The 57,671-nt window shown below is 53.4% G+C and carries 48 protein-coding genes and 1 tRNA gene (1 of these 49 cut by a window edge); 31 read left to right on the top strand and 18 right to left on the bottom strand.

What is annotated here, in order from left to right; translation table 11 throughout:
• The first annotated feature begins 199 nt into the window (after positions 1-199).
• From guaB to ACR0CW_RS08205, 3 genes are all read left to right on the top strand, one after another.
• Positions 200-1,648: an IMP dehydrogenase gene (guaB, locus tag ACR0CW_RS08215; RefSeq protein WP_480738390.1), complete on the top strand. Its 1,449-nt coding sequence runs from the start codon at positions 200-202 to the stop codon at positions 1,646-1,648.
• A gap of 100 nt (positions 1,649-1,748) precedes the next feature.
• Positions 1,749-2,909 (top strand): RsmB/NOP family class I SAM-dependent RNA methyltransferase, encoded by a 1,161-nt coding sequence (locus ACR0CW_RS08210; protein ID WP_480787410.1) that lies wholly within the window; start codon positions 1,749-1,751, stop codon positions 2,907-2,909.
• A gap of 106 nt (positions 2,910-3,015) precedes the next feature.
• Positions 3,016-5,307: an ATP-binding protein gene (locus ACR0CW_RS08205; protein WP_480787409.1), complete on the top strand. Its 2,292-nt coding sequence runs from the start codon at positions 3,016-3,018 to the stop codon at positions 5,305-5,307.
• An 85-nt stretch (positions 5,308-5,392) separates the two neighbouring features.
• Here ACR0CW_RS08205 and ACR0CW_RS08200 read toward each other — a convergent pair whose 3' ends face one another.
• The 8 genes from ACR0CW_RS08200 to ACR0CW_RS08165 all read right to left on the bottom strand — a co-directional run bounded on the left by ACR0CW_RS08200 (position 5,393) and on the right by ACR0CW_RS08165 (position 14,680).
• Positions 5,393-6,475, bottom strand: a complete 1,083-nt coding sequence (locus ACR0CW_RS08200; protein ID WP_480787408.1) for an O-antigen ligase family protein — start codon at positions 6,473-6,475, stop codon at positions 5,393-5,395.
• Between the two features lie 236 nt (positions 6,476-6,711).
• The gene (locus tag ACR0CW_RS08195) at positions 6,712-8,166 is read right to left on the bottom strand and encodes a hypothetical protein (RefSeq protein ID WP_480787407.1); all 1,455 of its coding nucleotides are present in this window, start codon (positions 8,164-8,166) and stop codon (positions 6,712-6,714) included.
• Between the two features lie 58 nt (positions 8,167-8,224).
• Positions 8,225-9,136 carry a class I SAM-dependent methyltransferase gene (locus ACR0CW_RS08190; RefSeq protein WP_480787406.1) on the bottom strand — a complete coding sequence of 304 codons (912 nt, stop codon included), beginning with the start codon at positions 9,134-9,136 and terminating at the stop codon, positions 8,225-8,227.
• A gap of 3 nt (positions 9,137-9,139) precedes the next feature.
• Entirely contained in the window at positions 9,140-9,844 is a 705-nt protein-coding gene (locus ACR0CW_RS08185) for an HAD family hydrolase (protein ID WP_480787405.1), read from the bottom strand.
• Positions 9,841-10,245 (bottom strand): hypothetical protein, encoded by a 405-nt coding sequence (locus ACR0CW_RS08180; protein WP_480787404.1) that lies wholly within the window; start codon positions 10,243-10,245, stop codon positions 9,841-9,843. The genes ACR0CW_RS08185 and ACR0CW_RS08180 overlap by 4 nt, the downstream gene beginning before the upstream one ends.
• Complete coding sequence (locus ACR0CW_RS08175) at positions 10,242-11,180, bottom strand: UbiA prenyltransferase family protein (protein WP_480787403.1); 939 nt, start codon at positions 11,178-11,180, stop codon at positions 10,242-10,244. Before ACR0CW_RS08175 ends, ACR0CW_RS08180 begins: the two co-directional genes overlap by 4 nt.
• An 85-nt stretch (positions 11,181-11,265) precedes the next feature.
• Complete coding sequence (locus ACR0CW_RS08170; protein WP_480787402.1) at positions 11,266-12,699, bottom strand: hypothetical protein; 1,434 nt, start codon at positions 12,697-12,699, stop codon at positions 11,266-11,268.
• A gap of 139 nt (positions 12,700-12,838) precedes the next feature.
• Positions 12,839-14,680, bottom strand: coding sequence for a GumC family protein (locus ACR0CW_RS08165; protein WP_480787401.1), 1,842 nt, complete (start codon positions 14,678-14,680; stop codon positions 12,839-12,841).
• A gap of 643 nt (positions 14,681-15,323) precedes the next feature.
• Here ACR0CW_RS08165 and recA point away from each other — a divergent pair.
• The 4 genes from recA (at position 15,324) to ACR0CW_RS08145 (ending at position 20,505) form a co-directional block, all read left to right on the top strand.
• Complete coding sequence (gene recA / locus ACR0CW_RS08160; RefSeq protein ID WP_170333218.1) at positions 15,324-16,388, top strand: recombinase RecA; 1,065 nt, start codon at positions 15,324-15,326, stop codon at positions 16,386-16,388.
• Positions 16,389-16,541: 153 nt separating this feature from the next.
• A complete protein-coding gene (gene alaS, locus ACR0CW_RS08155) occupies positions 16,542-19,214 on the top strand; it encodes an alanine--tRNA ligase (RefSeq protein WP_480787400.1) in 2,673 nt (890 codons plus the stop codon).
• 1 nt (position 19,215) lies between these two features.
• A complete protein-coding gene (locus tag ACR0CW_RS08150) occupies positions 19,216-19,503 on the top strand; it encodes a DUF1330 domain-containing protein (RefSeq protein WP_155141852.1) in 288 nt (95 codons plus the stop codon).
• A 378-nt stretch (positions 19,504-19,881) separates the two neighbouring features.
• A complete protein-coding gene (locus ACR0CW_RS08145; protein WP_480787399.1) occupies positions 19,882-20,505 on the top strand; it encodes a transglutaminase-like cysteine peptidase in 624 nt (207 codons plus the stop codon).
• 85 nt (positions 20,506-20,590) lie between these two features.
• Here the strand turns inward: ACR0CW_RS08145 and ACR0CW_RS08140 are convergent, their stop codons facing one another.
• From ACR0CW_RS08140 to ACR0CW_RS08125, 4 genes are all read right to left on the bottom strand, one after another.
• The gene (locus ACR0CW_RS08140; protein WP_480787398.1) at positions 20,591-21,211 is read right to left on the bottom strand and encodes a hypothetical protein; all 621 of its coding nucleotides are present in this window, start codon (positions 21,209-21,211) and stop codon (positions 20,591-20,593) included.
• A gap of 30 nt (positions 21,212-21,241) precedes the next feature.
• Positions 21,242-21,370, bottom strand: a complete 129-nt coding sequence (locus ACR0CW_RS08135) for a hypothetical protein (RefSeq protein ID WP_480787397.1) — start codon at positions 21,368-21,370, stop codon at positions 21,242-21,244.
• Positions 21,371-21,973: 603 nt separating this feature from the next.
• A complete protein-coding gene (gene typA / locus ACR0CW_RS08130) occupies positions 21,974-23,791 on the bottom strand; it encodes a translational GTPase TypA (protein ID WP_480787396.1) in 1,818 nt (605 codons plus the stop codon).
• Positions 23,792-23,867: 76 nt separating this feature from the next.
• A complete protein-coding gene (locus tag ACR0CW_RS08125; RefSeq protein ID WP_480787395.1) occupies positions 23,868-24,203 on the bottom strand; it encodes a DMT family transporter in 336 nt (111 codons plus the stop codon).
• A 207-nt stretch (positions 24,204-24,410) separates the two neighbouring features.
• Here ACR0CW_RS08125 and ACR0CW_RS08120 point away from each other — a divergent pair, with 207 nt between their 5' ends.
• The gene (locus tag ACR0CW_RS08120; RefSeq protein WP_256372778.1) at positions 24,411-24,542 is read left to right on the top strand and encodes a hypothetical protein; all 132 of its coding nucleotides are present in this window, start codon (positions 24,411-24,413) and stop codon (positions 24,540-24,542) included.
• A 55-nt stretch (positions 24,543-24,597) separates the two neighbouring features.
• On the opposite strand, the gene ACR0CW_RS08115 is transcribed toward ACR0CW_RS08120, so the two are convergent.
• The 3 genes from ACR0CW_RS08115 to ACR0CW_RS08105 are packed head-to-tail and all read right to left on the bottom strand — an operon-like array spanning position 24,598 to position 26,659.
• A complete protein-coding gene (locus ACR0CW_RS08115; RefSeq protein ID WP_480787394.1) occupies positions 24,598-25,764 on the bottom strand; it encodes an HD domain-containing protein in 1,167 nt (388 codons plus the stop codon).
• Positions 25,761-26,006, bottom strand: coding sequence for a hypothetical protein (locus ACR0CW_RS08110; protein ID WP_155143130.1), 246 nt, complete (start codon positions 26,004-26,006; stop codon positions 25,761-25,763). Before ACR0CW_RS08110 ends, ACR0CW_RS08115 begins: the two co-directional genes overlap by 4 nt.
• Positions 26,006-26,659, bottom strand: a complete 654-nt coding sequence (locus tag ACR0CW_RS08105) for an alpha/beta hydrolase (protein ID WP_155143131.1) — start codon at positions 26,657-26,659, stop codon at positions 26,006-26,008. The genes ACR0CW_RS08110 and ACR0CW_RS08105 overlap by 1 nt, the downstream gene beginning before the upstream one ends.
• Before the next feature lie 179 nt (positions 26,660-26,838).
• Between ACR0CW_RS08105 and iscR the strand changes: the two genes are divergently transcribed.
• The 19 genes from iscR to ACR0CW_RS08010 all read left to right on the top strand — a co-directional run bounded on the left by iscR (position 26,839) and on the right by ACR0CW_RS08010 (position 50,587).
• Positions 26,839-27,297, top strand: coding sequence for a Fe-S cluster assembly transcriptional regulator IscR (gene iscR / locus ACR0CW_RS08100; protein ID WP_170330340.1), 459 nt, complete (start codon positions 26,839-26,841; stop codon positions 27,295-27,297).
• 58 nt (positions 27,298-27,355) lie between these two features.
• Positions 27,356-28,399: a cysteine desulfurase family protein gene (locus ACR0CW_RS08095; protein ID WP_480787393.1), complete on the top strand. Its 1,044-nt coding sequence runs from the start codon at positions 27,356-27,358 to the stop codon at positions 28,397-28,399.
• Between the two features lie 18 nt (positions 28,400-28,417).
• Positions 28,418-29,938, top strand: a complete 1,521-nt coding sequence (sufB, locus tag ACR0CW_RS08090; protein ID WP_155143134.1) for a Fe-S cluster assembly protein SufB — start codon at positions 28,418-28,420, stop codon at positions 29,936-29,938.
• 202 nt (positions 29,939-30,140) lie between these two features.
• Entirely contained in the window at positions 30,141-30,626 is a 486-nt protein-coding gene (locus ACR0CW_RS08085; RefSeq protein ID WP_480787392.1) for a hypothetical protein, read from the top strand.
• A gap of 198 nt (positions 30,627-30,824) precedes the next feature.
• Positions 30,825-31,580: a Fe-S cluster assembly ATPase SufC gene (gene sufC, locus ACR0CW_RS08080; RefSeq protein ID WP_480787391.1), complete on the top strand. Its 756-nt coding sequence runs from the start codon at positions 30,825-30,827 to the stop codon at positions 31,578-31,580.
• A complete protein-coding gene (gene sufD, locus ACR0CW_RS08075) occupies positions 31,580-32,860 on the top strand; it encodes a Fe-S cluster assembly protein SufD (protein WP_480787390.1) in 1,281 nt (426 codons plus the stop codon). Before sufC ends, sufD begins: the two co-directional genes overlap by 1 nt.
• The gene (locus tag ACR0CW_RS08070) at positions 32,860-33,345 is read left to right on the top strand and encodes a YIP1 family protein (RefSeq protein WP_170330352.1); all 486 of its coding nucleotides are present in this window, start codon (positions 32,860-32,862) and stop codon (positions 33,343-33,345) included. Before sufD ends, ACR0CW_RS08070 begins: the two co-directional genes overlap by 1 nt.
• A complete protein-coding gene (locus tag ACR0CW_RS08065; RefSeq protein ID WP_155143137.1) occupies positions 33,342-33,935 on the top strand; it encodes a YIP1 family protein in 594 nt (197 codons plus the stop codon). The genes ACR0CW_RS08070 and ACR0CW_RS08065 overlap by 4 nt, the downstream gene beginning before the upstream one ends.
• Entirely contained in the window at positions 33,928-35,148 is a 1,221-nt protein-coding gene (locus tag ACR0CW_RS08060) for a cysteine desulfurase (protein ID WP_480787389.1), read from the top strand. Before ACR0CW_RS08065 ends, ACR0CW_RS08060 begins: the two co-directional genes overlap by 8 nt.
• Before the next feature lie 75 nt (positions 35,149-35,223).
• Positions 35,224-35,300, top strand: a tRNA-Arg gene (locus ACR0CW_RS08055).
• A 382-nt stretch (positions 35,301-35,682) separates the two neighbouring features.
• Positions 35,683-36,141: a phage regulatory CII family protein gene (locus tag ACR0CW_RS08050; protein WP_480787388.1), complete on the top strand. Its 459-nt coding sequence runs from the start codon at positions 35,683-35,685 to the stop codon at positions 36,139-36,141.
• A 78-nt stretch (positions 36,142-36,219) separates the two neighbouring features.
• The gene (locus ACR0CW_RS08045) at positions 36,220-37,548 is read left to right on the top strand and encodes a type IV secretory system conjugative DNA transfer family protein (RefSeq protein WP_480787387.1); all 1,329 of its coding nucleotides are present in this window, start codon (positions 36,220-36,222) and stop codon (positions 37,546-37,548) included.
• A gap of 241 nt (positions 37,549-37,789) precedes the next feature.
• The gene (locus ACR0CW_RS08040) at positions 37,790-40,795 is read left to right on the top strand and encodes a tetratricopeptide repeat protein (RefSeq protein WP_480787386.1); all 3,006 of its coding nucleotides are present in this window, start codon (positions 37,790-37,792) and stop codon (positions 40,793-40,795) included.
• A 139-nt stretch (positions 40,796-40,934) separates the two neighbouring features.
• Positions 40,935-41,612 carry a hypothetical protein gene (locus ACR0CW_RS08035; RefSeq protein ID WP_480787385.1) on the top strand — a complete coding sequence of 226 codons (678 nt, stop codon included), beginning with the start codon at positions 40,935-40,937 and terminating at the stop codon, positions 41,610-41,612.
• 212 nt (positions 41,613-41,824) lie between these two features.
• Entirely contained in the window at positions 41,825-43,327 is a 1,503-nt protein-coding gene (locus ACR0CW_RS08030) for a type I restriction-modification system subunit M (protein WP_480787384.1), read from the top strand.
• Positions 43,324-44,832 (top strand): type I restriction-modification system subunit M, encoded by a 1,509-nt coding sequence (locus tag ACR0CW_RS08025; protein WP_480787383.1) that lies wholly within the window; start codon positions 43,324-43,326, stop codon positions 44,830-44,832. The genes ACR0CW_RS08030 and ACR0CW_RS08025 overlap by 4 nt, the downstream gene beginning before the upstream one ends.
• Positions 44,825-46,015 (top strand): restriction endonuclease subunit S, encoded by a 1,191-nt coding sequence (locus tag ACR0CW_RS08020; protein WP_480787382.1) that lies wholly within the window; start codon positions 44,825-44,827, stop codon positions 46,013-46,015. The genes ACR0CW_RS08025 and ACR0CW_RS08020 overlap by 8 nt, the downstream gene beginning before the upstream one ends.
• Positions 46,005-48,965, top strand: coding sequence for a type I restriction endonuclease subunit R (locus ACR0CW_RS08015; RefSeq protein WP_480787381.1), 2,961 nt, complete (start codon positions 46,005-46,007; stop codon positions 48,963-48,965). The genes ACR0CW_RS08020 and ACR0CW_RS08015 overlap by 11 nt, the downstream gene beginning before the upstream one ends.
• A gap of 83 nt (positions 48,966-49,048) precedes the next feature.
• The gene (locus ACR0CW_RS08010) at positions 49,049-50,587 is read left to right on the top strand and encodes a hypothetical protein (RefSeq protein WP_480787380.1); all 1,539 of its coding nucleotides are present in this window, start codon (positions 49,049-49,051) and stop codon (positions 50,585-50,587) included.
• A 297-nt stretch (positions 50,588-50,884) separates the two neighbouring features.
• Here the strand turns inward: ACR0CW_RS08010 and ACR0CW_RS08005 are convergent, their stop codons facing one another.
• The 3 genes from ACR0CW_RS08005 to mepK form a co-directional block, all read right to left on the bottom strand.
• Positions 50,885-51,676, bottom strand: a complete 792-nt coding sequence (locus tag ACR0CW_RS08005) for an Arm DNA-binding domain-containing protein (protein ID WP_480787379.1) — start codon at positions 51,674-51,676, stop codon at positions 50,885-50,887.
• Positions 51,677-52,398: 722 nt separating this feature from the next.
• Positions 52,399-52,812 carry a hypothetical protein gene (locus ACR0CW_RS08000; protein ID WP_480787378.1) on the bottom strand — a complete coding sequence of 138 codons (414 nt, stop codon included), beginning with the start codon at positions 52,810-52,812 and terminating at the stop codon, positions 52,399-52,401.
• Between the two features lie 456 nt (positions 52,813-53,268).
• On the bottom strand, positions 53,269-53,838 hold the full coding sequence (gene mepK / locus ACR0CW_RS07995; RefSeq protein WP_155143140.1) for a peptidoglycan L,D-endopeptidase MepK: 570 nt from the start codon (positions 53,836-53,838) through the stop codon (positions 53,269-53,271).
• 354 nt (positions 53,839-54,192) lie between these two features.
• Here mepK and ACR0CW_RS07990 point away from each other — a divergent pair, with 354 nt between their 5' ends.
• The 4 genes in view from ACR0CW_RS07990 to ACR0CW_RS07975 are tightly spaced (at most 35 nt apart) and all read left to right on the top strand, a layout consistent with a single transcriptional unit that may run on beyond the window.
• Positions 54,193-55,803: a L,D-transpeptidase family protein gene (locus tag ACR0CW_RS07990; protein WP_480787377.1), complete on the top strand. Its 1,611-nt coding sequence runs from the start codon at positions 54,193-54,195 to the stop codon at positions 55,801-55,803.
• Between the two features lie 35 nt (positions 55,804-55,838).
• Positions 55,839-56,930 carry a UDP-3-O-(3-hydroxymyristoyl)glucosamine N-acyltransferase gene (gene lpxD / locus ACR0CW_RS07985; protein WP_480787376.1) on the top strand — a complete coding sequence of 364 codons (1,092 nt, stop codon included), beginning with the start codon at positions 55,839-55,841 and terminating at the stop codon, positions 56,928-56,930.
• Between the two features lie 32 nt (positions 56,931-56,962).
• Complete coding sequence (locus ACR0CW_RS07980) at positions 56,963-57,220, top strand: acyl carrier protein (protein WP_155143143.1); 258 nt, start codon at positions 56,963-56,965, stop codon at positions 57,218-57,220.
• A 9-nt stretch (positions 57,221-57,229) separates the two neighbouring features.
• Positions 57,230-57,671: the 5' end (the start) of a beta-ketoacyl-[acyl-carrier-protein] synthase family protein gene (locus tag ACR0CW_RS07975; protein WP_480787375.1), read on the top strand. The gene runs 767 nt beyond the window's last position; only the first 442 of its 1,209 coding nucleotides appear in the window; the start codon lies at positions 57,230-57,232; the stop codon falls past the right edge of the window.

Below are 57,671 nucleotides of genomic sequence, written 5' to 3'. Positions count from 1 at the left end.
ATTCGCGCGTATGCCGCGCAAGATATGGGTTTGTGCGCAAAGGGAAAGGGCATTCAGCGGCACGTTTTAGGCAGCTTGCGTCGTTTTCCGGCGTGGCATCGGCGCGCAGCCCGAAACATCTTGGGTTCAGGGGCTTTTCCTTCGGCTGAATCCATGTAATAGGGTCACCGCCAAACGGGCTTTTGCATGGGGTAATCAGATGCAGATTCGTGAGGCACTCACCTTTGACGACGTTCTATTGGTTCCGGCGGCTTCGTCGGTACTGCCGGCGACGGCGGATACCGCAACGCGCGTGACGCGTGAAATCACCATGAATATCCCTTTGCTCAGCTCGGCAATGGATACGGTGACCGAGGCGAGAATGGCGATTGCCATGGCGCAGGCTGGCGGTATTGGGGTCATCCACAAGAACCTGTCCGCTGAAGAGCAATCGCGCGAAGTACGGCGTGTCAAACGGTTTGAATCCGGCATCGTTTACAACCCCGTCACACTGCGGGCGGATCAGACGTTGGCTGACGCCAAGGCGTTGGTTCAGCGCTACAATTTCACGGGTTTCCCAGTCGTCGAAGACGATGGTCGGGTTCTGGGCATCGTCACAAACCGGGACATGCGGTTCGCGACATCTGATGACACTCCGATCAAAGCCATGATGACGACTGATAATCTGGCGATGCTGCGTGAACCCGCGGATCTTGAAGAAGCCAAGAGCCTGATGAAGGCCCGCCGAATTGAAAAGCTGCTGGTGGTTGACGCCGAAGGCAAGTTGACCGGTCTTCTGACTTTGAAAGACACCGAACAGGCTGTTCTGAATCCAACCGCTTGCAAAGACCGTCTGGGTCGTCTGCGGGTCGCAGCTGCAACTTCGGTAGGTGATGCCGGATTTGAACGTTCGGAACTGCTGGTAGACTCGGGCGCTGACATCATTGTTGTCGATACGGCTCATGGACATTCGCAGGGTGTCCTGGATGCGGTGAAACGAGTGAAAACGCTTTCGAACGAAGTGCAGATCATTGCTGGCAACGTTGCAACCGGAGATGCTGCGAAAGCGCTTATTGATGCAGGTGCGGATGCGATCAAAGTGGGTATTGGTCCTGGCTCGATCTGCACAACCCGAATGGTTGCCGGTGTCGGTGTGCCTCAGTTAACCGCGATTATGGATTGTGCGGCAGCCGCGGGTGATGTGCCGGTCATCGCTGATGGCGGCATCAAGTTCTCGGGCGATTTCGCCAAGGCCATCGCTGCGGGCGCGTCCTGTGCCATGGTGGGTTCGATGATTGCAGGAACGGATGAAAGCCCGGGCGAGGTGATCCTGTATCAAGGCCGGTCGTTCAAATCCTATCGCGGTATGGGCAGCCTTGGAGCAATGGCTCGGGGGTCTGCGGACCGTTATTTCCAAAAGGATGCGGCCAACGACAAACTGGTTCCTGAAGGTATCGAGGGGCAGGTGCCTTACAAAGGTTCAGCCAGTGCAGTTATTCATCAGCTCGTTGGTGGATTGCGTGCTGCAATGGGATACACCGGATGCGCGACAGTAGATGAAATGCGCCGCAACTGTAACTTCGTCAAAATTACTGGCGCTGGCTTGAAAGAAAGCCACGTGCATGACGTTCAGATCACGCGTGAAAGCCCGAACTACCGGGTAATGTGAGCCGTGTTAAAGTAAATGCGGCGCTCCAACCGGGGCGCCGTTTTGCGTTATGAATGTCGGATCCATCCGGTTCGGGATTAAATCAAACTAGGGAATTGCAATGACCCCTGCCGCGCGTGTTCAGGCCTCGATCGAAATTCTTGACGATATTCTTGCCGGCGCGCCGGTAGAGAAGGCGTTGACAGGTTGGGCGCGTCGCAGCCGGTTTGCCGGGTCCAAGGATCGGGCGGCCATCCGTGATCATGTTTTCGATGCACTACGACACAAGCGATCCTTCGCCGCGCAGGGTGGAGCAGGGACTGGCCGAGGGCTCATGCTTGGCTCGGTACGTGCTGCAGGGACCGACCCGAGTGTCTTGTTCTCGGGGGAACGGTACGCGCCAGAGCCAGTTGATGGAACCGAGAATGCGCGTGCGTTCATCAGCGATGCAGAGCGCTATGACATCCCTGACTGGCTCTGGCCGGAGTTCAAGCAGTCGCTTGGGGAAGAGGCTGAGGCAGCCGCAATAGCACTGCAGAACAGAGCGCCTGTTCACTTGCGTGTAAATGTTGCCAAAACGGATGTGGCGGAAGCAATAGATTTGCTTGAGGCCGATGGCATCACCGCCGTTGAACACCCAGCGTGCGATACCGCGCTTGAGGTGACAGTGGGCGCACGAAAAATCTCGCAATGCCGAGCCTATACACAAGGGCTGGTTGAACTACAGGACGCAGCCAGTCAGGCGGTCGTTGCCGCATTGCCCTTGCAACCTGGCATGCGTGTCTTGGACTACTGCGCGGGTGGTGGTGGTAAAGCGCTGGCATTGGCCGCACATAAGGGCGTTCAGGTTTATGCCCATGATGCCAATCCAGGGCGTATGCGTGATCTGCCTGCGCGCGCCCAGCGCGCGGGGGCAAACATCTCCGTGTTGACCACTGGTGACGTTGAAAAGAAAGCCCCCTTCGATCTTGTGCTTACAGACGTGCCGTGTTCCGGAAGCGGATCGTGGCGTCGCGCACCTGCTGGCAAGTGGTCTTTGACTGCGGAGCAACTGAAGGAGTTGTTTGCAATCCAAACAAGGATCCTTGAGACAGCTTCTGGTTTGCTGAAGCGGGATGGAACATTGGTGTATGCAACGTGTTCAATGCTGAATGCTGAAAACCAGGCTGTTATAGCGACGTTTTTGAAGGAAAACTCTGACTGGAGCAACGGGTTTCAAAAAATGTGGTTGGTTACACAAGGGGCCGATGGTTTCTTCTCAGCACACTTGACGAGAGCGTAGATTCTACAACACAACCTATAGAAGATTGCGTCGCCGGCATCCCGTTAAGCGGCGGTTAACCAATTGCAGGTCGTTATCGGCGTGCAAATTCTGATTTAGGTTGTTGATGTCCGATACCGCTGCACCGTTTCCTGATCTGTCCGACCGTCATCTTCCCGATGTTACTCGCCTGGTCCCGGTTACCGTGCTCGCCGTACTGATTTGCGCTCTTCCAGTCTTTGAAGTGCTTCCTGCCAATTGGAATCCGATAATTCTGATCATCGGTGTGTCCGTGTTGGTGGCAACGGCGGCCGTCACCCTAAAAGAGTGGATTGCAGTTCGCTCGTCGCAGCAGGTCAAAGCGCTCCTCGCAACCTTTGTTGAAAAGGAGGATGAGCCTTGTTTCATCGCTGATGCTCAGGGTGAAATTCTTGTTGCAAACAGGTCTGCAAAAGACAGGTTCAACGCTGTTACTGGAACACGGCTGGATGTCTGTTTGAGATCCCTCTTTGCCAATCCATCCGCGATCCTGACACGACTGCAATCTCTGGCTGAAGTGCAGGGAAAAACACGCGAAGATATCGTAACCAAGGGTCGTACGGTTCCGATGTCCGCGTACTCTCTTGGTGGTGGACTGATTTACTGGCGCGTTAGGATCGCTGAACAGGGGCAATGGGCAAGGATCTCATTGCCCGTGCTTACTTTGGGGCGCAGTGATGTTATTCTGGACATGAATATTGCAGCACGGGAACTGATCGGGTTGGCACCTGCAGCATTGGATGTGATCTTGTCTGAACCGCTTTCCGACAAGGCACAAGTCACTCGAATTCAGACCCCAAGCGGAGAAACACGCGTAATAGCTTCTGAAGTGCGCCGCTATGGATCGGGCAGGGATGTAATCCTAATCCCGTTTCAGGAGACGCTGGAAGGTCAGTATTCCACTCCGTTCGCTGATCTACCTGTTCCGGTGATGCGGCTGTCACCAACCGGAGAGATACTGGAGACCAATCGGCTTGCTGCAAAGCTGATTGGAAAGACAGGCTGCGGCGAGACCAATATCGAAAGCATCATGCACGGTTTGGGCCATCCGGTTCGTGAATGGTTGGCACAGACCGCAACGCAAGACGTTGCACCAAGGTCGGAATTTCTGCGGTTGAGCAGGAAGGACAAAGAAGTCTTCGTACAGGTCACACTTGCTCGTACGATTTTGGACGGACAAGTAGGGCTCATAGCTGTCCTAAATGATGCCACTGAATTGAAAACGCTCGAGGCGCAATTCGTGCAAGGACAGAAAATGCAGGCTGTAGGCCAGCTTGCTGGTGGTGTTGCCCATGATTTCAACAACTTACTGACAGCGATATCAGGACATTGTGATCTGTTGTTGTTGCGACACGATCAGAGTGACCCGAATTATGGTGATCTGGTTCAGATAAATCAGAATGCCAACCGAGCGGCCGCGCTGGTTGGCCAGTTACTTGCTTTTTCGCGCAAACAAACCCTGCGGCCTGAAGTGCTTGACCTTCGGGATACGATTTCAGATCTGATCCATTTGTTGAATCGGCTGGTGGGAGAAAAGATTCGGCTGACCCTCAGCCACGATCCAGTTCTCAAGCCAGTCCGAGCTGATAAACGACAGCTGGAACAGGTTTTGATGAATCTCGTCGTCAATGCCCGTGACGCAATGCCGGAAGGTGGGGAAATCCGAATTGAAACCGAAGTTTTGATCGTCAACCAGGCCATTGCTAGGGATCGTGCCACAGTACCGGTTGGTGAATATGTGACCGTTAAGGTCATCGATAGTGGCTTCGGTATACCTGCCGACAAGCTGCAAAAAGTATTCGAACCGTTCTACACCACAAAAAGGACCGGAGAGGGCACGGGTTTGGGCTTGTCGACCGCCTACGGTATCGTGAAACAGACCGGCGGTTTCATTTTTGTTGACAGTATCGCAGGCAAAGGAACGGAATTTACCGTGTTCCTGCCGGTTTGTGCAGCGAGCGAAAGCACCGAAACGAGCGAGCAGAACACTCCGGATGTTCATTCATCGCGTCAGGGCGAAGGGGTGGTTCTATTGGTCGAGGATGAAGCACCGGTGCGTGCCTTTGCCACGCGGGCGTTACGCCTCAAGGGTTTCACTGTGCTTGAGGCGGAATCCGCAGAAGATGCGTTGAAGTTGCTGGAAGATTCCGAGCTGAACGTGGATGTGTTTGTTACTGATGTTGTAATGCCGGGCATGGACGGGCCGACCTGGGTCAAAAAGGCGATGGAAACACGACCCGATGTCCGAGTGGTGTTCATGTCTGGATACACTGAAGGTGCATTTGGTGACTCAGGGCCCGAGCTTCCCAATTCGACATTTCTGCCCAAACCGTTTTCCCTGAACCAATTGACCGAAGCGGTGCTTCAGCATCTCAGCTAGTTGGACCTGAATGAGGGGCGGGTCAGGTGGACCACTCCAGACAGTATTGTACTCAGAAGTGCAGAAACATCAGTGAGGGGTTAGGTCATTGTCGGCTATGCGCCATTCTATGGACCGAGAGCAGACCTATCGACACAATCCAAGGGACCAGAATCCCTCTCTGATATACATGGGTGAAGTTCATTGCCAAAGCCGCAAATGTAAGGGTAATCGTGATTACGGTGGCACGGCCCAGTGCTTTGTGTGGCGTATCTGACTTTACCAGCAAAGCGGAGACTATCGCGGCCAGAAAGATCAGCGCCAGGCCGAACAAGGCCATCAAACTACCTTCGTTTGCGAGCAGAAGGTACAGGTTATGGACGGAAATATTGTCAGCGCTGACCTCGCGATATCGACCTCCGCCCATGCCTATTAACATATAGTCCGGGAGAAGCCGCCATGCTTCGACCATGAGGTCTGCACGGTCATCGAATGTACCTGCTTCCTGCAGATCACCTTCTAAGATCGGTGTCAGCACTCTTCTCCTGAAAGTTGGGGGAAGAATGAGTTCAGCCCATCGTAAACCGATTGCAACAATGCAAGTAATAGCTGTCGTCCATATCAGAAAGACTTTGAATTTACCTAGTAATAGCAAATAGATAAGGGCGCAGATGAAGGCGCCCGCAAGGCTGGAGTTCGAGCTTGTGAAGATCAATGTAATGAATGTCAGTACGAAGAAGCCCAGAAAAACAGCCGGTCGGAACGCTCGCGCGAGGCCCAGGTACCACAGTATTGGGAACCACAGCACAATAAGGCCAGCCAAGCCGTTGGGGTTGTCCACAAGCCCTGTAACCCGTCTGTTTCCACTTACCAATATGAACTGCCGACCTTCTTTGGTTGAATATCCGACGGCATAGGCGATCATTCCGATCAGGCAATTGAGGCCAATTGAGACGACTCCGACCTTTGCCAGCAATACAGCCTCTTTATAGGGGCGGCCTAGAATCGCCAGCGGAAGCAAAACCAGTGAAAAGAAATACTGCACGATTACAACAAAGGCATTCTCAGGATTGCCGTGGGCAATGCCTCCGATCAGCAACCCCGCAACGACCATACCAACACCCAGCATCCACATTGAGGTGGCCGAATGAATGGGGAATTTGGGAATGCTGCGTGTACACCGCAGCATCAGGGACACGGTCAAAAAGAAATCACTGGCGGTAAAGAGTATGAATGGAGCGCGGAATGAGATGAAAGTGCTAAACAAAACCCCCAGAACGGCGCAAAAAAGCTCAGCTTGTTCAAGCGACGTTTTGGGCCGGTTAAGACTAAGTGCTCCTTTCATCATCTCTTCTACTCTCAATCATAAACAGGCGGCATCTCGTTCACAGAACACTAACAAATGTACCGTGATTGATCCGTTACCTACATTCCTACACCGTCGCCGGCTAATTCATGAAGAAACTCTTCCAGATTTGTCCAACCGTCACCATCGCGATCGAGTGCTCCGTCACTTTGATCTTCGGGGTTCAGTCCCTTGTCCCGCTCCCAGTCATCAGCGATGCCGTCCTTATCTAGATCGTCATATGGCACGGTGCTGATCAGCTCGGGCCATCCGCCTACTTTTTCAGGATTTCTTTTGAGAATGCGACCGGAACGCGCCCGAACTTCATCGAGAACGCGTTCGTCAACACTGTCTCTCTCAGGGCGTGTCGCTCCTGCGTTTTGCAAGACTGTTTCGTACACAGATGACGCCGGATCAGCTTCAACTAACGGTGTTACGACTGGTGTATCGACCACGTATTCTCGATGCTCTGGAGCCAGAACAAGCTCTTCGGGCAGGTTACTGTCCGCGCGATTGTCTTCGTCGATGTTGTCTTTCAGAAACAGCCGGTAGCCGTGTTCGCCACCGTCGAATAGATGCACCAGCTGGTCTGAAGCTATGTTATTGCCCGTGAGCTTCAGGTTTCCGATAATATTTGCCGCCACTTCAACCCAGTGATTGTCGAGTGCGACCACGTATTGCCATCGTGGCGAGTACATCAGGTTGTTCACAATCTCGATGGTCGTCCCTGGTTCCTGCGGTGAAATCTGCGGGTTTCTGAAAATGCTATGAGAAAACAGGTTGTGATGAACGCTGAAGTTGCCACCTTTGGTCAGTAGCATGTTGCGAGCGCGATTGCTCTTGCCGGGACCACCACTCAACAACGGTTCGCTGAAGATGCTCCATTGTACAGTCAGCCGTTCGGCAAACTCGGAGTCCATCGTTTCGTCGCTGCCCCAGCTGGCCGAGATATGGTCGAAGATGATATCGCGGCTTGCTCGGGTATATACTCCGATTGCCCCCGAGCAGCATGACTTTACTTCATGAGGGCCGGGGCGGATACGCACGTGCCGGACGATTACGTCATGGGTATGGATTTCCAAAGACGGGCGCAATTGAAGGGGGCCGTTGCGAATTGCGATGCCACCGCCCGGAGCAGTTTCACCTGCTATCGTCAGGTATGGATTTACAGCAACCAGTGACTGTCTTTCCAAAACAATGGTTCCGCTGACCCTGAAGATACAGGTTCTTGGTCCGCGATCCTGAATACAGTCCCGCAAAGATCCGGGGCCAAACTCATCTGTATTCGTTACATAGATAGCTCGGCCACCACGACCCCCTTTGGCGGCTGCGCCGTGTCCTTCGGCAGTAGGAAATGCCCGTTGTTGACCATCCGGAAGCTGGGGAGGGAAGGTTTTTTGTCCGACATTATCCTCGGCGAGAGCTAGGTTGGCCGGGGTGTAAACCAGAATGAGAAGCAAACCACGAAAGAGAAGCCCAGACCGTTCCTGCGAACGCGGGCGCGGGTTTCTAAGGAACCGCAATGAGCTATGCATGAGCGCGACATCCCATCAGACTGAAAAGGTTAGTGACTGAACACTTGTGCATGCAAGCTCAGTCTTTTGAAATTTTCTGCGCTCCGACGATCATTGAATCCCGAAGATTTAGCGGGACAACGAGCTGACCGATAAAGTCAGGAAACTTGAAACGCATCCATTTCGGAAAATAGCTAAGCGTTCTTTCCAACAGGTAGTTGATCGGAAAGTACCAGGTCGGTCGACGGAATTCTGTCTGTCTTAGGTTCGCTCTCTCGAGCGCAAAGTTAATAGTTTTGGGATCAAAATAGCCGATATGCGCGACACGGTAATGCCACCACCGGCGTCCCATCAGCCTTGCGACCAATGAAAGGCGGTCGGGCGTAACGACGATCAAAGTACCATTCTCGGACAACAACTCTGCAGCCGTCGCTATGAGGCCTACCGGATCGGGGACGTGTTCGATCACGTCCACGATGGTAATAAGATCAAATTTCCCCGAGATTTCAGGATGTGGAAGTACGCCCTTCAGAACAGGAATACCAAGGTCATTTGCTGTTTCCTGAAGGCTCTGCGATGGCTCAATACCAACCGCATCAAATCCCATTTCGTGGGCCTCTTCGACAAGAATACCTGAACCGGCACCCACATCGAGCAAGCGCAGTGGGTTGCTTGCGGTCGGTTGCGGCAAGCGCTTCAAAAGCGCACGTTCCTGCAACGCGCGTTGTTCGCGCGTTTCTTCATAGCCGGGATCGTCCATGTCTTCATAAAACTGAAGAACATCCATCATGTCGGTGCACTGATGGAACCCGCAATTGGAGCAGCGATCTATAGATGCTGTAACTCCATAGTCTGAATTGGAGATCTTAAAATTATCCTTTGATATATCCTGGGGAAGACTACTTTCGCGCACCGTTACCAACGTGTGCTGTCCGCATAACCAACAGGTAGCAGACGATCCGAGTTCTAAACTTTGAGCAACATCAACCATTTCTTAACCAATCACATTCCAATCAACTACTTCTAAATCGGCTTCGGACGCCAGCTTCATCAGGCGATCATTCGGATTAACAGCAACACCGTGCCTAGCGGATTCAAGTAATGAAAAATCCGAATGGTGGTCGCTGTAAGCCACATCAATGTCGGAACGACCTGCAGACTTTGCCCAATTCTGTACCGCTCGCGTCTTGTTCGAACCATAAAGGTTTTGTGAGGCCAGATCGCCGGTCAGTTTACTTCCGCTCCACTGTGCCTGTGTGCAAAGCACGTCTACCTTATCAATGCCCAGCCTCTCGGCAATTGCGAGGGCGTAGATATCAATGCTCGCCGTTGCGATGGCTATCCGATCACCGTGATTTTTGTGTCTCTCCAACACCGGAATAGCGCCAGGTCTGAGCTTTTTCGAGATCACACGTCCGGCGACCTCGTCACTAAGCTGTTCAACGAACTCACGTTCACATCCGCCACAGATAGCACGCAGAAAAACTCTCTTGAGCCACGTGTTGTTCCGGAGACCCATTTTATGCATGGCGACGGCAAAGGGCAGGGGAATGCAATAGACCAGGCGCAAGGGTCTTTTGCGCAGAACGCTCAATAGAAAGTAGACGTATGTGTCATTTGTTGTAATCGTCTGGTCGAGGTCAAAAACAACCAGATCAGGCGCTGTAGCTGGAACAGAGGATAGATGCGCAGAAGTCATGTTAGCGTCTCCGCGCGAATGTGATGTTCTTGTTGACAAAAAAATTCAGCAAGAAAATGACCGCGGTTACGATTATCTGGGTTAAGATATAGTTCGGCTGAAGAATTTTCCACAATCCGGCAAATAAAATGGCATTCAGCACAGCCGATATCATCGTAACGCTGGTGTAGGTCAAAAACTGAAGACCGACTCTGGCCGACGATCGAAACACTATCTTTCGCTGAAATATGTAGTTCACAGGTATCGCGCAAAAGAAGCCAATCACGCTGGCCACCACCGCATTTATCTCGGTGAACATGATCAGCAGGGACATAACGACCAGATGTACACCCAGCGCTATGAGCCCGCCGATAAAGTTCAGTGGAAGCAAAATGAACGTTGGCCTCTGACGCGTCATTCAAGTGCCTACAGCTTTGATTTCCAGCATCTCTTCAAGGAAGGGCAGTTTTATCTGCAAAAGGACGAACATGACGACAACCAGTATCAGAACCTGCGCAACCAATCCTTTTTGTTTATACAGGTTCTCGGGCGCTTGTGCGATGGAGTCCTTCGCGAGCCCAACAAACAGGTAGCGCCCGAACAGCATAGCCACGAAAGGTAGCGATAGAAGCAATTCTACTTTGTACTTCGTCAGGAACACTCCGAGAAATGCGGTCGAGAGGATCGCATAGACTACTGCGGAAACTAGCAGCTTTGATTCATCATAGTTCTTGAAGGACGCACGGTAGAGCGCTGCGCGACTGGGGTCATCGATCGTTCGATACTCGGCAAAACGCTTGATCGCCATAAGATATGCACCGCCAAACCAATATGAAATCAAGACGCTGGACGGCGCCACGATTGGCGGGACAAGAATGTACCATCCGGCAAAGAACCGGATTGGGTTGTTGATCGCCTCACTCAGTACATCAAGATAAGCCCGGTCTTTGGATCGAATAGGTTTGACGTTGTAAATGACACCCATGATCAAAAGGGCGAGGGCCGTCAGAAAGAAGGGGAAATTGATCGAGTAAGCCAGAACAAGCCCTACGATGCTCAGACCGGCCCATTGCAAAAACACGATGCGCCCGTCCACATCAGTTACAACAGAGGCTCTTTCTTTTTTTAGTGGATGATGGCGATCAAACTCACGGTCCAGCCATTCATTGATCGTGTAGTTGGCAGACGCGATCAAGCATATCGAAAATATGCCGATCAGCAGATTTACAAGAATACCCGCGTCAACCTGCGCTCCCATGATCCATGCAAGTATCGCGCCCGGGAGGATAAATATGTTTTTGAACCAATGGTCTATTCGCGCAAGCGAGACATAGTCCCGAAAACCAGCTTTTTTCATACCTCAACTCTTTCACTTTTTACCACAGGTGCCATCTGAAACAGACTTCTCGACAGAGACAGGCACATGCAATTTACAAATAGTTCTAACTGCTCAATCCAGGATCAGGTTCCGCAGCCTGCTGCCCCGACACCTTCAGCTCTAAAATCAAAACAACACCAGCGCACATGACGACAGCGACGATAGGCCAAAGAACCGCGAGATAGCGAACCGCAGCGATCGATACTATAGAAGACAATAACAGCAATCCGTGCAGCAAAAGAACAGCTAAGCCTGCACAGGTTAGCATTCGCCGTCCATTCCAGTTTTTTCCGAAACAAAGCACCGACAGCACAAGTATTGTTACGGAAATCACCCAGCCGATCGCCAGTACGATGTGAATTGCTGTTGCGTAGGGTGGCGTATAGACATCTCTGTTAAAGCGGCCAGAGGCATTGTCCATGGGTAGCGGCGAGTTGACTGCAATGTAGTCGTCGATCTCTTCTTGTGAAATCGCGTAGTAGAATGGTTGCCAGTGCGCGATGTAGTGCTTGAGCGGTAGAGACAAGAAGCCAGAAACGTTCCGCTTAAGCCTTTCCGCCCCAACTTCGCCCATCAACTGGCGCTGAGGTCGACCGGCTTGTTCGGCCAAGGCAGCCAGTTCGTCTTTCTTGTACCTGAACAGCATGTCAGCCTCGTATCCATGTAGGATGAAAAACGAGATGTGGCCTGGCGGAGCTTTGGCGATTGCCTCTCTCGCTGCCTGTGCTTCGCCGTATTCAAGAAAGTTCCAGATCTCGGTCCGCGGATCTTCGGCAGGATAGGGGCTTTCGCCCGCTGAAATGACACCACTTTTGGAAAACAGCACGTTTCCAAGAACACTTTCACGCTCGGCATCCTGATAGAGAGCATAAGCGAACTTTTCGGCTGCCAGTACGAGAACCACGCTGGCAATTGAAAACACAGCGGCTTTCCAGATTTTTTTGTGGTTCAGAAATCCGCTGGCAATCAATGTCACAACCAGTGCTGGCAAAGCAGCATATCCAACGGGGCGGCTGATAACCATCAGGCCGGCAGACAGGCCCAGCAACGCGCAAGACTTCCAGTCCAATTTATAGCACAAGCGTATGATGGCCGCTAAAAACAGACAGAGTGAGCTTTGGAATAGGGACTCCGTTAAGATGCTGTTGTTAAAATAGTAAGTCATCGGGTTGACGATGAGCAACAGGATCAGGACCAAGCCCAGATTGGGTTTTCCTGAGAACTTTGCAAATGTGACCGCAAGCACAGCTGCAGCAATCGAAAACAACCAAGTCTGAGCAATCACCGCGGCACGAAGCGGATGCGCCAGAGACTCAAATAAGTCGAGGAATGCTGGATAAACGACACCTCGATAAGCTTCTGCATTAATGTAGCCTATTGAATCCTTTGACAAAAACACATCCGACAGCTGAAAGACGGACTGAATGACCGCAGCGCCGAGAGCGATAACAACAATGAGTAGTCCTTGTCGAAGCTGGGGTTCAGCTTTGCGTTCCATCAATTGACACTCCGAATACTGATACTGATCACCAATGGTTTACAAATCGAGTGAGAAATTGTGGTTTGCGGTCTCACGAGCCGCTGGGTTTCCAGTGATCCTGGGCCAGACAGCCACAAGATCACTCGTTGAAGGTGGATTAGTAGTCGTCGTAGCTCCCGTAGTATCCATCGTAACCGATCCAACGGAATTTCTTGGGGTCTACATCATTTAGAATTGTCCCCAAAACGTTGAACCCGGCAAGAGAAAGGCGACGAGCGACGGTCCCAAAGGCGTCTTGTCTGGTTTTTCCCCAACGCGCGACCAGCAATACCGCATCTACCAAAGCATCGTTGCGATAAACCTCATCCAAAATCAGCGCCGGAGGAGTATCGATCACAATCAGATCGTACCTTGCAGTGAGCGCATCACGAAGCTTTCGCAGTTTGTTGTCGGCGGCATCTGTGAGTTCGCGGGTAGGAGACTCGACCGTAATCAGGTCCAGAGTACCCGCTGCTTGAGCCGCGATCGGCACCGGTTGCACAATCAGGTTGTCACCGTAGATGTCTGATCGTTGCACGTCATCAGGGTTTGAAAACAGCAGTTTGGTAGACCCGCGTCGATGTGTGTCGAGATCGATCAGCAGCGTATCCATGCCATCTGCGGCAGCGGACGCAGCAAGCACCGAACTGACGAGGGATTTCCCCTCGTTCGGGAGGCCCGAAGTAATCAGGATGATCTTCGCATCCTGAAATTTGATACAGTTGGTCAACACGCCACGGGCGGCCTCGGCCAGAGGGGATCGCGGGTTGTTCAGCAGATCCTCGATTACATGCTCAGAGTTGGCATCTGAGCTAATTTGTTTGGTGAAGTAGCCGAGATTTCGCAGCCCAGTAGCTTTGAGTATCTGCTGTTCATTTCTGATAGTTCGATCCAAACCTTCCCGAACCAAGGCGACAATAAAGCCCAGAATAATCGACATCATGCCAGCCAGCAGCGATGCGAGTACCCGGTTAGGCGCATAAGGTGAAATGGGAACACGGGCGACTGAGACCTGCACAGTACCTTCCTCAACCTGTCCGATGCGTGTCTCAAGCAGATTCAGGTTGTCTATTGCCGTCTGAAACCTCGAGCGCAGAAGTTCGATCTCACGCTCTTTGCGGAGGAGGGAAAGTTCCGAGCGTGTGCGCACTTGCAGTTTTTCTTCAGCTTCCGCGACGCGTGCCCGCAGAACTTGCTCTTCTTCTACCGAAATTCCCTGTTCGATACCGGCAGATAGAATCGCTTTCTCCCGCTCCACGTTGCTTCTGAGACGCACCATGACCTGGTCGTCGTCCAAACTGTCGTTGCGTATGAACTCGGCGAGTTCTGCTTCAGCTTGAGTGAGCTCTTCTCCAAGTAGTCCAACACGTCGCTTCAGGTCAGAAATGAACTTTTCCAAACGAGCGACGCGTCCGCTCAATTCGTTTTCAATATAGACGGAAATGACAGTGTTCGCCAAACTTGCGGCAAGTACCGGATCGGTCGAACGCCCTTCAACGGTAACTGCGTGGCTCTCTCCGGCACGGGATACGCTGTAGGAGCTAAGGACTTTGTCGATTACCGCTTCGCGGTGGATCTCTTCCGGGATCGGAAGGCCCGTAGTTTTACTGATGTTGTTAACGAAGCTGCTGTTGTCAAATAGGCTTAGTTGCTCGGCGACCTGCTCCGCGAAGTCTCTGGAACGAAGCTTGGCCAGTTCTGTTTCGACGCTTGCGCGGCCAAACTCAAATGTCTCCATACGGCCGGTCGCTTCACTGAAACGTGTCTCTGATACGGCCAGCACCATCTGTGCTTTGGTTTGATATCGATCCGGGATCGACGACATGTAAATGGCTGTAAGCGCAACGGTGACAACGACCAATATTGCGATGGCCTTCAGGTTACGACGCAGAAGTAGCCAGATATTTATGAAGTCGCCGGTCTCATCCTGACTGCCGACAACGCCATTCGAAGAATGCACGATAGTACTCCAACCTTAATAACCCGATCATTACGACGCTAAATGGGTATCAGAATCCAGTAAAATATAGTGACGATGTTTTATCCTCACTTTCTTTAACGCGGTAGATTATTTCCCAATGAAGCCGCAGTTTTATACCTCCATCATAAGTGTCGAGGACTGAAAGTATGCGAATTTGATCACTATTGTTCGGTTTGAATGGCCAAGGGCCAAATTTTTCGGATGCGTATCTGCATGATGGCTGCATCGAAAATAGGGGGTGTTTTGAGCTAATGTTTCCCATCGGTAAACAATGAGTGGCGTTCAATCGTTTTCCGATATCCAATGCATGGGGTCGCTTATGTGGTGTCTGAGATTTTGTGTTGGCAGAACCCGCGGTAAATCCAAGTGATCACTCTACGTCTTTGCTGACAGGGGCATTGCTCTGAAAATTAGCTCTTAATTCTTAAGCCTTACCCTCTGCGCTAGCCGTGAAATCAACGGAAACGTGGCTGTAAACGACTCCTTAACTCCTTTGAAGAACAGTGGGTCCGTAAAGTTTTTATTGAAATGTTCTCTTTTTGGTCCCATAAGGAACAAGAGGCGAACAAAGCAGCGATTGCCGCCCGATCAAGGGTGTGACAAAAGAGAAGGCGACAGGACAATGGCGGATCTTCTGACGATGAGCGATAAGAAAAACGCAGACAAGCAAAAGGCGCTCGACAGCGCGCTGGCACAGATTGAACGACAGTTTGGCAAAGGCTCGATCATGAAGCTTGGCGAAGATGCCAAGCAAGATATCGACGCGAGCTCGACCGGTTCACTGGGGCTGGACATTGCGCTGGGTATCGGTGGTCTGCCGATGGGTCGGATTGTTGAAATTTACGGGCCGGAAAGCTCGGGTAAGACGACGCTGACGCTGCATTGTATTGCTGAGCAGCAAAAGCGCGGTGGGGTCTGTGCCTTCGTGGATGCGGAACATGCACTGGACCCTCAATATGCCCGTAAGCTGGGTGTCGATCTGGATGAACTTCTGATTTCTCAGCCCGATACCGGCGAACAGGCACTGGAAATTACTGATACGCTGGTGCGTTCGGGCGCGGTCAACATGGTCGTGGTCGACTCGGTCGCTGCGCTGACACCCAAATCCGAACTCGAAGGTGACATGGGCGACAGTAATGTGGGCGTTCAGGCCCGCCTGATGAGTCAGGCGATGCGTAAGCTGACCGGCTCGATCAGCCGCTCGAACTGTATGGTGATTTTCATCAACCAAATTCGGATGAAGATCGGCGTGATGTTCGGCAGCCCGGAGACGACGACCGGTGGTAATGCTCTGAAATTCTACAGTTCGGTTCGTCTGGACATTCGCCGAATTGGCGCGATCAAGGACCGGGATGAGGTTGTTGGCAACCAGACACGAGTGAAGGTTGTCAAAAACAAGGTCGCACCGCCGTTCAAACAAGTTGAATTCGACATCATGTATGGCGAAGGCATCTCGAAAATGGGCGAACTGCTGGATCTTGGTGTAAAAGCAGGCGTGGTCGAAAAGTCGGGTTCGTGGTTCAGCTATGGCGATGAACGGATCGGGCAGGGGCGTGAGAACGCCAAGCAATACCTGCGCGACAACAGCCGCGCTGCGCTAGAGATCGAGGATAAGATTCGCGCCGCGCACGGGCTTGATTTCGACATGCCCCCGAGCGCTGAGGAAGATGACATCTTGGAGGCCTAACTGTCCTTTTGGGGACGTCAGAACCACTGCAATTTACTCAAGGCGGTCCAATCGGGCCGCCTTGTTTCGTTAGTGGTCCCAATGCTGTGGACTATCCGGGGGGACGGGGATAAACCTTCGCAGAACAATTTGAATGCGCGCTGAGAGAGCCTTATGCCAACGCTGAACGATATCCGCTCAACCTTTCTGAACTACTTTGCCAAGCAAGGGCACGAAGTGGTCGCGTCCAGCCCGCTTGTGCCGCGCAACGACCCGACTCTGATGTTCGTCAACTCAGGCATGGTGCAGTTCAAGAACCTGTTCACTGGTGTCGAAACACGCGACTATCAGCGTGCCACGACGGCGCAGAAATGTGTGCGTGCAGGCGGCAAGCACAATGACCTGGACAATGTAGGTTATACGGCTCGTCACCACACGTTCTTTGAAATGCTCGGCAACTTCTCATTCGGTGATTACTTCAAGCCCGAGGCGATCCCATTTGCTTGGGAGTTGATCACCAAGGAATTCGGCATCGACAAGAACCGACTGCTGACCACTGTGTATCATACTGACGACGAAGCGTTCGAAATCTGGAAAAAGGTCGGTGTTCCCGAGGACAGGATCATTCGTATCTCTACCAGCGATAACTTCTGGCAGATGGGCCCAACTGGTCCTTGCGGACCATGCACCGAGATTTTCTATGACCACGGCGACCACATCTGGGGTGGCCCTCCGGGTTCGGCCGAAGAAGACGGTGACCGCTTCATCGAGATATGGAACATCGTTTTCATGCAGAACGAGCAGTTCGAAGACGGCTCGATGGTGGAACTCGACATGCAGTCGATCGATACTGGTATGGGGCTCGAGCGGATCGGTGCCTTGCTGCAGGGGAGCCACGACAACTACGACACCGATCTGTTCAAGACACTGATCGAGGCTTCGGCAGATGTCACTAATGTCGATCCCTATGGGGATCAGAACGTGCACCATCGTGTGATTGCGGACCACCTGCGGTCGACATCTTTCCTGATTGCTGATGGGGTCATGCCCTCGAATGACGGGCGTGGCTATGTTCTGCGTCGGATCATGCGCCGTGCCATGCGCCACGCACATCTGCTGGGTGCTAAGGATCCGGTGATGTATCAGTTGGTGCCAACCTTGGTGCAGTTGATGGGTGCGCAATACTCGGAACTCGGACAAGCGCAGGCTTTGATCGAAGAGACGCTGCTGCTGGAAGAAACCCGCTTTAAGCAGACCCTTGATCGCGGTCTGAAACTGCTGGACGACGAAGTTTCCGGTTTGTCGGAAGGCGAGGCGCTGCCCGGGGATGCTGCATTCAAACTATATGACACATACGGATTTCCGCTGGACCTGACACAGGATGCCTTGCGCGAAAAGGGTCGCACCGTCGATACAGATGGTTTTGATGCTGCGATGGCCGAACAAAAGGCCAAGGCTCGTGCGGCATGGGCCGGTTCGGGTGAATCCGCAGATCAGGCCGTCTGGTTCGATGTTCTGGATACGGCAGGCGCAACAGACTTCCTCGGCTACGACACCGAAAAAGCCGAAGGGCAGGTGGCTGCGCTGGTCGTTGATGGTGCGCTGGTCGACAAAATCGAAAAGGGTGACAGCGGTTGGCTGATTGTCAATCAGACGCCATTCTATGGTGAAGCGGGTGGTCAGATCGGCGACACCGGTGAAATTCGTCGCCTGGAAGATCGCAATGATATCGCCCGCGTCGAAGACACCAGAAAATTTGCAGATGGCAAGGTCTACGCGCACAAAATCACTGTTGATCACGGCACCATCGGTAAGGGTGATGCAGTGGAACTTGAGGTCGATCATGCACGCCGGACCGCCATTCGGGCAAACCACTCGGCCACACACTTGCTGCATGAGGCGTTGAGGGAGACATTGGGAGATCATGTAGCACAGCGTGGTTCGCTGAATGCCGCGGATCGTCTACGATTTGACTTCAGCCATTCCAAGGCATTGACGCTTGAAGAAGTCAAAAAGGTTGAGCGGGAGGTGAATGACTTCATTCGCCAAAACTCAACTGTTGAAACACGTATTATGACACCGGACGATGCACGCGAACTCGGTGCTCAGGCCCTGTTTGGCGAAAAGTACGGTGATGAAGTTCGCGTTGTGTCGATGGGCAAGGCGCCTTCGGGCAAAGGGCACGATGGCGAGACCTGGTCGATCGAATTGTGTGGCGGAACGCATGTTCGCCAAACTGGAGATATCGGCACGTTCATTGTGCTGGGTGACAGTGCCAGTAGTGCAGGCGTGCGTCGGATCGAAGCCCTGACCGGTGATGAAGCGTTCAAATATCTGTCCGCTCAGGATCAACGCGTTGCTCAGGTTGCGCTGGAGCTTAAAGCACAGCCCGATGATGTCGTCGGACGTGTGAAGTCCCTTCTGGAAGAGCGCAAAGCGCTGCAAAACGAAGTTGCGCAGTTGCGCCGTGACCTCGCCATGGCCGGTGGACCTGGTTCTGGTGGCAATAATGAAGCCCGGGATGTGAATGGCGTAAAGTTCCTTGCGCAGGCATTGAGCGGTGTTTCCGGCAAGGATCTGCCCGCGCTCATCGATGAACACAAGGCGCGTTTGGGTTCGGGGGCAGTGCTGCTGATCGCCGACGCGGGTGGCAAGGCAGCGGTAGCTGCGGGTGTGACCTCAGATCTTACCGACACTGTTTCCGCGGTCGATCTGGTCAAGGCAGCCGTAGCTGAATTGGGTGGCAAGGGCGGCGGTGGTCGCCCGGACATGGCACAGGGCGGTGGCAAAGATGCATCCAATTCCGATGCAGCGATCAAAGCCGCAGAACAGGTATTGGGAGGATAAATTGGCAGCACTCTGGATCGCACATGTCACAGTGACTGACACTGAGGCCTATGGAAAATACGCAGAGCTGGCTGGTCCGGCGATCGCGAAACACGGTGGTGAATTCATCGCGCGCGCAGCCCGCTATGTTCAGTTGGAAGGAAAAGAGCGACCTCGAAATGTCGTCGCTCGTTTCCCGTCAGTTGACGCAGCTGTGGATTGCTACCACTCACCTGAATACCAGAAAGCGCTGGATCACGCTCGCGGGGCAAGTGAACGTGAATTGGTTGTTGTAGAGATCACTGAATGAGAATCATCTCGGTTCGCACAGTCGAATCCGAGTAAAAACATTGAGCCGTCAAGGTTGTGGAGGCATCTGCCACTTAATTGACGTATAGAGCCACCCTTGCGATGCACGGGGTGGTTTTTAAGTTAAAAAAAGCATGTTTAATCAATCGCTTGCAGGGTGCATTACCTCTGATTGAGCGATCACTCTATCACAGATTGTGTCCATTGATGCCACTTTCTTGAGCAGAAATGGCCATATTGAGTGACGAATTTCCGCCGCTTTTGCCTTCCAACTTGAGCTAAGATTGCACTGGCCTAGGTGTTTACGGATAAGTTCCTAAAACCGAATATGGTCTTGGCTTGCGGCAATCAATCGTTGGTCATGGATTGAGGGACAGGCATGAAATCGTTTGGCATCAAGTTTGGCGCATTTGTTGCGCGCACTGCTGCGGGTTCAGCCCGGACCATTGGGCTTGTTGCGCTGGTTTGTGGATCGGTCGTCGCAGGAACAAACGCGAACGCGGCAGAAACTGCCTTTATTCCAAGCGTGGCAGCGTCACCGCCACCGGCCGGGGCTCAGCAACTTTGCCGGCAATACACTTGGGCTTGTGCAAAAAAGGCTGCGATTTCGCTTCCCAGTCATCAGGAATTGCGTCTGGTCAAACAAATCAACCGGCAGGTCAACGCTTCGACACGTTCGGTGAGTGATCAATCGCAGTACAAAACGCGTGAACGCTGGGCGCTGCCAACATCTCTGGGCGGAGATTGCGAGGACTTCGCACTGCTTAAAAAAAGAGATTTGATCAGGGCAGGTATAGATCCCAGTAAACTGCTTATCGCTACCGTACTGGATACGCGTCGGAACGCTCATGCAGTTTTGGTTTATCGTTCTGGCCAGGGCGATCTTGTCTTAGATAACCTGACCAATAAGATTAAACCCTGGTCTGCGACACAATATCTGTTCCTGCGTATGCAGGACCCCAAGCAGCCGCGTAGATGGGTTGGTGTATACGGAAGAAGCTGAGTTCAAACAGCTTATCGAATTCTGGTTTCGAGAAACCGATATAGGAAAGGGCGCGTGTAATCGCGCCCTTTGATCGTTCTGCAGCCTAATCAGTCGAGGCCAGCGCCGCCTTGACCACCGGTTGTGCCGCCATCGCCGGACCCACCACCGTCACCGGAACCGCCGCCATCGCCGCCACCACCGTCACCGGAGCCGCCGCCATCGCCGCCGCCACCGTCACCGGAGCCGCCGCCATCGCCGCCACCGCCATCGCCACCAGAGCCACCGCCATCGCCACCAGAGCCACCGCCATCGCCACCAGAGCCGCCGCCGTCGCCACCAGAGCCACCGCTGCCGCCGGAACCACCGCTGCCGCCGGAACCACCGCTGCCGCCGGAACCACCGCTGCCGCCGGAACCACCGCTGCCGCCGGAACCGCCGCTGCCGCCAGAACCACCGCTGCCGCCAGAACCACCGCTGCCGCCAGAACCGCCGCTGCCGCCAGAACCACCGCTGCCGCCAGAACCGCCGCTGCCGCCAGAACCGCCGCTGCCGCCAGAACCACCGCTGCCGCCAGAACCACCGCTGCCGCCAGAACCACCGCTGCCGCCAGAACCACCGCTGCCGCCGGAACCACCGCTGCCGCCGGAACCACCGCTGCCGCCGGAACCACCGCTGCCTCCGGAACCGCCGCTGCCTCCGGAACCACCGCTACCGCCGGAACCACCGCTACCGCCGGAACCACCGCCAGTTGGAGTTACACCACCGCTCCCACCGGAGCCGCCACCCGAGCCGCTGCCGCCTGAGCCGCTGCCACCCGAACCACTGCCGCCAGTTCCACCACCGGTGCCGCTGCCGACGACATCTTCATCATTTTCGTTCGCACGGCCGTCACCAGACCGCTGATCGGTCGCTGAAACTGTTGCTGTTGGAAAGTCGGTGAGCACCGCTGCAAAGCCCGGGCAGGTTTTCAAGGTGCGGGCAAGAATGTCCTCGAAGTCAGCGCGCCGCTGAATATAACGCAACATTCGCGCGTCAACGACTGTACATGCGCAGAGCGTTTCGGTTGAAACTGATTGCTTAGCTGTTCGAACCGTACATTTCTCGGCTGCTTGTGTTGCACCACCGGCCAGTAGGGGAAATGTCGCGGAAGCAAAAACGAAAGATAACAAACGCGGTTTGATGCGCATAGCGCCTCTCCTTGAAACTCTTTACTTACTCCGTTGCCTTATGCACCGTTAAACCATCGGTGTTTATGAACAACGTCACACTTTGGACATAAATACACCTTTGTCCGGCCGGATTTACAAGGGCGTACTTGAGGGATTCCGTTAAAGTTGACTCACCTATAAGTAGATTATCCATAGAAATCAGAAAGAAGACCTGACGTAACGGCAGGCCTTCGGTTTCTGATCATTTTCAGAATGGATGAAAAAATGTCACAGGTGTGCCATTGTTTCCAAACTGTTCGGCATGAAATTGCCTTAAATCAGGCTGATTTAGCCATGCGCTTGCGTTCGTGGGGGTCAAGAAACCGCTTTCGCAGACGAATGGCATTGGGTGTAACCTCAACCAGCTCATCGTCATCGATGTAGGCGATTGCTTCCTCCAGCGAGAACTGGACATGCGGAGTGAGTCTTACTGCGTCGTCAGATCCGCTGGCGCGTACGTTCGTCAGTTTCTTGCCCTTCAGAGGGTTCACTTCCAGATCGTTATCACGCGAATGCTCGCCAATGACCATGCCCTGATAGACATCTGTCTGCGGGCCAACAAACATGCGACCACGCTCTTCGAGGTTCCAGAGGGCGTAGGCTACAGCCTGGCCATTCTCCATCGAAATCAGAACCCCTGCACGACGACCAGGGATAGGGCCCTTGTGTGCCGCCCAACCATGAAAGACGCGGTTCAGAACGCCGGTGCCGCGAGTGTCGGTCAGGAACTCACCGTGATAGCCGATCAGGCCGCGCGAAGGCACATGCGCGATGATGCGGGTTTTGCCGGCACCCGCGGGGCGCATCTCGACCAATTCTCCTTTGCGGGCGCCGGTGATCTTTTCGATAACCGCCCCCGAGTATTCGTCGTCCACATCAATTGTGACTTCTTCGATCGGCTCCAGACGCTGTCCGTCTTCCTCGCGGAACAGAACCTGCGGACGCGAAATGCTGAGCTCAAAGCCCTCGCGGCGCATGTTCTCGATCAGAACACCCATCTGCAATTCCCCACGGCCAGCGACTTCGAAGGCTTCGCCGCCCGGAGTATCGGTGATGCGGATCGCGACGTTCGATTCAGCTTCTTTCATCAGTCGATCACGGATCACACGTGACTGGACTTTTTTGCCGTCGCGTCCAGCCAGAGGCGAGTCGTTGATGCCAAAGGTCACGGTGATCGTTGGTGGATCAATAGGCTGCGCGGGCAGGGCTTCTTCGACCTGCGGCGATACCAGCGAGTCGGCCACGGTTGCCTTGCTCATGCCAGCAATGGTGACGATGTCACCGGCTTCGGCTACGTCGATGGGCTGTTGCGCTAGACCACGGAAGGCCAGGATCTTTGACGCACGGAAATTCTCGATCAGCGTGCCGCCGCGGCTCAGCGCCTTGAGGCTGTCACCGGCTTTCAGCGTGCCACTTTCGACACGGCCGGTCAGGATGCGACCGATAAAAGGGTCGCTGCCCAGTGTGGTGGCCAGCATGCGGAAGGGTTCGTCTTTCTTCTCGGCCTGTTTCGGGGCAGGGACGTGATCGACGACAAGATCGAACAGGGCAGTCAGGTCCTTGCGCGGTCCGTCCAGCTCCATATCTGCCCAGCCCGAACGGCCCGAGGCGTACATGGCGGGGAAGTCCAACTGGTCATCGTCGGCCCCCAAGTTTGCAAACAGGTCGAAACATTCGTCCAGCGCGCGGTCAGGTTCGGCGTCAGGTTTGTCAACCTTGTTCAGTACCACGATGGGGCGCAGGCCCAGCGCCAGCGCCTTGGAGGTCACGAACTTGGTTTGCGGCATCGGGCCTTCGGCAGCATCCACCAGCAGGACAACACCATCGACCATGCTGAGAATACGTTCTACTTCGCCGCCAAAGTCGGCGTGACCAGGTGTGTCGACGATGTTGATGCGCGTGCCTTTCCATTCGACCGAAGTCGCCTTGGCCAGAATGGTGATGCCGCGCTCACGCTCAAGATCGTTGCTGTCCATGGCGCGCTCGGCCACAGCCTGATTTTCCCGGAAAGCACCGGATTGTTTAAGCAGCTCATCGACCAAAGTCGTCTTGCCGTGGTCAACGTGAGCGATGATTGCGATATTGCGCAGGTCCATGAGAGGTCAGCCTTTGAACGGGAAGTTGCCGCGCGCATAACGCGACGCGAACAAATATACCAGCCCTAACCGGTGGTCAGTGACCTGCTGACTTCGAAAACAGGTGAATAACCAGAATTCCGGCCATGATCATTGTCAGACCGAATACGGCTGGCCAATCCAGCCTTTGTCCAAAAACGATAAATCCAATCAACGCGATGAGGAAAATTCCCAGACCTGACCAGATCGCATAGACGATGCCGACCGGCATGACCTTGAGTGTGAGAGCCATCAGGTAAAACGCGCATCCATAGCCAAATACAACAAGGACAGATGGCCAGAAGCGGGTAAATTGCTGGCTTGCCTGAAGGGCTGTTGTTCCAATGGTTTCAGCAACAACAGCCAGCAATAGGATCAGATAAGCTTTGGGCACCAGGCAGAACCTTCTCGCTGATTTTCGCGCAAGCTTGAGCACGAAACCGGAATGCTGGGCAAGCGGATTCGTTGGCCAGTCGATCGCTTTCTGTCACTGCATAGTTGAAGATATCTTCCATGAGGTCAGGTAATCCCGACTATGAGGGCTGGGGGAGTTATGTTATTATTTAGATGTTTTTGATTTTAAGTTTAACGAGTGTTTGTCATGACGAAATTTGCTAAATACGTCATTTTTGCTTCGGCTCTTATTGTGGCGCTTGGGTGGCTTGCTGGCGGGGGGTCCGTCGAAATTGATGCAGCCCAGATGGTTGAACGGTTTGATGATACAGCGGTTTAGGCGTCCGCCGGGTAAAGGATAAAGAGGCTTTCGGGCCTCTTTTTCTATTCTGAAACTAACTGGCAGCGGGTTTGGAGTTTGAGAAAAAATCCTCAAGCTGCGGCCTGAGCCACGCCCAAAGCTTTGGTGAGCCCCGGTGTACAGATGTTCCAACCCGGCTCTCAATTTGTGCCAAGGTTACATCGTAATCGATCCACGATCCGCCGCCCGTTTCCAGATTGGCAATCGGTGTTTGAATTCGGTCAACTGCTTTGGCGAACCGGGCATCAGGCGTCTCTGCGGCCTCAAATTCATGCCACAAGGCTAGAAACTCTTCATATTGATCCGCAGGAAGCATGCCAAACAATCGCGATGCAGCAGCTTCTTCTTTGGCGGCCTGGGCTGCGTGATCAACCTGCCCGTGGATCGGATGGTCGCCTGCATCGATTTCTACAATGTCATGCAGCAGTAGCATTTTGAGGACCCGGTCAGTTTTAACCGTGGGTTCTGCGTATTCCGCCAAAACCCATGCATGCAGCATGATGTGCCATGAATGTTCGGCCGAGTTTTCAAAGCGGTCACCGGACAGCAAACGTGAAGCGCGCTGTACAGACTTTAGCTGATCGGCTTCTGTGAGAAACGGAAGCCGTTGAGTAAACAGATTAGTATCTGTCGGCGTATCCCCGGAATACATCTGCCGGGCGTGCCCATAGGCATAAGGAAAAGCGTATTCGAGATAGGCGGCGCGTCCACCATCCAGATTGCTCTGCACAACGTCCAGATGATCAGGGCGCGGCTCACCGGCGCACAGTACTTGAAACAGTGGCTGGCAACGATCCAGAATTTTGGCAAAGCGGGCGTCAGATGTTTTGTCTTCCTCAAACTCGCGCCAGAGGTTTAGAAACGCAATCGCTTGATCCTCGGGGAGAATGCCAAACAACTCTTCTGCGGCTTTGTTTTCAGCCAGTGCAACGGCCTGCCAATCAGTTTTCAGATGGATTGGGTGATCACCCACCAGGATCTCGACCAGATCATGAAGCAGCAGCATCTGAATGACCCGGTTGATACTGACATCTTTCTCCGCAAGCGGCTCCATGACCAGCGCCCAAAGGGTCAGGTGCCAACTGTGTTCGGCAGAGTTCTCGGGTCGGGATTGATCGAGCAGGACATTCGCCCGCTCGACCGATTTCAGTTTGTCTGCCTGTTTCAGGAAAGCGATCTGTGCAGGCAAACGGTCATTCATTGTTTTTCTATGGCCTTCAGTTTTGAGCGATGGTCGGACAACCGCTTGATTACGAATTGTCTGGCCTTGCGTTCGGCCAGACGTACGCGAATCTCGGTCAGATACGCCTCTTCAAGAGACTGCGAGGACGCGCCCAGCAGTTCACCGACTTCGACGTAAAACCGGTCCTGTCCGGTTTCATCCATCACTTTCATCGTGTCCTCGGCCAGTTTCGAGGCCAGGGTTGTGATGGTGTCCGACATCAGCGTGTGTTCTCTGTCAGACGACGCTTCACATATTCCGTGGTGTGATCGATCAATGTGTCCATGTGACGATCTTGGAAGAAGTGGTCTGCGCCTTCGACTTCGGTATGCGTGATCGTGATACCTTTTTGCTCATGCAGCTTGCTGACCAGAGTGGTGGTATCGGCGGGCGGTGCCACGCGATCTGCTGATCCGTTGATGATCAGGCCGGATGACGGGCAGGGTGCCAGGAATGAAAAGTCGTACATGTTCGCTGGCGGCGAGACGCTGATGAAACCGGTAATTTCAGGGCGACGCATAAGCAATTGCATTCCGATCCACGCTCCAAACGAGAAACCGGCAACCCAGCAATGCTTGGAGTTGTTGTTCATCGACTGCAGGTAATCGAGCGCCGATGCGGCATCGCTCAGCTCTCCGACGCCTTGATCGTATTCACCCTGACTGCGGCCAACGCCGCGGAAGTTAAAGCGCAACACGGTAAAGCCCATGTTGTAGAACGCATAGTGCAGATTGTAGACCACCTTGTTGTTCATGGTCCCGCCAAACTGTGGATGCGGGTGAAGCACGATGGCGATCGGTGCGTCTTTTTCCTTTTGCGGGTGGTAGCGGCCTTCCAGACGGCCTTCGGGTCCGGGAAAAATCACCTCGGGCATGTGTGCTTTGGTCCTGTCTTTTTCTCTTATGGCCCCGGGATATACTTGACGATATCCGTCAGGCACCTTAGAACGGTTCTAATTACGATACATAGCGTGAAGACGCTGTCAGTGGGAGATACGCACTGGCTGCGGCGGCGTCAATGTTTTCGCGCGATACTTGCCACGAGGGAAGACAAATGAAGCTATCGACCAAGGGTCGTTATGCGATGGTCGCACTGGCCGATATCGCGCTACAGCCTTCAGATTCGCTGGTCACGTTGGGTGAAATATCCGAACGTCAGGATATTTCCCTGCCGTATCTCGAGCAGTTGTTCGTTAAGCTTCGCCGCGCCGAGCTGGTTGCTTCTGTGCGTGGACCGGGTGGTGGTTACAGGCTTGCGCGTCCGGCGTCTGAGATTCGCGTGGTCGAGATTCTGGCTGCAGTGGATGAGACCGTTGATGCAATGCACAAGGGGGCTGGTGCCTCGGGCGGGTCATCGGGCAGCCGGGCACAGTCACTGACCAATCGTTTGTGGGAGAGCCTCAGTGCTCATGTCTATGTTTTCCTGCATCAGACACGGTTGTCTGATGTGATCAAGAACGATCTTGCGCCGTGTCCTGCGGTGCCCAACCTGTTTTCGGTCGTTGATGACTGATGAGTATAGAGGTTGAGCATAAAGTCCAGACAGCTTTTTCGCAGGAAAAGATGCATCCATGAATCGCGTTTATCTGGATCATAACGCTACGACGCCGCTGAGACCCGAAGCGCGGTCTGCAATGATTGCGGCTATGGAAGTATGTGGTAATCCGTCTTCTGTTCATGCTGAGGGCCGAGCAGCCAAGGCTGTAGTCGAAAAGGCCAGGGCACAGATCGCATCAGCGTTTGGCGCGGATGGAGCCGACATTGTCTTTACCTCCGGATCTACCGAGGGTGCCGCTTTGACAATGGCTGGGCGTAACCTGCATGGCTCGGCTGTTGAGCATGATGCTGTAAGGGCTTGGTCTATCGAAGATCTTTCAGTTTCAAGTCTTGGGGTGGTCGATGTGCCTGACCCTGAGGATTCGACGCTTCAGCTTGCAAATTCCGAGACTGGGATCATCCAAAAGCTACCGCAGGGCATCGCAGTGACGGATGCGACGCAGGCCTTTGGGAAACTGCCGGTGGCTTTCAACTGGCTGGGAGCGCAGATGGCATTGATTTCCGCCCATAAATTGGGTGGTCCAAAAGGGGTTGGTGCTGTTGTGATGAAGCGCGGAACCGACTTGGCTGCGCAGATCAAGGGCGGTGGCCAAGAGATGGGGCGTCGTTCGGGTACGGAAAATGTCATTGGAATTGCAGGGTTCGGTGCCGCTGCTGAAGCGGCTGCCCGGGATTTGGCTGATGGCGTTTGGGAAAAGGTTGCAGAACTTAGAAATATTCTAGAAAAGGCCCTTGAGGCCGGTTCTAAAGCTACTATTTTTGTCGGGAAAGGTCAGGATCGCCTCCCGAACACTTTGTGTTTTGCGACACCCGGGTGGAAGGGTGAAACACAAGTGATGCAGATGGATTTGTCCGGATTTGCGATCAGCGCAGGTTCAGCATGTTCCAGCGGCAAGGTCCGGGCCAGCGCGGTACTAACCGCGATGGGATATGATGAGGTGAAAGCAGCCAGCGCGATCCGCGTTTCGCTGGGCCCTCACACGACCGAAGAAGATGTGCTGCGTTTCGCGGAAACGTGGCTTGAGAAAGAGAAAAAGCATCGCGCGCGCGCCGCGTGATCTGACGGAGGGTGAGTCATGGCCGCTTTGGACCAGACCCAGGTAAAAGAAGGTGTCGATCAGGAAACCGTAGATGCGGTGCGCGAGGTCGGAACCTATAAATACGGTTGGGATACCGATATCGAGATGGAGTATGCGCCAAAAGGCGTAAACCCCGATATCGTTCGCCTGATCTCAGAAAAAAACGACGAACCTGAGTGGATGACCGAGTGGCGCCTTGCAGCGTTCGAACGCTGGACCCAGAAGGAAGAACCGAACTGGGCCATGGTTCACTATCCGAAGATCGATTTTCAGGACCAGTATTACTATGCTCGTCCAAAATCGATGGAGGAGAAGCCGAAATCTCTGGATGAAGTCGATCCCAAGCTTCTGGCGACCTACGAGAAGCTCGGTATCCCACTGAAAGAACAGATGATTCTGGCTGGCGTGGAAGGTGCAGAGGATGCACCCGCAGAAGGCCGCAAGGTTGCTGTGGACGCGGTATTTGACTCGGTGTCGGTTGGTACGACTTTTCAGGATGAGCTGAAAAAACATGGTGTAATTTTCTGCTCGATCTCGGAAGCAATCCGTGAGCATCCGGAACTTGTTAAAAAGTATCTGGGATCTGTGGTTCCTGTTTCTGACAACTTCTATGCAACCCTGAACTCGGCTGTGTTCTCGGATGGATCGTTTGTCTACGTACCGCCGGGCGTGCGCTGTCCGATGGAACTGAGCACCTACTTCCGTATCAACGCGGAAAACACAGGTCAGTTCGAACGCACTTTGATCATCGCCGACAAGGGGTCTTACGTTTCGTATCTCGAAGGTTGTACGGCACCACAGCGGGATACAGCGCAGCTGCACGCAGCCGTGGTTGAGATCATTATTGAGGAAGATGCCGAGGTTAAGTACTCGACGGTTCAGAACTGGTTCCCCGGGGATGAAAACGGCAAAGGCGGCATTTACAACTTTGTGACTAAGCGCGCCGATTGCCGGGGTGATCGGTCCAAAGTGATGTGGACACAGGTCGAGACTGGTTCTGCAGTGACCTGGAAGTACCCGTCCTGCATATTGCGCGGCAATGAAAGCCAGGGTGAATTCTACTCGATCGCCATCACCAACAACTATCAGCAGGCTGATACCGGCACCAAGATGGTGCACTTGGGTAAGAACACCAAGTCGCGGATTGTCTCGAAAGGCATCAGTGCCGGTAAGGCGCAGAACACCTATCGTGGGCTGGTGTCGATGCATCCCAAAGCCAAGGACAGCCGCAACTATACCCAGTGTGACTCGCTGTTGATCGGCGACAAATGCGGTGCCCACACGGTGCCTTACATTGAAGTAAAGAATAACTCGAGCCGGGTGGAACACGAGGCCACAACCTCGAAAGTTGACGATGATCAACTGTTCTATTGCCGCCAGCGCGGTATGGACGAGGAAGAGGCCGTTGCACTGGTCGTCAACGGGTTCTGCAAAGACGTCCTTCAGGCATTGCCGATGGAGTTTGCGATGGAAGCCCAGCAACTGGTCGCCATCAGTCTTGAAGGATCTGTAGGCTAATTCGCTATGTTGGACACCCGGACCATAACTGGCTCTGCGCCGCGTTCGGCTGTCCGCACGGTGGTTTGCGCAGTGCCGGGCGGAGTCGCGCCAGCATTGCAACAGCAATTGTTGGCTCACCCTAAAATGGTGATTTGCCTGCCGTTCCAACGCTTGGTATCCAGACGCGGATATAGAGTTTGTGAATTTGGTAGACGCGTTGATGATAGAAGAACAAAAGTCAGCCTTCCAATCACGCGTCGAACGCATCAATGCCCGGGCGGAGGAAGCGTCAAAAGGCACATCTCGACGGTCCGGGGACACCATCTGGCATCGCCTTTCATATCCGATTTCATTCATCGGAGCGTTTCTGCTGGGGGTCGGGGCGGTCTTCCTTTCGCGCTATATCCAGTTTCAGATGATCGGCGTGCCGGGCGATCCAAAAGCCGGTTCTCAGGATCTGATCAGTATTGTTCTGGCCATGGCCGCGATCTTTCTGATTTCGTTCCTGTTGAACGGCAGGCAGAAAGAATTCGCACGGACAAGTGCATTGGCGATGATGGCAACCACGTTCACGTTCCACAATGCCGTCTGGGCCTACCCAGACTCGTTCGAGCAGGTGTATGGGCCAGACTGGGTGGAAATGGTGAAAAAGCAAACCGAACCATCAAGTCTCCGACTGTTCAGTATAGTGATCGCTTTCGACTGATCGAGGAAAGCTCAGAGCCGATCACTGACACTTATCTGCAGATGCCAGCCGATGGTGCTGTAACTGACAAGATTCTTTCAAACCAATGGTTTCTGCTGCGGCCGTCACATCTCGGTCAGAGATGTGACGGCCCGGGCCTGCAGAGATCAATCAGATAAAGCTGCCAAATCAGGCGGCATCGAAGTATGTGAGGAAAAAATGCTGGAAATCAAAAACCTGCACGTGAAACTTGAGGAAGAAGATAAGCAAATCCTCAAAGGCGTCGACCTGACTGTCGAGGCTGGCAAAGTGCACGCGATCATGGGGCCGAACGGTTCGGGTAAGTCGACGCTTAGCTACGTGCTGTCCGGGCGTGACGGCTATGAAGTAACTGAAGGTTCAGCAACTCTGGACGGGGAAGACCTGCTGGAGATGGAACCGGAAGAGCGCGCGGCAGCGGGTGTCTTTCTTGCCTTCCAATACCCCGTTGAAATCCCCGGCGTTGGCAACATGACCTTCCTGCGCACCGCCGTAAATGCCCAGCGCAAGGCGCGTGGAGAAGAAGAACTGTCTGCGACAGACTTCCTCAAGGTGATCCGCGCAAAGGCAAAATCCCTGAAGATCGACGCTGATATGCTCAAGCGTCCGGTTAACGTTGGTTTTTCGGGCGGCGAAAAGAAGCGCAACGAGATTCTTCAGATGGCGATGCTTGAGCCCAAGATGTGCATTTTGGACGAGACAGACTCGGGTCTGGATGTCGATGCGATGAAACTAGTGGCCGAAGGTGTAAATGCATTGCGTGACGAAGGCCGTGGCTTCCTTGTCATTACCCACTATCAGCGCCTGCTGGATCACATCAAACCGGACGTTGTGCACATCATGGCAGATGGTCGTATCGTCAAAACTGGTGGTCCTGATCTGGCGCTTGAGGTTGAAAACAACGGCTACGCCGACATCCTTGCTGAGGTGAACTGATGGCCTTGCCCGAAGTCAAACAAAACGCGACTGAGGCTCGGCTGGCATCGCTGAGCCTGCCCGAAGCCGGTTGCACGCGCGCTGCTCGCGAAGCAGCGCTCGCACGTGTTCGTGAAATGGGCCTGCCGAGCCGCAGGGACGAGTACTGGAAGTACACACATCCCGATACTCTGGTGTCCCCAGAAGCTACTCCGGCTGCCTTGTTCAAATCCGACGAACCCATGATGTTCGATGGTTTTGACCGGTTGAAGATCGTTTTCATCGATGGTGTGTTCAATGCTGAGGCGTCAGATGACCTGTCGCTGGAGGGCGTGAGCATCGATCGTCTTGAGGATATTTGCTGCAAGGACATCCATTGGGCCAAAGAGCTTTACGGAGTGCTGGAAGCTCGTGGTCAGTCGCCGGTCGAGCGCCCTCTGGCAGCGCTGAATACCGCTTTTGCCACCGATGGTGTTGCGATCCATGTTACAGGTAAGCCGTCGAAGCCGATCAGCCTGATCTACCGTCATGCATCGGAAACATCGGATGCGATCCTGCACCATATCGTCCGCGTTGAAAGTGGTGCCGAAGTCACGATCCTCGAAAATGGTCCAGCTGCATCTCGTTTTAACAAGTGCATGGAAATCGATATTGCCGACGGTGGAGCATTGCATCATGTGCGAGCGCAGGGCCGCGATCATCAGCGCCGTGCTGCAACGCATATGTTTACGCGACTGGGCAAAGAGTCGGTCTATAAATCATTTACACTTACCGTGAATGGTGTGCTGACACGCAACGAACAAGTGGTCGAGCTGACGGGCGACGATGCGATCGCCCATGTTGCAGGCGCTTGCGTCGGAGATGGCGACTTTCATCACGACGATACGGTTTTCATCACCCATGATGCGGTGAACTGCGAAAGCCGGCAGGTGTTCAAGAAGGTTCTGCGAAACGGTGCCACTGGTGTGTTTCAGGGCAAGATCCTTGTGAAAGAAGGTGCCCAGAAAACAGATGGTTATCAGATCAGCCAGTCGCTGCTTCTGGATGACGACAGTCAGTTCTTGGCCAAGCCCGAACTCGAGATCTACGCCGATGATGTTGCCTGCTCGCATGGTTCCACTTCGGGCGCGATCGACGAGACAGCATTGTTCTATTTGCGCTCGCGCGGTGTTCCCGTGAAGGACGCCACAAATATGCTGACGCTGGCGTTTTTGGCAGAAGCCGTGGATGAAATCGAAGATCAGTCGCTGGCCGAAGACATTGTGACGCGCCTGGAAGGCTGGCTGGCGCGGCGCGGCTAATGCCTGTTACCACAGATATCGTGGCCACATATCGGGGGCCGGGCCGTGTGGTGCGGCGCCTGTTGGATATGGGGCCACGCGAAGATCGAGCGCTAGCGTTTGTGATGGCGTTCTGCGTGGTTGGTTTTATTGCTCAGCTGCCCGGTCTGGCCCGGCGCGCCCATCTTGAGAATCTTGAACTCAACATGCTCTTGGGCGGGGCGCTACTGGGATCGGTCTTCATCCTGCCGTTGATGTTCTATTTTCTGGCTTGGATTTCGTATCTCGGGGCGAAGCTTGTAGGAGGCAAAAGCACATCCTATGGCGCCCGGCTTGCTTTGTTCTGGGCGCTCTTGGCCTCAGCGCCTTTAGTTCTGCTGAATGGCTTAATCGCCGGGTTTATTGGACCGGGACCGGCGCAAACAGCTGCGGGTCTTTTGTGGGTTGTGGTTTTTGTGTGGTTCTGGTTCTCCGGTTTCAGACAAGCACAAGGGCCTGCCGCATGAATGTCGCCGTATTGGGTAATCTGGCTTTGCTGACAGTCAAAGACCCCGCCGAAGCTGCGCGGAGGTTGTTGACTCTGAATATGAACCGCGAGGCGCTGTGGGTGGCTTTGGCGCTTGCCGTTGTTCTGAACACCTTGCTTCAGGTTCTGTCAAACGTCCTATACCCCGTAAGCGACCCTGATATGCAGGATCTGGCCGGATCAATCACCCTGTATGTCGCCGTGGTTGGCGGTGGGCTGGTCGTCAGCATCGCCGCATTCTATCAGGTCGGCCAAAAGATGGGCGGCAAAGGGTCTTTCAATGACATCATGATACTGATGGTCTGGCTTCAGTTTCTGCGTGTCGCTGTTCAGGCCTTCAGCCTATTGTTGCTGATCAGCCTTCCCGGGCTGTTGGACATTCTGGCTTTTGCAGCTTTCTTGCTGGGCCTTTACATCACGGTCCACTTCATCGATCAGGCCCATCGCTTTGGATCTCCGCTCAAGGCGCTTGGCGTTCTCGTTCTTTCGGCGCTGGCTATCGCCGTTGTTATCACTATCCTGTTGTCCCTCGTTGGGGGACCAATGCTGGGAATCCCCGCCCATGTATGACGTTCAGAAGATCCGATCCGATTTTCCCATCCTGTCACGAGAGGTGAACGGCAAGCCGTTGACTTATCTCGACAACGGCGCATCAGCGCAAAAGCCGCAGGTGGTGATTGATGCGGTGACGAATGCTTATGCACATGAGTACTCGAACGTTCATCGAGGGCTTCACTATCTGTCCAACCTCGCTACTGAGAAGTATGAATCCGTGCGCGGAACCGTTGCGCGTTTTCTGGGTGTCTCCAACGAGGATGAGATTGTCCTGAATTCGGGTACGACTGAAGGTATCAATCTGGTTGCCTATGGTTGGGCCATGCCCCGGATGGAAGCGGGGGACGAGATTGTACTCAGCGTGATGGAGCATCACGCAAACATCGTCCCGTGGCACTTTCTTCGGGAACGGCAGGGCGTTGTATTAAAATGGGTTGATGTTGACGCCGACGGTGCCCTGGACCCGCAAGCCGTGATTGATGCGATCGGGCCGAAAACCAAACTGGTTGCAGTCACCCATTGCTCGAATGTTCTGGGCACTGTTGTGGACGTCAAAGCGATCACACAGGGCGCGCATGACAAAGGTGTGCCGGTTTTGGTGGATGGTAGCCAGGGCGCGGTGCATATGCCGGTCAATGTTCAGGATATTGGCTGCGATTTCTATGCGATCACCGGACACAAGCTTTACGGTCCGTCCGGATCTGGTGCGATCTACATCAAATCCGAGCGTATGGCCGAGATGCGCCCCTTCATTGGCGGCGGGGACATGATCAAGGAAGTGTCCAAAGATCAGGTCATCTACAACGACCCACCAATGAAGTTCGAAGCTGGTACGCCTGGCATCGTGCAAACCATAGGGATGGGTGTCGCGCTCGATTACATGATGGAGCTTGGGATGGATGATATCGCGGCGCACGAATCCTCACTTCGTGACTACGCGATGCAGCGCCTTACCGGGCTGAACTGGCTACAGGTTCAGGGAACGACGTCTAACAAGGCTGCAATCTTCAGCTTCACATTGGACGGGGCAGGGCACGCCCATGACGTTTCTACAATTCTCGACAAAAAAGGCGTAGCGGTTCGGGCTGGTCACCATTGCGCCGGTCCACTGATGGATCATCTGGGTGTGACAGCCACCTGCCGCGCCAGTTTTGGTCTGTACAACACAACAGATGAGGTCGATACGCTGATCGACGCACTGGAGCTTGCCCATGATCTGTTCGCCTGATGTTGCCAAAAGCTTGGCATCAGGAGCAGATTTTCAGTTGCACCCGGATCGTATCAGGGTTAGCTAACGGCCAAGGCACCTGTAGCTCAGCTGGATAGAGCGCTGCCCTCCGAAGGCAGAGGCCAGAGGTTCGAATCCTCTCAGGTGCGCCATTACTTTCAATAACTTACCGATACTATGGGTGCATCTGCATTTCCTAAAGCCCGCACCTAGCCCACACATAGACGTCAAAAAATGCCGAACATATTATTCCGCAACATCCTTGGTTGACCTGGAACACGCGCGACGGATTTTTCACCTATTTGAGCCCGAGCGCTATCGTGCTGCAGATTGGATCAACCAAGTACTGTCCGCGGTTCAGGCCAAGCTTCTTCAAACACACAGCTTCAACTAACCGCAGCGTGCCCAATCTAAGGCCCATTTGATTTTGCGAATTTCTGATCTTGTTTCAATGCGATAACAAATCTTCAGTTAAGCTAGACACGTGTCGGCATGCATCGCAGAATGTAATTTTTAGGTTTGCGGAGTTTTTAAATGAGAGGCGTTGAGTTCGCATCGCTGGTGCATCGAATCTTGACTACAGAAACGCGATATACGTCCAAAGATATTGCTGCCCAAATGGGATTAGAATACGACGCGTTTTACTCGCGTTTGCGTAATCGTACAGTTTTCTCTGCAAATGAAATCAAAGCGCTTATCCGCGCAATGCCAGATGCAAGGCTAGTCGCTTACCTGCTTGAAGACACTCGTTTTGTGGCTGCCGATCGTATTGAAAGCGAGAGCGGTGACGAAGAAGAACATCTCTATCGCGCCACAAATCGCATTGTACTGGAAGCGGCCGCGGTTATGCGATCCATGCACCAAGCTCTGTCTGACCGAAAGGTTGATCACAAAGAAGCCTTGCAAATCAGAGCTGAGATTGACGATGCGGAACGCGCTTTGGTTGCCCTCCGAGTTCGCATTGCTGATGCTACCAAAGGGCGCGGCATGTAAAAAAATCATCTCGCGAATTGATGGCAGGGGGCTCCTGTACAGTTCATATCAAGCTTTCCCAACAAAAAAGGAGAGTCTATGAGCTCAGAAGTGGACCCGTTGAATGCCGGAGGCATCCTTATCGGTAAGTCTGAATTTCAACAAATGAGCATCGGATTCAGCAAATATAAGCCAAATGACAGTCAGAAGGAGATTAGAGCCGGAGAGGAAGGACACCTGATCACGTTTGCACCAACTGGCTCGGGCAAAACTTGGACGTTGGCGATTCCCGCCTTGTTAGATTATTGCGGATCAGTGGTCGCATTTGACCCTAAGGGGGAATTGAGCAAAGCCACAGCGGGTGTTCGGCAGGCCATGGGGCAAGAAGTAATTGTTCTAGACCCATTTGGAATCACAGGCTACGAAAGCGCCGCATTGAACCCAATGGATTTGATGTTGGCATCAGAACCTACCATTGAGAATGCATCATGTTTGGCTACCTCAATAATTAATGAAATTAGCGGAGCCGACCCTTTCTGGGAAGTCAGCGCACGCAACCTGGTGGCTCAGTTGCTTCTTTATATTTCACTTGAGAGCCCAAAAGCCCTCCGAAATCTTCATGAGCTCTATTTTCTCCTCAATCAGAGCCCAAAAGATGTTCGCTTGACCATAAAAGACATGGCCCGCTCCAAAGAGCGTTCTGTCTCAGTTGGCGCCCATGCACTTCCTGTTGAGGCGGATCGAACAATGGCTTGCATTTTGGCTTCTGCAAGGAGGTTTACTGAGGTTTTTCGGGGCGATGTAGTTAGAACAGCAACCAGTACTTCAAGTTTCGGCGGTGACATTTTTGACGGCAAAAAGCATGTCTCCATCTACTTAGTCCTGCCGCCTGCCTATCTGCAAAGCCATGCCGCTCTGATAAGGATCTGGATGGAAACGTTGATTTCAACGCGTATAAGTCGAGGAACGGAACAATCACGTCATACGCTTTTCTTGATAGACGAGGCCGCCCAGTTAGGGTCCATGGATTTCTTGGAGACCTCTATCACGCTATTGCGCAGCTATGGCGTGCGGTGTTGGACCTTTTGGCAAGACCCGCAACAGCTCAAAGCCTGCTATCCGACAAGGTGGCAAACCATTTTTAACAACTGTCGCTACCATACGGTTTTTGGACGGCAAAGCTTTCTAGCAACAGAAGCATTGAAGCCCCTCTACGGACAAATCGACAGGAGGGTCATGCAGTGCGGTGTTTTTGCTGAACTGGGCGAAAGCCCTGTGTCTTGGCGGCGCCCAACTGTAGACGAAGTATTGGCTAAAGTCGCCAGAGGGCCCGCTTATGAGCCACCGGCAACTGAAGGAGGAAATGGCAAAAACACCTTTCTGCCTTCAAGTCTGGACGGGATAGGCGATCATGAAATTCCCTTTTGAGGTTGTCGAAGTGTTCAGTTCACTGGAGGTGCAAGATGTGATTTCAGTTTGTAATCCAACTCTGAAGACTGCTGAAGAACGAGGAGACAAGTTTACTTGAGAACCTGATGATTGTTCTTCCTTGTAAAGCCATTTGTTCCGGGCTTCATGTCTAACCTTGACAAGTCAATGACGGCAAATCCTAGATTAAGGGATTGAACCGCATCCTTCATTAGAAAATATGCAAAAAGGGTAAGTCTATATGCCATCTGAATTGGTTTTCTGCGGGACGAACAGAAAGAAAGCTTTGCAGAAGCTAATCGATGTTTTCGATGAAGTCTCATCAGAAGTTTACAGAGACCAAAACACGCCAGAATCCAGAGCGCAGCAACGAGTTGTTCTTGTACACGCTGAGCGCGGATTAGGAAAAACGCGATTGGCAATGGAGTTCTTTAAGTATTTGTCGAAAGAGCGCGATCCCGATCACTATTGGCCGGATGAGTATTTGCGTGAAGCGGACTCTGTGGAGGTTATGCCAGCATCCGAAAACTGCAGCCATACTAAGCAGCCCGCGTTTTTGTGGTGGGGAATGAAGGTCGCAGATGGCCCAAATCCAGGCAACACGGTTTTCAATAGCCTTGAGGATTTATTGCCTCATCTAATGTCCGCACGCCTTGCTACTCGTCGAGCGAAAAGTGGCAAAGAGTTCAAGGATGATGCTTTAGACTTGGCAGTTGATCTGAGTCTTGAGGTTGCGGAGATCGGCGTGGAGCTTGCGGGGCTTGGAGTAATAAAGCGACTTGGCCAAAGCGGCTTAAAAATTGGAAAGATTATCCATCGTCACGCGACACAAAAAGACGATGCGCTTTCTGACAGTCGTGAGCAATTGGATTCTGTGGTGGATGCAGTGCTTGATGACCTGTCGAGGCTTTTTTCACCTGCATCCAAACAATTCGCGAAAATACCACTGGTTGTTCTGGTTGACGACGCGCAGTTTGCGGACAAGGACATTGCGATGGCTACTTTTCTAGAGAAGCTTATCGCACGGTCGACAAATGAAAACTGGCCTATTTTGCTTTTGATCACGCATTGGAGCAGACAGCTATCGTTTTGGGTAGACGGGGAAGATCGACGTCAACTGCCAAGCAAAATTTCCCGTGTTTTGATCCATGCGGTTGAGAAACGGGTCGAAGAGCTGGGCGAATTCGCAAGCCAACCAGGAGGATCACTAAATTCAGGTCAAAGGATAGACATAGACTTAAGCGAACCAGTCGATGACTTGAGCGAAGCACTGGAAAGAGCGTTGCCTGGCATTGAGGACGGAGATGTAGCAGCTCTGGTTAGCAAATCCGGAGGCAATCCTCGCAAACTGGAACAGTTACTTGCTTGGGTGTCGAGAAAACCGAGATTCTTTGAAGGGAATAGTCTGGCTGGCGCGCTGACCGAGGGTGGACGCGAAGCAATTCTGACCAAGGCTGATCTGCCAATCGAAGAAGTCGTGTTAGAACGTTTCGCGGACACGCCGGCCGAGGTTCGGCGAGCCCTTATGATGGCATCAATGTTGGGGCCGAAGTTTGTGGTTGATCTCGTTGAGAGACTGGCCAAAGCCAGACTTCAACCCAACGTCCGAGACCCCTTGAAAGCAGGCGAACGTACCTACAGGTTTGTACAGGATGTCGTAGACAGGTCCAGAAATGACATTGCCGTATTCACTGAAAGGCTATTTTTTGACGCCGCAAATGAATACAGAGAAAGCGGTCTGGCCAAGTCGGAAATACCCGAATGGCCAGAAGACCAAGAACTCTTTTTGGCGCTCGATACCATTCTAGAAGAGCTCGTTGAGGACCCAAATCAGTTTGAAGATCTGTCCGATGACGATTTGTTTGAAGCATTATCTATTGCGAAAACAAGGATGCTAGATGGTGACAGCGAACTTGCAGTCCTAGCATGCGCTCGTTTGGTCGATGTAGAGGGCAACCGCGGGAATTACGAGGGCGCCGTTTCGGCTGCGTGGTTTCTTGAATACAATTTTTCGTCCAGCAGGTCATCGTTACAAAAAATTCCTACTGATCTTCTGTATATAGTCGTTCAAGCCTTAGAAATTGGTGGTGGTAGGGCTGAAGTTGATCGGTATTTAGAAGTTGCCGTTGACCGCGAGCTGCCTTTGCTTGAGAACGACGCCTCAAATGGGCCAAAACTTAGTCGACTTGCAAACGCTTGTCGTTCGTTAGGATATGGGGCTCGGAAACGAGCCGATTATTCACTTGCGCATTCCCGTTATAAAGATGAGCTGCTGGTATACCAAAGGCTAGCCAAGGTGGAACCTTCACATTTCCGTCTGCAAAACGGTTTGGCAGGTTGTTTCAAAAATTTGGCAGAAGTGTCAAACAGACTTGGCGAAGCGAAAGAGGCAAAGTCGTGGTACGAGAAAGCATTGTCGGTTCTCGTGTCCCAAGCCGAAGATAGTTCTTCGGAGAGCGGACCATGTATTGAAGTAATCGATTGTTTGATAGGGCTGGGGATTGCTACAATGGCCACCGGCGAGATTGAGGCGGCACAAACGCGGTTCGAAAGGGCTCGGCATTTGCAAAATGCCTACATTGAGTTGGACAGTTCCTTCGAGCAGATTGCAAAGCTGGCAAAAATTTCGACTCTTCTCGGAGAAAATTTACGCGTGCAAGGCAAAGTTGATGAAGCGCAAAAACATTTTCTTGCTTCGATTGAGGTTCTTGAACAACTCGTTGCGGACGAGTCAAAATCCAGAAGAACGTTAGTGCGATTAAACTTGGCAGATTGTTACCTTAGAGTCGGTGATTGTTTCAGCGTCTTGGCCAAACCAGAAAACTCGGTAATATGGTATAAGAAGGCCCTGCAAGCCCTTGAGACCCCAAGCGAATTATCTGGTTACTTTGCACACACAAAGCTGAGAGACTCTATTGAGAGCAACTACGTCAGGCTGGGCACGGCGCTTCAGAAACTAAATTGTTTGGTCGAAGCGCAAGCCTGTTATCAAGGTGCTTTGAAGGTCATAAAAGCAATTGAAACGGAAGAACTTTTTAACGCAAAGCATCAGTACTCTTTAGCTCGTTGTCATTTTGCGTTGGGCGATGTGTTGAGCGCTCGCGGACAAGGGAAAAATGCGCTGAATGAGTACGGTGAAGCGAAGCGGATCGTTCGAGAGTTGCTTAAGGACAATGACCTCTCTCCTAAACTCACAAGAACACTTCAAAGGCTTGCTTTCCGCTATCGAGACAGGGGTTCAAATTAAATCTCAACGTTTGGCGTCTGGGAACACTAAATCGGCAGAAAATCAAAAGTGGTCATCAACCATCAGCCCCATGTGCTGATCAAGAGGGCGATCTACCACCCACTAAATACAACGATTTGAACACCCATGGACTTCTGGAATGATTTTTCGAGCTGTACGACTGACGACCAAGGCAGTTCTTGGCTTTCTATTGATTGCTTCGGTCGGTCTGAATATCGCCACTGTGACCATCAGCGGCGTCTACACGGCTGTGTCGTCAGTTGCGTCGGCAGCGGGGCTTAGTACTGTTGCTGCTCGCGAGGCTAGCAGCAAACTGGCTGCGAGAAAGACCTCGCGTGAGGTCGTTCGCAAAACATCCAAGCGTGTTTCACAGAGAATGGCTAAAGGTGCGGCACGTACCACGGCTACGTCAGTGGGCGAGGCGATACCATTCGTTGGTGTCGCCGTAATCGCAGGCGGGATAGCTCTTGAAGTTCAGGATGCCTGCGACACAGCGCGAGATATGGCTGGTCTGGAGGGAGCTATGGCCAATCCTGATGACCCAGAGGCGGGTCAGAAAATGGCGATGGAGCAATTTGATTGCACCGAACTCATTCCAAATGCTGAAGACTTGCCCGATGTCGAAGACATATGGGATGGAATGAAGAGTGCTCCGGGGAAGGCCTGGGTTGTCGCATCGGATTACATCGATGGCTTGCCTGATATCGACATTGGCGGCACCACTGAACGACTGATTGTCGTTGCTGGGGAAAGACTGGAGGAAATTTCGGCTTGGGTTTGGGGCAAAGAGATTATTGAGGGTCAGAGCGACAATTGAACGCTTGGTGCGATATGCATACAAGCGCAACCAGTGGACCGCGCTTTGCACCGGGAAACAAGGCAGCAGGATTTCATCGCTCCAGACGAAGACCTTCTGGATATTATATCAATTACAAGGAGTTAGGTTGCATCACGTCGCGGAGCAATATGCGCTTGCATCAAAAGGTTTCCACCATTGCAAGTCCCTGACTTTAGTGTCTTATGTGCAGCATGAATATTAAGACCGATGAATTGAAATCAACATTATGGGAAGCCGCGAACACGCTTCGCGGATCCGCGGTAGACCGCACCGACTGGAAGGGTTACATCCTTCCGCTTCTGTTCTTCAAACGCATCTCCGACGTTTGGGACGAAGAGACGAGCGAGGCACAGGAGATCTACGGCGAAGCCGATCCGACGTTGTTTCCTGAGATACACCGCTTCGTTGTCCCCGACGGTTGTCACTGGAACGATATTCGCGAAACGGTATCGAATGTCGGTGCAGCTCTCCATCATGCGATGCGGGAGATTGAGCGGGCCAACCCAGACACGCTCTTCCGCGTTTTCGGAACGGCCGATTGGAGCAACAAAGAAAAGTTCTCTGATGAACTTCTCAAAGACTTGTTTGAAGGTTTCTCGGATATCCAATTGGGGAACAAAGCTGTCAGCTCAGATGTCCTTGGTGATGCTTACGAATACCTAATTGGAAAGTTCGCCGATGTGACCAGGCGGAACAAAGCTGGCGAATTTTACACTCCGCGCAGCGTCGTGCGGATGATGGTCGAATTGCTGAACCCTCAGGAAGGCGAAAGCATTTACGATCCCACTTGTGGCACAGGTGGTATGCTACTCGGTGCGATAGAACATGTCGTGCGGAACGGGGGCGATCCCAGGACGTTTTATGGCAAAGTGTATGGCCAGGAGAAAAACCTGACTACTTCTGCGATCGCTCGCATGAACCTGGTCCTGCACGGGATAGAGGACTTCCAGATCGCCCGTGAAGACACCCTGGGCAACCCGGCGTTCACAGATCCATCTACGGGTGGTATTGCCACGTTCGACTGCGTTATCGCCAACCCGCCATTTTCTCTGAAGGAATGGGGGCGAGAGCTTTGGGAAGCAGACCCTTGGGGCAGGGCGCAATTCGGTATTCCGCCTGACAGCTACGGCGACTATGCATTCGTCCAGCACATGATCGCGTCGATGGCGAAAACGGGAAACAGCAGGATGGCGGTGGTTCTTCCGCAGGGCGCACTCTTCAGGAAGGCAGCTGAAGGAAGTATCCGTCAAGCCTTGCTCGAGAACGACATGATCGAAGCGGTCATCGGCCTGGCACCGAACCTCTTCTACGGCACTCAGCTGGCTGGGTGTGTGGTGGTGCTCAGGCGTCAAAAACCAGCCGCGCGCAAGAACAAGGTTTTGATCATCGATGCTTCGAGCTTGTTCCGGAAAGGTCGCGCGCAAAACTTCCTCGAAAGGGGGCACAGCGACCAGATCGTCGCCTGGTATCGCGACTTCGAAGATGTCGAAGATCGCGCCAAGGTTGCAACCATCGACGAGATCAAAAAGGAAGGGTGGACGCTCAACATCTCCCGTTACGTTCTGCCGCCCGTCGGTGAAGACATCCCTCCGCTCCCCGAGGCTCTAGATGCCTTCAAGACGGCTCTCGCCGACGCGCGTACGACCGAGGATCATCTGCGCAATGTGCTGACCGAGGGAGGCTGGCTGCAATGACCGAACATCTCTCCCAACGTGAGCTCGAAAGTTATCTCTGGGGCGCCGCAACGCTGCTCAGGGGTCTTGTCGATGCGAGCGACTACAAGCAGTACATCTTCCCGCTGATGTTCTTCAAACGTCTCACCGATGTTTGGGACGAGGATTATCGAGCGGCGTTCGAGGAAACCGGCGATGATGGGTACGCGACGGATACAGCGAACGATCGTTTCGTAGTCCCCAACGGTGCACATTGGAACGACGTGCGCAGTGCTTCTAAAGATGTCGGCCGGGCGCTGCTCTCTGCCTTCCTGGCTATCGAGGCAGCCAACCCCGAGCGGCTACAGGGCGTCTTCGGCAACGCTCCTTGGACCGACAAGGGGCAGATGCCCGACGCGACGCTCAAGAACCTGATCGAGCACTTCTCTAAACACGACCTGACGCTCGCCGCCGTGCCCGAGGACGAGCTTGGCAACGGCTACGAATACCTCATCAAGAAGTTCGCCGACGACAGCGGCCACACCGCGCAGGAGTTCTACACCAACCGCACGCTGGTCCACCTCATGGCGCAGATGCTCGAACCGAAATCCGGTGAGAGTATCTACGATCCCACCTGCGGTACCGGTGGCATGCTGATCTCTTGCCTTGCTGAGGCGAAACGCAGCGGCGGCGACACGCGTACCATGGGCCTCTATGGGCAGGAGTTGATCAGCATCACCGCCGCCATTGCTCGAATGAACCTTGTTATCCACGGTGTATCGGACTTCCAGATCTCCAGCGGCAACACGCTGTCCGACCCAGCATTCGTCGAAGGGGACACACTTCGTACTTTCGACGTGGTTCTCGCCAATCCGCCGTACTCCATCAAAAAATGGAACCGCGGCGCGTGGGAGAAGGATGCCTGGGGACGCAACTTCCTAGGCACCCCGCCGCAGGGGCGCGCGGACTACGCCTTCTTCCAGCACATCCTGCACAGCATGGACCCCGAGACCGGGCGCTGCGCGATCCTGTTCCCGCATGGCGTGCTCTTCCGCAACGAAGAGGCCGAGATGCGGCGCAAGCTGATCGAGGCCGATCTGGTGGAATGCGTGCTCGGGCTCGGGCCGGGGCTGTTCTACAACTCGCCAATGGAGGCCTGCGTCATCATCTGTCGCAGCCGCAAGCCGGTCGAACGACAGGGACGCATCCTGTTCATCGACGCGGTGGCCGAGATCGCGCGCGAGCGGGCGCAGAGCTTCCTGCGCGACGCGCATCAGGAGCGTATCTTTGCCACCTATCAGACATTCCGTGACGAACCTGGCTTCGCCGCCGTGGTCAGCAATGCGGACGTGCTGGCGGCGGAGGGGAATCTGTCAATTGCCCGCTTTGTGAAAAAGCCAAAGGCGGAGGTCGCCGCAGAGGATGCTGTTTCGCTGGCTTTGGCCTGGGGTAACTTCGATGCCGATGGGCGGGAGTTTTGGACCGGCATGGATGCGCTGGTCGACATGCTCGACGGGCTCGCACCGGCGGAGGACGCTGATGTTTGAGCAGGTGATCTCCAACAAGGCCGGCTGGAAGCGCGTGGCGTTCGGCGATGTTGTGCGGTTGTCAAAGACGCGCGCGAAAGACCCGGAAGCTGAGGGTTATGAGCGTGTTGTCGGGCTGGAACACATCGATCCCGGTGATCTGCGTATTCGCCGTTGGGCCGACATCGCGGACGGAACGACCTTCAACTCCGTTTTCAAACCCGGACAGGTCCTGTTCGGCAAGCGGCGAGCGTATCAGCGCAAGGTCGCTGTGGCGGATTTTTCAGGCGTCTGCTCGGGCGACATCTATGTGCTTGAGCCGTCGAGTGATGCGTTGATTCCGGAACTGCTACCGTTCATCTGCCAGACCGATGCGTTCTTCGATCATGCTGTCGGCACCTCTGCGGGCTCGCTGTCGCCGCGCACGAATTGGAAGAGCCTTGCAGACTTCGAGTTCCTTCTGCCGCCGATTCAGGAGCAGGCACGTCTCGTCGAACTATTTCATGCGTTTCAAGCACATGAGAACTCGCTAATGAACTTCGAGAGGCGCACCAGCGATCTCATTCTATCTTTGTTGAACAAAACGTGGGCGGGATCACCCGAACGAATTTTGCTGGGCGATCTAATTGATGACGGTCCAAAAAACGGTTTGTACAAACCTGCCTCTGACTACGGATCAGGCACAAGAATTGTTCGCATCGACACATTCGACAATGGATTCCTTTTGGATCAAAGCAACTGGAAGAGGCTGAGAGCGAGTCCACAGGAGTGCGAAGAGTTTTCACTTCGCGAAGACGACGTTCTGATTAACCGTGTGAATAGCAAAGAGTACGTTGGCCAATGCGCACTGGTTCCCAAGCTAACAGAAATCGCTGTATTCGAGTCAAATATGATGCGGCTCAGATTGAAGTTGAGTGATGCTATTCCTTCCTTAGTCGCGGATCAGATAAATCATCCTCAGGTGCGCAGGCAGATTGCTCAATTGAGAAAGGACGCTGTGAACCAGTCAAGTGTCAATCAGACGGACGTTAGGTCCATCGAATTGCCAAACTTGTCGATGGATAGTCAGGAAGAGCTAGCGAGCACGTTGTTACACCTGCGCCTTGGGAGAAAAGAAAACCTGCGTCGAGTCGAACGATCACGTGAGCTATCGCGCATTGCAGCACAACAGTCTTTGCAGACAAAGGATGCCGATGCCATTTAACGAAGCCAACACCGTCGAAGCCTTCATCCGCGACCGCCTCGCGGGCAGCACCAGTTCACCCGCCGTCGTGCCCGGCCTCGCTCGGCAAGGTGGCGCGGTCTCTGGCCTCGGCTGGCATTTCGTCGCCCCCGCCGATCTTTCGCGGCAGGCGCAGGAGGCGCTCGTCGAGCCCTATTTGCGTGAAGCTCTGATCCGCCTGAACCCGGACATTGCCGCCAACCCGTCGCGCGTGGACGACGTGCTCTACCGCCTGCGCGCCATCATCATGAGCGCACGCTCGGACGGGCTGGTGAAGGCCAACGAGGAATTTGCCGCGTGGATGCTCGGTGAACGTTCCATGCCCTTTGGCGCCGACGGCCAGCATGTCACCATCCGCCTGATCGACTTCGATGACATCGAACAGAACAGCTTCGTCGTCACCCAGCAGTTCACCTTCCGCGCCGGCAGAACCGAGAAACGCCCAGACCTAATGCTTCTGGTCAACGGCCTGCCGCTCGTTCTGATCGAGGCCAAGACGCCGGTCCGCTCCAGCCAGAGCTGGCTTGATGGTGCGTTGCAAGTCCATGACGACTACGAGCAGAACGTGCCGGAGCTGTTCGTGCCGAACGTCTTTTCGGTCGCCACCGAGGGGAAGGAATACCGCTACGGTTCCGTTCGGATGCCCGTCGACCTCTGGGGCCCGTGGCGGACGGATGACGATGTTCTGCAATCGATGGGAGAGGTCGAAAAAGCGGTCACGGACATGTTGCGCCCGGCGATGGTTTTGGACCTGCTCGCCAACTTCATCGCCTTCGCCACGCAGAAGGGCAAGCAGCGCATTAAGATCATCGCCCGCTACCAGCAGGTCGAGGGCGTCAATAAGATCGTCGAACGTGTTGTCGCTGGCCAGGTGCGCAAGGGGCTGATCTGGCACTTCCAGGGCTCTGGAAAGTCGCTACTGATGCTCTTTGCGGCCCGAAAGCTTCGACTGCACCAAGCGCTTAAGAACCCAACAGTGCTGGTGGTAGTTGATCGCATCGACCTCGATAGCCAGATCGCCGGCACTTTCTATGCTACAGACATGGCCAACCTGGTGCGAACCGACAGCCGTAAAGAGCTGTCCGAACTACTGGCCAAGGATGTTCGCAAAGTCGTCATCACAACGATCCATAAGTTCGCCGAGGCGGACGGCGTGCTTAACGACCGCGACAACGTCATCGTCATGGTAGATGAAGCGCACAGGACCCAAGAAGGTGATTTGGGTCGGAAGATGCGCGAGGCGTTGCCGAACGCATTCCTGTTCGGCTTGACCGGCACCCCCATCAATCGTGCTGACAAGAATACGTTTTATGCCTTCGGGTCAGAGGTCGATGAAAACGGCTACATGAGCCGATATGGGTTGAATGACTCTATTAGGGACGGCGCTACTAAGGAGCTTCACTTCGAACCAAGGCTGGTAGACCTCCATATTGATCAGGCAGCTATCGAGACAGCGTATGCGGAACTGACCCAAGGTCTTACGGACGAGGATAGGGACAAACTGGGCAAAGCCGCGGCCAAGATGTCGATCCTGGTTAAGGCGCCCGAGCGGATTAGCGCGATTTGCAGCGACATAGCGCAGCATTTCCAATCCAAGGTTCAGCCAAACGGGTTCGGGGCACAGGTGGTCACCTTCGATCGCAAAAGCTGCCTGTTGTACAAGCAAGAGCTGGACAAGCTCCTTCCACCAGAAACCTCGGATGTGGTCATCTCGGTAAACAGTGGCGAGCCTAAGTACGATGCGTACAAGAGGGATCGAGACGCAGAGGAAAAGCTTCTTGATCGCTTCAGAGACCCGAAAGATCCTCTAAAGATCATAATTGTAACGTCAAAGCTGCTGACTGGTTTCGATGCTCCCATCTTGCAGACTATGTACCTCGACAAACCATTGCGGGATCACACACTGCTGCAGGCGATTTGCCGCACGAACCGCCCCTATGGTGAGCAAAAGACCCACGGGCTGATAGTTGACTACCTTGGGATCTTCGACGATGTCGCACAAGCTTTGCAATTTGACGAGAAGGGTGTTCAGAAGGCTGTCTCCAACATCGCAGAGTTGGTCGCAATGCTACCGTCAGCTATCCAGAAATGCCTGGAGTATTTTGCTGGCGTAGACCGAACCTTGAGCGGCTACGAAGGCCTGATCGCAGCTCAGGATTGCCTGCCCACTGACGAGCGCAGAGATGCCTTTGCTTCAGACTTCAGCGTGCTCAGCCGCATTTGGGAGGCGCTGTCGCCGGATCCGCTCCTGACACCGCATGAGACAGACTATCGCTGGCTTGCGCAGGTTTACGAGTCGCTTAAGCCGTCGACGGGCACGGGACGACTGCTGTGGCACAGGCTCGGCGCCAAAACGATCGAGCTGATCCATGAGAACGTGCGTGTCGACACCGTGCGAGATGACCTCGATACCCTGGTGATGGACGCTGAACTGCTTGAGGCCGTACTTGGCAGCCCAGATCCGAATAAGAAAGCGAAGGAAATCTCGGTCAAGTTAACAGGTCGTCTTCGTAAACATGCTGGCAATCCAAACTACAAGGCACTAGCCGAGCGTTTGGAAGACTTGAAGAACCGACACCAACAAGGGCTGTTGCTAAGTGTTGATTTCCTCAAGGAGCTGCTCGCGTTGGCCAAAGATGTTGTCAGAATGGAGCGGGAAACCCCGATTGAAGAGGACATCGATCTGGGCAAGGCGGCGTTGACGGAACTTTTCGAAGAAGCCAAGAACGGCGACACCCCGATAATGGTAAAGCGTGTCGTAGACGACATTGACGAGCTTGTCCGTGCAGTACGATTTGACGGATGGCAAAGCACGCATGCTGGTGAGCGAGAGGTCAAGATGGCTCTTCGAAAGACTTTGTTCAAATATAAACTGCACCAAGACTCGGAGCTGTTCGAGCGAGCCTATTACTACATCAGAGAATACTACTGATCCGGCAGCCAAATGTGTAATGAGACCATTTTCTTAATGAAGATCATTTCGGAATGACACGCTCCAGAACGGTAAAGAAGCGTATGCTGCGGAAACGTATAACTACGTTCTACAGTAAAACCCTTTTGAAAGAGTTTCTAATCATGATTTGGGCTGTGCGGTCTGTCGACGACGGCCGTGTCGCGCGAGCAAAGCAGTTCCTTGAGATCCCACCAGACGCAAGTGTCGCGCAACCGGGAGACCCTCTCTTTGTGATGCCTTGGGCGCTAGAAACGCTGGTCAATGAAGCTCTGGCACATCGCCCGGCAAAGTCAGGTGCCGTCCGATATGACCTCACAAAATGGGGGCGTTTCGCGGAGGTCTACAACTGTTTTCTTCAACTGGAAGATGCCGAAAGCGTTGAAGACATACCCGAAGGCGGAATTCTTGCTTCTATGCCGAGGTTAACCTGGAGACAGTTTGAATGGCAGATTGGTTTCCGGTCAGCGGATCGTTTCTATCGGGCTTGGTACCTGTATAGTTTTCCTGAAGCTAACGAGTTCTTTGAAGAAAATCATGGCATCAGCATCGAACGGTTTTGCTTCGTTGGTTTTGCCATCTCGACTCAGTATCTCCGAGCTCCAGCGATTCTGTCGGACTTTGACATTAGCGGAATCGGGGTTTCGGATATGGAACTGGACGCGTTCTTCCGCCTGGTGGGCGTTATGAGCAACGACGCGCGTCGCTGGGTTCGCGACAAGCGCAGCGGTATGGGTTCTATCGCATACAAGCCTAGCGTTCTTCGAGACAAGCCTTGTATTGGGATTCCGGCCGGGGAAAAGACAAAGTACTTTTGTCCTTTGCCGGATCTGCTCTTTCGCCGTTTCACAGACGGTCTTTTCTACGATCTCATGCAAGACGATAACGTCAAACGTTTGATTGCAGAGCGTTTCGAAAGCTATGTCCTTGAAATCTGCAATCACTACCTTGGACGGCAATTCGAGCTGATGCCAGAAGTCGAGTATGGACCGCGAAGTAGACGGAGAAAGACACCGGACATTCGGATTGGCTCCAACGGAACAAAAATTCGAGCGATAATCGAATGCAAATCTCGCAAAATTCCATTCAAGGTGAGGGCGTCGGCAAACCCAATTGCCGAGCATGAAGCGGTGCACAGCGATTTGAAGAAAGGCGTCGTGCAGATCTGGAAGTATGCATCCGACGTCCGGCTCGGCATAGCGGATCATGGTAGGACGCTCGACGCGGCTGCGTCCGGTGTGGTGCTCATGCTCGAACCCTGGTTGCAGGTCGCGAATGAAGCGATCGCGGCCATCTTGGATGCTGCAAGATGCGAAAGTGAATTGGACCCTAGCATAACGGAAGTTGACCGAATCCCAGTTTGTTTCGTTGCAATGGATGACTGGGAGAGAGCTCTGCGAAAAACAAACCAGACAGGCTTTCTCGATGCTTTGAAGGAACACTGCGCGGATGACAGAGCTGGATATATGCTTGAAGACACAGTTACAGGCAAAGCCGGCAGAAAACCGCTAGAAATCGACCCTTTCGACTATCACGGTTCTATCGATCATTTGGTTCCTTGGTGGGGTGAAATGCGGGAGGGCAGGTTGCCGGTGAGCTCCTAAACGTCTCAGCGAACACTAAATTATGTTGGATCCACGCCCTCGGATTTCAGGTGCAGATGAATAGGCCCAAGCGCGGATGTTCTCCGACAAAGGAACAGTGCTGTCGACTACTAACAGAATGCAATTCGACGCCGTTGATTGCCTCGTGCTCGTCAACAACATCGGTTCTCCCACAGATTGGAGCGACATAGTAAAGCGGCCTCGCAGAGAGGGAGTGTTTGAAGGTGGGAACGTATCACACCCTTGCTCACGTTGACACGAGCGGCACCCGCGCAGACTGTGGTGGGCAGCCTTGTATCAGTTGGCAGAGCCTATTGAATGCGGGCTGACAATCACCCGAGGCCCATCAGGTTTTCCAGCTTCCGTACCGGTCCAAAACGTATTCCATTCCGAGCGTTGTAACGTCCATTGTTCCTTTGCGCGTCTGGCGGTGTCGGCAACATCGCGGTGTGACGGTTTGGGCGCGTTCACATCCCGAGCCTCATTGCCGCGCGCGACACCCTCGCTATGGGCCCAATTGCCCAGGGCTTTGATGAATTTTGCATCGTCGGTGGCGGGAGCCAGACCACGCGACTTGTAGCTGCGACTTACGGCGCCAGACCATTGCTCGAGCGACACCTCGGAGAAAGGCTGCTCACCCAGGCCGTAGGAAGCGCGGTTGAGGCATCGCGAGATTTTGTCGATGGTAATAGTGCCACGGGACGCGTGATAGTCGAGGAACATGGCGATCATCGCCTTCGTACTAATCTCACCGCTACTACGCTTTCGGGGATCGATGCCGGCGCGCATCTCGCCAAGTATGACCTTTGCAGCCTTCCTGGCGTCTACCAGAGACACTGCTGAAGTCGATCCAATAGTAACGTCAACCATCGGCCTCGATCGCCCGCCACCAATTCTACCTCGCGCGACGAAACTTTTGTGTCCGGATGGTTGGATGACGAGGTATAGGCCTACAACATCAGCGTCGGCGATCCGGATCCGCTTCTCGGACGCCTCTGCACTTTCTATTCGTTTGGGGGTGAGGTTAACACGAACAGCCTTTCGGCGTGCAGGTTTGCGATGATCCGATAGCTCAATGACTTTGGACATTTTGGGTCTCGATTGGTCTTTAGACAGTGACAAACCGTTTCTCGCATGGTGAGGGCTCAGGTTCAACAGGCCCACACCCAGCCCTCACCATTTTCAAGTACCTGAGCGTAGGTGGGTGATAGAGTTTCAATTAAAATAGTAACAAAAACCCGATTGTGTGGGACTTGCCGGTAGTTGACAGGGGTAAGGTCTGTGTCCTCCGAAGGCAGAGGCCAGAGGTTCGAATCCTCTCAGGTGCGCCATATACCATAAATTAATGTGATTTATCGGCGACTTAAGAGTGCCGGTACTAGCTGTTTGTTCATCCATTCCTTGTTCGGTCTTTTTGGTCGGTCGTACCTGGCGAACTGTCTGCTAAGGCGATGGTTCAGTACTTCTTAGGAGATGAAGAACAGCAGCTGTAATTAATAGCTCTGTGCCGAAAATGGATAGCGTCGCGATCAATTGCGCTGAACGCCCTCAGCAATCAATGGGTAGCCCGCGACACCGGTACATGGGGGATGTCCCGGGTTGAGCCAGAAGCCAGCCGTACTGATGAAAGCGTGCAGACGTTGCCAAACCCAGATTTCTCTAGGTCAAAGTCTTTGTGTATTTGCGATGAACAAAACTCGGGCTCGTTCAGTGCGGACTAGAAGCCGTCACTTCCTCATCGGAGCAATCACCCGACCTATGTGGTCGGGCATTATTGCGAGTGGCCTATGCTGGGTGTTTCACCATTCCTCTCAGGAAAACCAGTCATCAAATGATGAGACCGTGTCAAAAGTCCAAAACACAGCTTCAGGGGTTTCTGTGGTTTGTGAAGACAATGATGAACTTTTTTGCCCCATCAAACTGGACAACCTGAGATCCAACCCATTGGCCGACGCGCCATTTCCGGTGTCCTGAGCCGGAGCGTTAAATACAAACTCGTCGTTGCCAGTCCATGCATTGGTTGCGGTTACAGATTCAGCGAGTTTGAATAAGTTTCCTAATTCCTGCAGTTGCCAACCGCCACTGGCATCGACCGCAACTGCGTTTACCATAGCAGTGCTTCCCGCATTGTTCGTATCGCCATTGACAACAACATTGTCCGGGAGATCGTCTCTCAAACTATCGATAAGTCCAGGATTCAATGGCCTGCCGCAATATCCACACATAGTGCTCTCCAAGTACGTCTATCGACAGGTCTATGATCCTATCGGCTAAAATAGCATTGATAGAGGGCGTATCGATGAAATGCGGCAGTTTTTTGGCTATCCGCGCGATGCCTCAGTTTAGTCATCGCGCTTAGGTTGCCAGATGTTGCGGTGGTTCTAGCTTTCTGGATCGATTGAACATAAATGCGAATTCACATCTCACTTTCTGAGCCGGAATAGACTGCACTCATAACAAAATCCTACGAATCGTGTGGAGCTCTGAGGCGCGCCATCGACCAACTGTTTTTCCGAATGAAGACGCAGGACGCAGTCTTGTGTGATCTGCCGCAATCACTTGACTTACCAGTTCTGGTTGAAACAACTGCGCTAAGTCAGACCAAAGTGAACAAATCCATAAAACAAAACCCCGGGTGGTACGGCACACCGGGGTTTCAGGCAGTCAACGATTTGTATTTCTTAGCCGCGCCAACTGCGAACCACACCACAATCCATATGGACAAAGTTCGAGCGGTAGTACTGACCTACGCCACCTGCACGACAGGACATAGCTGCTTTGGCCATTTGCGAAACTGAACGTGAAGACAGGCGCAGATCAGCTGCCTGGCCCTTCATATGTAGCGAGTTTCTCGCTACCCCGCGCGAGCGTGAGCGCAACATTGCATTGGTTTGTGGGGAACGATAGCCGGACAGCAGCATGTAAGGCTCATTTACGTCCAGCAGGTTATGGGAAGCTGCCATGATGTCGATTGTGCGCAAATCCATTGATTTGGACTGATCGGTACGCCAATCGCGCATGAAGTGGTTCACTTCTTTGACAGCATCCTTGATGTATTTTCCATCGACCCAATATATCATGTCGATACGTTCGCCAGTGCGACCAGAATACATGCGGATACGACGAATATCGCCACCCCCGCGTAGAAAGCCCGCTGCGTTGGAATAAGTCGGTGCTGCAACCACTGCTGTTGCCGCAAATGCGCCCAATAGGGCACGCCGGGTCAACCCCGAAGTACTGCTCTCGGCCATTTTATGTTTCGTCCCGTACTGTTCCTGCCTGCACACGATGTTACGTGCGCTCTCTTAATTTTTTCCCATCCCCAGATGCGGGATTTATGACACAGTAGGAATCATCCGCCAAGAAGTCTTTCGCACTCATGTTTTCAAGGGGGAATATTCGGCAGTTTCTTGCGCATATGACACAGGTGTGCACAGTTATGACACATTTCGACGGTTTTTCCGGCGTCCGATGCAAACGCGCATCAGCGTCTGACAGATAGGTCAGAGTCATCTATTTGTGAATGGACAAAGGGCAGGTACCGAAATCATATTTGTTCGGCGAGCAGCGCAAACTACAAGTTATTGAAAATTCAAGGCCATCCCATGCAGTCTGTCTTTCGGACAAGTACCAGTCTTCTTCTTGCCGCCTGTTTTGCGGTTTCAGCGTCCTTTACATCGGCAGCAACCGATGAAGGGCAAAGTACAGCTTTCCAGATGTCAGTTGCCGAGAGCACTTCGGCGGGGTCTGGTCTTGCTGAGTTCTATCGCAACAATGGCTTTGAACCTGTTTGGGTTGGCGATACGCCGGAACATGCAGCCAGACGTGCGGCTCTGATCAGAGCTCTGTCAAACGTTGAAATGCACGGTTTGCCAGCGTCCAGATATGATGTTCAGTCGCTGATCTCGAAAATGCAGGATGCCAAATCGGTCAGGGATCTTGGCCAGATAGAGGCTGAGCTCAGCCGTGTTTTCCTGAATTACGCGCGTGATGTGCAGTCGGGTGCGTTGCGCCCCTCACAAATTGATCCCGGCCTTGTTCGCACCGTCAAACGGCTGCCGGCCGAGGAACATCTGAACGCGGTCTTGGCTTCTAAAGATGGTGCCTACATTCAGCAGCTGGCGCCTAAGACCGGGCAATATCGCGCGCTTATGAAGCAGAAAATGGCGCTTGAAGCTCTGATCGCGAAAGGCGGTTGGGGATCGACAGTTCCGGTTGATAAGCTGGAGTTGGGCGACAGTGGGCCGAATGTAATTAAGCTTCGCAACAGATTGGTTTCATTGGGGTATATGAAGCCGACTGCCAGCCCGACTTTCGATGAAACGCTGCTGTCCGCAGTGAAGGATTTTCAGCGGGATCATGGCCTGGAGCCTGATGGTGTTGCTGGTCAGGGCACAATAACCGAACTTAACCGTCCGGCTTCGGATCGTTTGAAAGCCGTACTCGTTGCGCTAGAGCGGGAGCGTTGGCTGCCGCGTGAACGAGGCGAACGCCATATCCTTGTAAATCAGGCGGATTTTTCGGCTAAGATCGTAGATGATGGTCGCGTCACGTTCGAAACGCGCGCGGTTATCGGAAAAAACACCCATGATCGTCGTAGCCCGGAATTCTCGGATGAGATGGAGCATATGGTGATCAACCCGAGTTGGTACGTACCACGCTCGATCATCACCAAAGAATATCTGCCAAAATTGCGCGCCAATCCGAATGCGGTAGGTCATATAGAGATCACCGATCGCCGGGGGCGTCAGGTAAACCGAGGGGCGGTGGATTTCACCCAATTCACGGCCAAGAACTTTCCGTTCGCCATGCGACAGCCTCCAAGCAAGAGCAATGCACTTGGTTTGGTGAAGTTCATGTTCCCGAACAAGCACAATATCTATCTGCACGATACTCCGCAAAAGAGCTTGTTTGCGCGTGAAGTGCGTGCATTCTCGCACGGATGTATTCGTTTGGCGCAGCCATTCGAATTTGCGTATGCTTTGCTGGCGCGTCAGGAAGAAGATCCCAAAGCGTTTTTCCACCGCATCCTAAGCACAGGTAAAGAAACCAAGGTGAACCTAGATAAGCCGGTTCCGGTGCACCTGATTTACCGGACGGCCTATATCGGCCCCAAAGGTGATGTGCAGTATCGCCGCGATGTCTATGATCGGGATCGCAAAATATGGGAAGCGCTACAAAAAGCAGGGGTGGTCCTGCCTGACGTTCAGGGGTAATCACGCAGGCAAGTCCTGATATAAGGAAGCCTGCCATGCAGTTTACCATTCAACAAATCGCTGACGCACTCGGTGTCCCGGCCGAGGGTAACACTGATCTGACAATCCTGCGTGCTGCGGAACCGGCTGAGGCGGGGGCCACGGACCTGGCAATGGCTATGTCGCCCAAATACGCCGAGGCACTTTCGTCCGGTACTGCGCGCGCAGCAGTGTTATGGGAAGGTGCAGACTGGCAGGCCCTTGGGTTGGAGGCAGCGTTGTTTGTGCCACGTCCGCGGATGGCAATGGCCGGGATTACAACCATGCTGGACCGGGGGCAGGGTGTAGAACCGGGCATTCACCCTTCGGCAGTGATCGATCCGACTGCTGACATCGGTGACGACGTTGCAATCGGCCCTCTGAGTGTGGTTGGCGCGCGCGCCCAAATTGGCGCGGGATCAGTGATCGGCGCCCATTGCGTTATCGGGATGGATGCGAAACTGGGCTCAAACGCAGTCTTGCGCGAAATGGCCAGCATCGGCGCACGGGCTCAGATTGGCGACCGTTTCATTGCGCAGCCCGGCGCACGGATTGGCGGTGACGGGTTTAGCTTTGTTACGCCCGAAGTTTCTGACGTCGAAAATGTCCGCAAGACCATGGGCAACAAAGGAGACGCCAAGGCTCAGAACTGGCTGCGCATCCATTCGCTCGGCGCGGTCGAAATCGGTGATGATGTCGAGGTCGGCGCGAACTGCACCATCGACAACGGAACTATCCGCAATACGAGCATTGGTAGCGGATCAAAACTGGATAACCTCGTCCACGTGGGCCACAACACCCGGGTTGGGCAAGATTGCTTGTTGTGCGGCCAGACAGGCGTTTCAGGTTCAGTTGAAATCGGAAACAATGTTGTTCTGGGCGGTCAAACCGGGGTCGTGGATAATATTTTCATTGGCAATGGTGTGATCTCTGGCGGTGGAACCAAGATCCTGTCCAATGTACCTGCCGGGCGCGTAATCATGGGCTATCCGGGCATAAAAATGGAAAGCCACACAGACATCTATAAGGCTCAGCGCCGGCTGCCGCGTATGGCACGTGACGTCGAGGCGTTGAAAAAGGCTGTTTTCAAACAGCCTCCAAGCGATTAAATCATCCTCAAAGCGATAATTAGGGGATCACTATGAGCATCAGCGACCGCGTCATCGCGATCATTGCAGAGCAGGCAGTGCTGGAGCCATCCGATGTCACGCCTGAAAGCACGCTTGAGGATCTGGGCATCGACAGTCTTGGATTGGTCGAGAGCATTTTCGCCATTGAAGAAGAATTTGACATAACGATCCCCTTCAACGCGAATGAACCGACAGCCAGCGATTTCGATATTTCAAATGTCGCCGCCATCATCGCCGGGATTGAAAAGCTGGTTGCGGAAAAGGTCTGACAAGCGATCATGAAACGCGTTGTCATTACAGGTGCCGGCACAATCAACTCGTTGGGCCATTCAGTTCCCGATACTCTTGAAGCCATGAGAGAAGGCCGGTGCGGCATATCGGAACTGGAATTCCGGGACGTCGAAAGGCTGGCAATCAAGATCGGTGGTCAGGTCCGCGGGTTCGAAGCTGAAGGCCGTTTCAACCGTCAGCAAATGACATTGTATGATCGGTTCACTCAATTCACACTGACGGCCGCAAAAGAGGCGATCGAACAGTCGGGGATTGAGTTTCATGGCGAACTTGCTGCACGGTCCGGGGTCGTCCTGGGTACTGCCGGCGGTGGAGTGTCTACATGGGACGATAACTATCGCTCTGTCTATGAAGATGGCAAAAACCGCGTTCATCCCTTTGTCGTCCCTAAGTTGATGAACAACGCTGCTGCCAGCCACGTTTCGATGG

Source organism: Ruegeria sp. CH6, from assembly GCF_056537005.1.
Note: the sequence above shows the minus strand (reverse complement) of the source record. Positions and strands in the feature narration are given on the sequence as shown.

Coding starts and splice junctions, on each gene's coding strand:
- ACR0CW_RS08200 (WP_480787408.1), bottom strand. CDS start 6,475: ATGCTGCGGTGTACACGCAGCATTCCCAAATTCCCCATTCATTCGGCC.
- ACR0CW_RS08060 (WP_480787389.1), top strand. CDS start 33,928: ATGTATGACGTTCAGAAGATCCGATCCGATTTTCCCATCCTGTCACGA.
- ACR0CW_RS08035 (WP_480787385.1), top strand. CDS start 40,935: ATGATTTTTCGAGCTGTACGACTGACGACCAAGGCAGTTCTTGGCTTT.
- ACR0CW_RS07980 (WP_155143143.1), top strand. CDS start 56,963: ATGAGCATCAGCGACCGCGTCATCGCGATCATTGCAGAGCAGGCAGTG.
- iscR (WP_170330340.1), top strand. CDS start 26,839: ATGAAGCTATCGACCAAGGGTCGTTATGCGATGGTCGCACTGGCCGAT.
- ACR0CW_RS08205 (WP_480787409.1), top strand. CDS start 3,016: ATGTCCGATACCGCTGCACCGTTTCCTGATCTGTCCGACCGTCATCTT.
- ACR0CW_RS08185 (WP_480787405.1), bottom strand. CDS start 9,844: ATGACTTCTGCGCATCTATCCTCTGTTCCAGCTACAGCGCCTGATCTG.
- ACR0CW_RS08145 (WP_480787399.1), top strand. CDS start 19,882: ATGAAATCGTTTGGCATCAAGTTTGGCGCATTTGTTGCGCGCACTGCT.
- ACR0CW_RS08020 (WP_480787382.1), top strand. CDS start 44,825: ATGTTTGAGCAGGTGATCTCCAACAAGGCCGGCTGGAAGCGCGTGGCG.
- ACR0CW_RS08030 (WP_480787384.1), top strand. CDS start 41,825: ATGAATATTAAGACCGATGAATTGAAATCAACATTATGGGAAGCCGCG.
- recA (WP_170333218.1), top strand. CDS start 15,324: ATGGCGGATCTTCTGACGATGAGCGATAAGAAAAACGCAGACAAGCAA.
- ACR0CW_RS07990 (WP_480787377.1), top strand. CDS start 54,193: ATGCAGTCTGTCTTTCGGACAAGTACCAGTCTTCTTCTTGCCGCCTGT.
- ACR0CW_RS08170 (WP_480787402.1), bottom strand. CDS start 12,699: ATGGAACGCAAAGCTGAACCCCAGCTTCGACAAGGACTACTCATTGTT.
- ACR0CW_RS08040 (WP_480787386.1), top strand. CDS start 37,790: ATGCCATCTGAATTGGTTTTCTGCGGGACGAACAGAAAGAAAGCTTTG.
- sufB (WP_155143134.1), top strand. CDS start 28,418: ATGGCCGCTTTGGACCAGACCCAGGTAAAAGAAGGTGTCGATCAGGAA.
- ACR0CW_RS08065 (WP_155143137.1), top strand. CDS start 33,342: ATGAATGTCGCCGTATTGGGTAATCTGGCTTTGCTGACAGTCAAAGAC.
- ACR0CW_RS08005 (WP_480787379.1), bottom strand. CDS start 51,676: ATGTCCAAAGTCATTGAGCTATCGGATCATCGCAAACCTGCACGCCGA.
- ACR0CW_RS08105 (WP_155143131.1), bottom strand. CDS start 26,659: ATGCCCGAGGTGATTTTTCCCGGACCCGAAGGCCGTCTGGAAGGCCGC.
- ACR0CW_RS08190 (WP_480787406.1), bottom strand. CDS start 9,136: ATGGTTGATGTTGCTCAAAGTTTAGAACTCGGATCGTCTGCTACCTGT.
- ACR0CW_RS08070 (WP_170330352.1), top strand. CDS start 32,860: ATGCCTGTTACCACAGATATCGTGGCCACATATCGGGGGCCGGGCCGT.
- ACR0CW_RS08120 (WP_256372778.1), top strand. CDS start 24,411: ATGACGAAATTTGCTAAATACGTCATTTTTGCTTCGGCTCTTATTGTG.
- ACR0CW_RS08195 (WP_480787407.1), bottom strand. CDS start 8,166: ATGCATAGCTCATTGCGGTTCCTTAGAAACCCGCGCCCGCGTTCGCAG.
- guaB (WP_480738390.1), top strand. CDS start 200: ATGCAGATTCGTGAGGCACTCACCTTTGACGACGTTCTATTGGTTCCG.
- ACR0CW_RS08025 (WP_480787383.1), top strand. CDS start 43,324: ATGACCGAACATCTCTCCCAACGTGAGCTCGAAAGTTATCTCTGGGGC.
- mepK (WP_155143140.1), bottom strand. CDS start 53,838: ATGGCCGAGAGCAGTACTTCGGGGTTGACCCGGCGTGCCCTATTGGGC.
- ACR0CW_RS08210 (WP_480787410.1), top strand. CDS start 1,749: ATGACCCCTGCCGCGCGTGTTCAGGCCTCGATCGAAATTCTTGACGAT.
- ACR0CW_RS08015 (WP_480787381.1), top strand. CDS start 46,005: ATGCCATTTAACGAAGCCAACACCGTCGAAGCCTTCATCCGCGACCGC.
- ACR0CW_RS08115 (WP_480787394.1), bottom strand. CDS start 25,764: ATGAATGACCGTTTGCCTGCACAGATCGCTTTCCTGAAACAGGCAGAC.
- alaS (WP_480787400.1), top strand. CDS start 16,542: ATGCCAACGCTGAACGATATCCGCTCAACCTTTCTGAACTACTTTGCC.
- typA (WP_480787396.1), bottom strand. CDS start 23,791: ATGGACCTGCGCAATATCGCAATCATCGCTCACGTTGACCACGGCAAG.
- ACR0CW_RS08175 (WP_480787403.1), bottom strand. CDS start 11,180: ATGAAAAAAGCTGGTTTTCGGGACTATGTCTCGCTTGCGCGAATAGAC.
- ACR0CW_RS08010 (WP_480787380.1), top strand. CDS start 49,049: ATGCTGCGGAAACGTATAACTACGTTCTACAGTAAAACCCTTTTGAAA.
- sufC (WP_480787391.1), top strand. CDS start 30,825: ATGCTGGAAATCAAAAACCTGCACGTGAAACTTGAGGAAGAAGATAAG.
- ACR0CW_RS08085 (WP_480787392.1), top strand. CDS start 30,141: ATGATAGAAGAACAAAAGTCAGCCTTCCAATCACGCGTCGAACGCATC.
- lpxD (WP_480787376.1), top strand. CDS start 55,839: ATGCAGTTTACCATTCAACAAATCGCTGACGCACTCGGTGTCCCGGCC.
- sufD (WP_480787390.1), top strand. CDS start 31,580: ATGGCCTTGCCCGAAGTCAAACAAAACGCGACTGAGGCTCGGCTGGCA.
- ACR0CW_RS08095 (WP_480787393.1), top strand. CDS start 27,356: ATGAATCGCGTTTATCTGGATCATAACGCTACGACGCCGCTGAGACCC.
- ACR0CW_RS08045 (WP_480787387.1), top strand. CDS start 36,220: ATGAGCTCAGAAGTGGACCCGTTGAATGCCGGAGGCATCCTTATCGGT.
- ACR0CW_RS08110 (WP_155143130.1), bottom strand. CDS start 26,006: ATGTCGGACACCATCACAACCCTGGCCTCGAAACTGGCCGAGGACACG.
- ACR0CW_RS08050 (WP_480787388.1), top strand. CDS start 35,683: ATGAGAGGCGTTGAGTTCGCATCGCTGGTGCATCGAATCTTGACTACA.
- ACR0CW_RS08000 (WP_480787378.1), bottom strand. CDS start 52,812: ATGTGTGGATATTGCGGCAGGCCATTGAATCCTGGACTTATCGATAGT.